This window comes from Desulfosporosinus sp. FKB (assembly GCF_002196705.1).
Lineage (GTDB): Bacteria > Bacillota > Desulfitobacteriia > Desulfitobacteriales > Desulfitobacteriaceae > Desulfosporosinus.
Genome location: NZ_NADJ01000038.1, coordinates 57,672 through 115,342, shown reverse-complemented (window position 1 = coordinate 115,342; position 57,671 = coordinate 57,672). Strand labels below are relative to the sequence as shown.

The following is a 57,671-nucleotide window of genomic DNA, read 5'->3' as shown; positions in this document are numbered from 1 at the left end:
AGTCAGGGACAAGCGGCAGCTTCAGAAGAAATTACTGCGAGTATTGAGGAAATAACATCAATGTCAACAGAATTGAGCAATATAGCTAAGACTTTATAACTTATAGGTAAGCAAAGGCAGAGTTATAACTAAAAAAGGTTGAACTCTATATCTGAAATGTTGACCAAATAATAGACGATAGTAACGTTAAGGCCGGATTATCTTAACTGAAATCCGGCCTTTTTCTGTTTCGTTTAATTTCAGTCCTCTAATTATTACTGTGATTCATTTTAGGTGCAATTTGATTAAGAAATTTGGGGGGATGAAATAGACCGAAATTGAAAATAGTAATAAAATCAAATAATCAAGGGTACCTCTTGAATTATAAACCTAATATGATATAATAATTATTATAAATTAGCTTAGTGCCCTCGAAATTTCAATCAACAGTTCCTTGAATGTTTCTTGAATTACTTGCTTCGATTTTAAAGTGTATTACGTTGACCTTTATTTCTTGTCAGGTTTTTCTGAATTAAATTAAATTAAATTTTGAATGAGGTGTTAAAATGAAACCTGTCCAAATCGCAGAAAACGTCTATTGGGTTGGGGGAATCGACTGGGATATTCGAAATTTTCACGGATATTTAATTCCAAGGGGTACTACATATAATGCATACCTGATTATTGATGAAAAAGTAACCCTCATCGATACGGTTAAGCATTATTTATATGATGAAATGTTAGCACGAATCTCTGAAGTTGTTGACCCTTCTAAAATAGATTATATTGTGTCTAATCATGTGGAGATGGATCATTCCGGTGGACTCCCTCGTTTAATGAAAGCAGCTCCGCAAGCTCAAATTTATACCTCATTAAACGGAGAGAAAGGCCTAAAAGCCCACTATAAAGGTAACTGGAATTATAATGTTATGAAATCCGGAACAACCCTAAGTTTGGGAAAACGAAGTCTGACCTTTATCCATACTCCTATGGTTCATTGGCCGGACAACATGGTTTGCTATTTACCGGAGGATAAACTATTATTTTCCAATGATGCCTTTGGGCAACATATTGCTACATCAGAACGTTTTGACGACCAGCTCCCGGCGGATATTGTTATGGAAGAAGCTGCAAAATACTATGCCAATATTGTTCTGCCTTATGGCAATCAAGTTCAAAAAGCCTTAGAATTGGTTTCTGCTCTAGAGATTAATACCATTGCTCCAAGCCATGGAGTAATATGGCGTTCGAAAATAAAGGATATCCTAAGTGAATATCGTAAATGGTCTACGGATCAGACCGATAATAAGGCAGTAATAGTATATGATACAATGTGGAATTCAACAGAGATGATAGCTTATGCGATACAGGACGCTATGGAGAAGAAAGGTATCAACACCAAAATGAGGAATTTAAGAACTAATCATATCTCTGACATTATGACAGATGTTCTTACTGCTAAATATATATGTGTAGGCTCACCTACCCTGAATAATAACATGCTTCCCACTGTAGCTGCTTTTTTAACGTATTTAAAAGGTTTAGCTCCTAAAAAACGGGTTGGTTTAGCTTTTGGTTCTTATGGCTGGGGAGGCCAAAGTGTTGGCATGGTTGAAGAGGTATTGAAGAGTATGAATTTTGACCTCTTGGAGCAAATAAGAATCCAGTATATTCCTGATCCTGATCAGTTAACCGAGATAACTAAAAAGATTGAAATGACTCTTTAAGTAGATCTTAATCGGAAATTCGTTTCTGTTTTGGGGCTGGATGGTGATATACTCCAGTCCTTTTTATATAATGATTAAAGGCTGAAAACTATGGGAAACGGGAATTTGTAAATTATATTAAAGAACTAACCGTTTAGGATAATTTGGAGAATGGGAGGCTTGTAAATGGCATTATCTATAAGATCTCAAAGTGACATCTTCAAATTGGCTCTGCTTCTTTATGATTATCTCAGTCAAAATGGCTATACTTCTGAGGCAAAGTATCTCAATCAATTGGCAGATTCTTGTTACCCACAGAATGCACAATCTTTAGAAGCCCATCTGATCGCCTTTAAGGAAATCGGAGCAACAATTCCTGACCTGCCATTAGCATATCTTCGTGCTCTCGATGAAGCAATAATGTTAATTTCGGGTAGTTAAGGCATTTGATTTTAATGAATCATTCTTTGTTCACGAGGAGTAGACTATAGCTGATTAGTATTAGGAATAATGCACATACTAAGTTTAAACACTTAGGAGGGATCAATTTGACTGTTCAAGCAGATTTAGAAAAAGCAGTAGCCGCTGCTCAATCAGCTCTTGGAACCTATGAAACTTTTTCAGCGTCGACCTTGGATGAAACAGCGAAGCAAATGTTTAAGGAAATGTCTTCCGACATGGAGCGTCATGTTGCTCTGCTTAGGGGTAGGTTGGCCTATGTAACTCAGAATAACAGTATGAATAAACCTTTGAGTTAGTGGAAAAAGGCCAGGTATGGTAACCACTCCCGCTTGAAGTGGGAGTCTACGATTGGATAAAAAATAAAAATCGAGACACATAAAAAGTCGCCCTACAGCAAGGCGACTTTTTAGTCTTTTCATGTAATTGGTTTTTACTTATTTTTGTCTTTAAAATATCCTCTGTAACTAGGATACTATAAAGTTTTCGCAATGATATCTTATTTGTGTCAAGAATTTATTAAGAAATCAATCATAGAGTAGAGCAGCTGCTTTAATCATACATATTCCGCATTTTAGGACATCGCCTTTGATAGCGAACATTGATGGTTTAGTCACTAATGATCGATGGAAAGACCTTTATTTGTCTTTGATTATAAAAAGGGCACCCGCCGCCCTGCCAAGTTATATCCGTAACGCCATTGCCGCTTTGAAACTGGTGAAGCATAAATGCATCACAAATATTCGTTTGCCCGTATAGACATTTTGAACAAGTTGCAAAGTCCATACCTATCACTCCTTCCTGTAACCGTGAATTAAATAATCAAATCTAATATAGGAATATCCAAACTTAAATCCCTTTAACCATTGGAGCAAAAATTCAATGGATGCAGAAAGAAATAAAAGACAGGTAAATTATTGTGAAATATGTGGAAAAAATTGTCATTATTACATATATTGGTTTAGGCTTTAAGAAAGGGGGAAATAAATATGGCTTTTGGAGGAGCAGCTGTTGCTGGCGGAGCAGGTTGGGGAGCAGGAATCGGAATTGTTGTCGTTATTATCTTATTATTAATCGCTATGGGAATTGTATTCTAACTAAACAAAGAAAGGAGATTGAAAGTATGTACGGTTATGGAGGCGTAGGCTACGGATACGGCTGCGGAGGCTTTGGCGCTTGTGGCGGCGGAAACTGTGTAGGAGCGGGAATTATTGCGATTGCCATTCTAATTCTGATCGCCTTGGGTGTAATTTTCTAATTGCTTGGGGAAAATACGCATAATTCTTGTGAATAAAACTAGACTGCTGTCATAGCAGTCTAGTTATTTGTTCATCGACCTGAAGCTGAAATCGTCAATAATTAGAGTATAAATAGAAGTATACATGAGGGAGAGCTAAAGGTGACATCTTTTCTAGGAAACGTTAAAGCCATTTCTGTAGTTTCAGAACTTGGTTTAGTATATTTTATAGCTATTATTATAAGTATGCATAAATTACGTCCAGACTATAATCCAGTCAACCGTTATATTAGTGAATATGCAGTTGGAAAATACGGAAAAATTGCTGCAAGCAGTTTTATTATTTATGGATTATCCATTTTAGGGATAAGCTCAAGTCTGCGTCAAATTTTGGTAAACAGGGATAGAATTAATGAGATAGGACTTATTCTCATGGCCGTTTGGGGTATCTGTGGTCTAGTAAGTGGTTTCTTCAAAGTGGATTTGAAATGTAAACCTTTTTCATTAAAGGGTGCTATCCATACAATTTCTACAACGATTGGATTAATCGCGTCGATATTATGTTTAATGTGCTTTTCTTGCACTTTATATAATAGTACTAGTCATAATGATGCAAGTAATCCTTACCTTCCTGGGATGAGTCAAACTATAGCAATTTTAGAATTAAGTTTAGGATTGATCCTATTCTTAGGTTATCTAGGGGACTTATCATATAAATTGCACATAAAAATGCCTCGCATCTGCTTCGTATTTCTTAACTATACCGGTCTCGTTGAGCGATCAATACAGATTAGTTCCGTTTACTGGCTAATTCGCATGGCATTTTGGCTTATCAGTTCCTAAGTTCCAGGGGTCTTGCTTTCCGTTTCCTTACAGGCTTGCTTATAAAACTCTAAGAGTTGTTGTGAAGACTCGTCCCACCCAAGCTTACTGGCTTCCTTGTATGCATTATTGGCAATTTCCTGACGTATGGATTTTTCCTTTAATTTTGAGACTGCGTCTATAAGGCTTTGGAGATTATCAGGAGAATAAAGCAATCCTGTCATGCCGTCAGCGATTTGTTCAGAGCTTGGTCCGGTTCGCGCTGCGACTATCGGGAGTCCTGAAGCCATTGCCTCCAAAATAACTAATCCTAAGGTTTCCGTAATGGAGGGAAAGACAAAAATATCCGCTGAAGCGTAGGCTTTTGCCAGTTCCTTACCATGTAAAAAACCTGTAAATAGGCACTGGCTCCCTTTGAAGTAGTTTTCTAAACGTTCCCTATGCGGTCCGTCACCGATAAGAGCAAGACAAAAATCTGAAGATGATTCCAAAATGGTCCTGATTTTTTCAATACCCTTTTCTGCTGCCAGCCTTCCAACATATAAAAGGAGTGTTTTCTGGGCGTGTCCCTTTGTTAAAAATTCTCTCATCTCTTGATCATAATTTTGGGGGCTGAATTGATGGAGCTCAACACCGCGTTTCCATACATAGAGATTTTTAAATCCCCGGCTTGCTAATTCATGTCTAACAGCTTCCGAAGTGCATAAGTTTATATCCGCTTGATTATGTAAGGCTCGAAAATATTGCCACAATAGCGGTAGAAGAAAAGAGAAATGGTAATAATTGGCGTATTGAGGGATGTTAGTATGATAGGAGGCAACAAGCGGTAACCCCAGATGGTGACAATAATATACCCCAGATAATCCCAATAGGGCTGGGTTGACAACGTGAACAACATTGGGGCAAAATTCCTGTAAGTACTTTTTCACGCTGGATGTGGGCAGAGAGAATTTTCGATCTCGATAAAAGAACAACGTATGGGCAGGGACCCCTCGAATCATAGCGTTCTCGAATTTGCGAATGCCTAAGTCCGGAGCGATAATAAGCACTTCGTGTCCGTTTTTTTGGAGCCACTCAATTGTGGCACAAAGGCGGGTTACAACACCATCAGTTGACGGTAAAAATGTTTCAGTAATAATAGCAATTTTCATAACTATCTCCAGTTAGACCCATCGAATTTTCGGTAAGATATTATCTTTGCTTAGCCGGTTCTTGTGTTCAAGAACTGAACAAAAAATATTATTGAGAATATCATTCGTAAGTAAGTGCGGTTCTAAGCCTAGATCTTGCAATTTGCTATGGGCTGCTTGATAATAATGGTCTTCTTTTTCAATGCGAGGATTTTCTAAATGAGAGATATGTGTATCAAAGCCATTTGCTCTTGCAACCTCTTGAACTTTATGGGCAAGATCCAAAACAGAAAATTCTTCTGTAAATTGGTTAAAGACACGAAATTCTCCCTGCTCAGCCGGATTTATCATAGCAATTTCAATACATCGTATTGTATCTACAATATTAAGAAAGCCACGTGTCTGACCACCTTTCCCGTAGACCGTCAGGTCTTGTCCGGTCGCGGCTTGGGCAAGAAAACGATTTAATACTGTGCCAAATACAGCATCATAATCTAAGCGGTTAACTAAAAGGGGATCTATAAGGGTTTCATTGCTATGCAACCCGTAGACAACTCCCTGATTAAGGTCGGTTGCTCGTATCCCCCAGGCTTTACAAGCAAACATAATGTTGTGGCTGTCATGGACCTTAGAGAGATGATAAAAGGACCCAGGTTGTTTGGGAAACGGCAGACGATCTTCTCGGCCTTTATGGGTTATATTAAGATATCCTTCCTCAATATCAATATTTGGCGTGCCATATTCTCCCATGGAGCCTAGTTTGATGAGATGACAATTTGGGACCACCTCTCTGATTCCGTAGAGAACGTTTAGGGTACCCACTACATTATTAACCTGTGTAAAGACCGCATGGTCACGATCTATCATTGAATAGGGAGCAGAGCGCTGTTCTGCAAAGTGAACAAAGGCTTCAGGTTTTGTCTGAATTAAAATCTCCCGCAAAAAATCATAATGGTTTAAGTCTCCAATAAACGCTTTGATTATTTTACCCGTCAACGCTCGCCAGCAATCGATGCGTTCTTCAAGGCCGGCAATAGGGGTCAGTGAATTTGAATGGAGTTCTTGGTCCCATTTGCGGCGCACTAAACTGTCAACGATAACGACTTCATGTCCTTGGTTTGATAAATAGAGTGCAGTAGGCCAGCCGCAAAAGCCGTCCCCTCCAGCAATGATTACTTTCAAGTTGGTTCCTCATTTCTATATTTAATCTTTACCTTCCAAGGTTTGAAGAAACTGACAAATGATGAACGCGAGTAAATTATGAATTTGTCAGTCCTTCAGGGCTGCTAAGCTGTTCTTTTCTCCTGAATACGAAATATTTCATGAATAGAAAACTTACCATAGAAGGTGTGACCATCGCCAGTATTTTAGAGATGCTTTGAATAAACCACAAGGAGAATCGGCAAAGAGTCAAAAAATGAATACCTTCTAAAAATACAAAATTACTAATGATCAGACTTACTCCTGCTTGAAGAAAAAAATAGATTTTTTCGCGTAGATTCTTTTGTGCATGATTCCGGAAAGCAAAACGTGAATTCCATATATAACTGTTCATGATCGCTAAAAGATAGGCCGCTGTATTAAAGATTATGAGTAAGGTGGGGTTATTAGTAGGGTAAAGCAGTAATGAAATATCTAAAAAACCTAGATCAATGACAGCATTAAGACTGCCGACAAAAATAAATTGCACTAATTGATTCTTCAATATAACCTGGCGTTTTAGGGCTTGCCGAAAATTACTAAGCAAAGGTCATCACCTCATTACTAACAATACCCGCTAATTCTTAGAAAACCATTAGAAATTTATTAATTAATTGTTAAGATTTAGCGTATGCGATTATTTCTCTAATTATAAGAGGAATTGCGGTACAAATAACAATTTCCTAGGTACAACTAATTTTTTCTAGAATTCCAATAGTATTCCTTCAAAATATCTTAATGATATTGGCAGACATTTCTGATTATATGCTGCTTTCTGAGTGTTGGAAAAAGAAAAATGGATATGTAAATTCATAGGGTTTAACATAATAATAATAGTTAAAATTATTTGAATAAAAAGAAGGAAATAGTCGACATAGGAAGAATTATATCAAAAAATGTAGTTGAAGTGGGAGTCTCATGATTATCTTCATGATGGTAAGTGTAAATGAAGGATCTGCTGAAAAGAAAAAGGAGAGTTTAAATTTTAATGGTTATTAAGCTCAGTGATGCTGTTGCCCAAAAGATTGTTGAATTAATTCATAAACAAAGCGGATTCGATGTCATAGTCTGTGATAATACTGGGACAATCATTGCTGATTCAGAGCAAGTAAGGATTGGTCAAAAGCATATAGGAAGTTATCAAATATTAACCTCGGACAAAGATTCGGCTGTTATTACAGCCCAGGAGGCTGAAAAGTCAAAAGGTCGAGTAAAAGAAGGGGTTAGTATTGCTATTGAAGCAGAAGGTGCCAAAATTGGTACCTTTGGAATTGCCGGCCCTTTGGAAATTGTTCCTCCGGTAGCGAGAATAGCTGCCGGTATGATTATTATGATGTTGCGGGATGAAGAACTAAAGGACTTTATCCGAAACCAGGTTAGAGTATTAAGTACATCAGTTGATCAGGCCGCGAATGGAGAATTTAACACTGTTTTTGAATTATTGAAGAATACAACGGAGACTATAACATTTGAAAATGGAAACTGTCCTGAAATCTATAAGTTAGTAGATAAGATGAGTAATTTAGCTTTTAAAGATACTTTGACCGGTACTTACAACAGACGTTATATCGATCAGAAACTGCCGGTAGATATTATTAGTACCTCACTTTCAGACCAAAGTTTATCAATTATTATTGCAGATATTGATTTTTTCAAAAATGTTAATGATACCTATGGTCATGTCGCAGGAGACCATACCTTAAAAGCCTTTGCAGATATTCTTTCAAGATGTATTCAACGGGAAAGTGATTGGATTTCAAGGTATGGAGGTGAGGAATTCTTAATCTGCCTACCTGGTGCCGGCCTTAAAAGGGCAGTTGAAATGGCTGAGCATATGAGAAGTTCTGTTGAAAGAAGTGAAATAGCATATGGAGAATATACGATTAAAATTACAGCAAGTTCAGGTGTTTGCAGTATCAAACCTTCCTCACGTGCCCCAAGGATTAATGCCGAAAAATTAATTGAATGTGCTGATAACAAACTATATTTGGCAAAACATAAGGGGAGAAATCGGGTCGAAGCATAAGGCATAGTGGATCTTCTCTTCACACAAATGATTACCGAGTGGTGAAAGTCGCGTACCATTTTACATTACTAGTTGTGCCGCAGTGACAGCGCGGAGTGAACTCATTCAGCTTAAGTTGAACATCAGGGCTCCGGTGGGAGTTTCACAATTGGCTAAACGTTATTATAAAAAGCTAAAGGATATCTCATAAAAGAGATGTCCTTTAGCTTTTTCTGGTTTAGATCAACTAAAATTAAGGAAGAAGCAGATGATGACAAAAACTTAACATTAAAAACAAAGGATATCAAATTACTTTAGCGAATAGTAGTTAAGACATAATAAATATTCAACAAGAGGAATAATAATGAAAAATAAATTCAAAATATCTATTTTTCTTTGTCTGGTTTGTGTTTTTTGTCTCCCTTTACAGGTTCAAGCACAAGCACAAACAGATGCTCTGACAAGTTCACAATTAACTAGTTCTCAAACTCAGAGTAATTCTGCAAAGGAAACCCCAAACAATAACGCTGCTAATGAATTGCAGCAATTCGCAGAACAAGAATTAAAACTAAACAGCCAGTTCAGTAATCAGACAGAACAGGAGCTTGCCCTTGATATGAAAATTTTATCATTGCAGCAATCTCTGCAAACCATAAATGAGGGTATTACCAACGATCAATCTGCTTTAGAGAGCCAACAAAAACAACTTAAAGATTTGCAAACGCAGGAAATTCAGCTTCAAAAGCAACATCAAGATGATAGTGACAAATTGGGTGATATACTAAATACTTTTTATCAAAGTGGAAATGAGGAAGTTGGTTTTCTTCCTTATATGAAAGTGTTGTTTCATTCGACGAGTATGTCAGACTTTCTTGATCGCTGGGAATATGTCACTTATATTATGGATGACTTCAGAGAGTTGAATCAGGAGATTTTAATTGCCAATACCAATATTACTAAACAGCAGTCCTTAATTAACGGAAAAATGGCTTCAGTTAAGGCTTCGCTTGAAGATAAAGAGAAATTACAACAGACACAACAACAGCTATTATCCAGCCAACAAAATCTTCTTGCTCAAGTCAATTCTCAAGAGAAAGCAACAATACTTTCGTCATTAAACGTACAGTCAAATATTGAAGAATTAACTCAAGAACAATCTTTAGAAACCTCATTAGCTGCAGCTGGACGTGAAGCAGGCATAAACCCAAGTGATGCTGCAGATGCTGATCTTTTAAATAGCAATAACAGTCAGTTAGTAGCTATTCCTTATAATTTCGAGTCTATCTTAGCTTACGCTGAGCAATATTTAGGAACACCTTATGTTTGGGGCGGAACTGTTCCAAGCCCCGGTTTTGATTGCTCAGGATTTGTTCAGTATGTATTCGGGCATTTTGGAGTTAAATTAAATCGTGTATCTCAGGACCAGTTTAAGGAGGGCATAGGAATTCCCGAAACGGATTTAAAACCCGGTGATCTCCTTTTCTTCAGCACTTATGAAGCTGGAGCATCTCATGTAGGGATTTATATTGGAAACAATATTATGATTGATTCTGAGGCGTATGGCGTTTGTTTTGATAATATAACGAATTCTTACTGGGCCTCACGCTATTTGGGTGCCAGGCGTGTGGTTTTCCTGGAAAAACTATAACGCAGCTATTAAAACGGATGATCTTTACGGTATAATTAGTACAGTGACCATCATCTCCTCACCAAATTTTATTTTCTGGAGGAACCTATGATAAATCGGTCAATTGCTAACGAAGACATTTTTAAAATACAGGACGAAGATACTCAAAATACGTTTTATGGCTGCAATCAAGAGTGGTATACTACGATGTGGCAGCGTCGAGCCGGATGCGGACCGACAGTTGCAACGAATATTGTGTATTATCTCAACTGCACGCGAAAGGGTTCAAGATTAGACAAGCGGTTATGGACAAAGCGCGGGGCACTATTATTAATGGAAGAAGTTTATCAATATGTAAAACCAACAATGCGCGGAATTCCTACGACAAAGCTTTTTGGCGATGACGTCCTGAAATATGCAGAAGCAATGAAACGTACTATACAACTTGAAATTTTAGATGTACCTAAATACCGAAAATCTCGTCCCTTATTTCAACAACTGTTGACGTTTTTGGAGCAAGCGCTGAACAATAACAGACCTGTAGCTTTCCTAAATTTAGATAATGGAGAAGAAAAGAGATTGGATTCTTGGCACTGGGTAACCATCATTTCGATGGTGTACACAGCAGAAGCTAGCAGAGCGATCTTAAGAATTTTGGATGGCGGGCATATAAAAGAAATTGATTTAGGGCAATGGTTTCAGACAACTGCATTAGGCGGCGGGTTTGTAAGTTTTGATTACGTTGATGAGAACTGAATACTGGCTTAAGAGAGAATTGCCGATTATAGACAACGACAAGGAGTGGAAGGAGACATAGTTAGTTATGGATCAGCGGAAGTTAGTTTTGAATGAGGACAGTGAGTTTAATTTTCTTTGTCATGACGGTCTCGATTGTTTTAAAAAATGCTGCCGGGATATTAATATTTATCTCACACCTTATGATGTCCTCAGAATGAAAAATTTGCTTGGCATGTCTTCAGGAGAATTTCTGGATAAATACACTTTAAACGTGCAATTGCCCACTGGCTTTTCTATAGTTCAGATTAAGATGTCCGAGGAGGATAATTTAACATGTCCCTTCATTACCTCAAAAGGATGTCGGGTTTATAAAGAACGGCCCTGGTCTTGCCGTATTGCGCCGGTGGACATGTTGGGAGGGGGGAAATACTCCTTTATTTTTGAATCTTCACGTTGTCATGGATTAAATGAGAAAAAAAGCCAAACTATTAAAGAGTGGATTTCTGACCAGGGGCTAGAAATTTACGAAGAAATGGAACGAGGGTTTAGTGAAATCCCCAGTTACTTAAAACTATCCGGTGATCAGGAAATTGATGATAAGCTGATAAAGCTATTCTTCTTAGCTTGTTACGATTTGGACAACTTTAGAAGCTATTTAATGCATAATACTTCCTTGTCTGAAAAGATGGCTGTAACTGCGGAACGATTTGAAGAGATAAGGCATGATGACGTTCAGTTAATGAAATTCGGCTTTCAACTGCTTTCTTTAGGTACTGAGCACTTGAAAGATCTGATATCTGGGAAATTGGTTTAAATTGACAAAGAGAATCAATGGTGTTACCTTATAATTAAGTTAATAATTATCCTTCAGGGTTGGGTGAAATTCCCTATCGGCGGTATAGCCCGCGAGCCGTAAAGCAGATTCGGTTGAATTCCGAAGCCGACAGTATAGTCTGGATGAGAGAAGGTGATGTATATACATAATTGATATTATGTATTAAGTTTGTCCTGTCAAATTCTCTTAAGGTTGCTTAAGAGAATTTTTTATTAGGGTATAACACTAAGGGAGATGGTTACGTTGGAAAGCTACTATCTGAGTTTTGATGCGGGATCTCAAAGCGTAAAAGTGGCTGTTTATAATGAAACGATGCACTGTGTTGCTAATACATCCAATCAGACAACGATGAACTACCCCCATCCAGGATGGGTGGATATGGATGCTGATGAATATTTATCCCTGACAAAATTAGGAATTAAACAATGTATTGAGCAATTGCATACCAAGGGTATTGATCCCAGTTTAATTAGAGCCATTATGGGTGACGGAATTATTTGTGGAATTGTTGGGATTGACGAGAGAGGAAAGGCGATTACTCCTTACATCAATTATTTGGATTCCAGGACCCAAAACGATGTGGAAATTTTAAATCAATTGGATCTGGATATTTGGGGCAAAGAGACAGGCAATGCTGAACCATCTTGCATGTTTCCTGCTTTGCACGCCAGGTGGTTGTTAGCCAATAATAAAGCGTTTCAGGAAAGAGGCAAAAAATTTGTCCACAATGCTCCTTACATTCTTATGAACTTGGCCGGCTTAGACAGTCGTGACGCTTTTATTGATTGGGGAACAATGTCGGGCTGGGGTCTTGGTTACCGAATTTATGAAAAACAATGGTCCGCTGAACAACTAGCTATCTTAAAGATTGATAAAACATATCTGCCGAGGATTGTTAAACCTTGGGATATTATTGGTGCCTTATCGGACGAAGCAGCACAAGAAACCGGATGTCCAGCAGGTATCCCGATTTGTGCCGGTGCCGGAGATACAATGCAGTCCATGTTAGGAAGCGGAATTGTTGATGCGAATAAGGCTGTTGATGTGGCAGGAACATGTGCTATGTTCTGTGTTTCTACCACTGGAATAATCCCTGAATTAAGTAAAAAGGGGAGCGGTTTAATTTTTAATAGCGGAACATTGAAAGATACCTATTTCTATTGGGGATTTGTTAGAACTGGAGGTTTAGCCCTGCGCTGGTTCAAGGATAATATTTGTCAAAAGGCTGATGATGATAAATATTATCAATGGCTAAGCCAAAAAGCGGAAAAAGTTTCGCCTGGGTGCAATGAGGTCATGTTTTTACCATACTTAACCGGTGGGTATGGTGAATGGGCTAATATTAAAGGTTGTTTTTTAAACATGAATTTAAATACGGATCAATTTGTTTTATGGCGAGCAGTCTTAGAGGCAATTGCTTACGATTATATGGAAATCACAGATACTTACAGAAATGCCGGAATTGATATTAACAGAATTACTATTACAGAGGGCGGGAGCAGAGATAATCTGTGGAATCAGATTAAGGCTGATGTCATGCAAAGTGAAGCTATAACGTTAGAAATTTCTGGTGGCGCCGTACTGACAAATTGTCTAATTGCGGCTTATGCGACAGGAGCGATCGAGGATTTGTCAGCGACACTTGTAAAGAACACAAAAATATCTAATCAATATAGTCCAAGTAGCAGCAACTCAATAATCTATCGAAGCCAGTATATACAACAAAGAGATATTTTAAGAAAGTTATCTAACAGATGATAAGAGAGCCCAAGACAATCCTATGTACCGGAAAATATACGGAAATAATAAGAACAGTCGAAATTACCTCTCTTTATAATTAAAGAGAGGTAATTTGTTTATGAAATAAGTGTTGAATATTACGTTAAAATTCGAGGATGAGAATAATTTGCATGATCCTCTAAATTTTGTTCCAATGAACATTGCTAATTCATAAATTTGGTAACTAAAAAATATAGTCCCTAGTAAACGCTCACCGTCCGTGGCCCGGGGACACTCGGCAATCCAGGGAAAATAAAAGTCAGGTAGATTAGGCCAGTAATCCCCTGACTTTATAGTTTTTGGTTACTAAATATATTCTAAAGTTATCTTACTTGGTGACAAACGGTTATAACTTGAATATCTTGTATTGTACCATAATTTACCATACTACAAGAATGGAACGAGGGTGAAGCACCAATGCCGTTAGGTAAAATGAATATACTTGGGAATCAACAAGTTCAAATGATGCCTCAAGGAACTCAAGGCTACCAAATGCCGAATGTATCAGGGCAATTTAACCATTCACCATTATTAGGCCGAGGACTTCAAAGATTCGCACCTAAGTTTGGGCTTCCGGGTGGTTTGCTTATGCCACCGGGTTTTTCTCAGCTGCCAAATAACTATGGAGGCGGTCAGGCTGGAACGATGCCCGGTGGGATGATGGGCGGAAATGCAAACTGGGGTCCTGGTCCACAAGCTGGAGGCCAGGGATACGCTGCTCCCGGTTATCCGCCGCAAGGTTTCCAGCAAAATCAAGTGCTGCAGCAACCAATGATGCCGCAAGGCCAAGGGTATCAACCACAAGGGTATCAGCCCCAAGGTTATCCAATCCAGGGATATCCAAATCAGATGGTTAATCAAGGGTACGGGGGGCAAATGCCTGTTCAGCCTGCCTGGGAAAGCCCCAAAAAAGGCGGAATCAAAGCATTTATCAGTAATCTTTTTTCTAAAAAGAAATAATTAATGATTTTATGGCAACTCATTAATTTACGAAGCATTAAGGCTATTTTCGCTTATGTAGGAGTGCGATAGCCTTCTTGTATTGAAAGAGCATTGGTCAAAAGGCAAGATCTTATGAGTATCCGAATTCTTTCATGGTACATAAACTACTTTAAGTGTGAGTTTACGAGGATCGTGAAAGAGGGAGATCAAATGAAGACGGAAGTTTTAAAAAAGGTCTTGACCGACATTCTGGGATCTCTAACTGCTCAGGATAAGACCATTGATAATAATCCCAGGCCGGATGAAGGCCATGCAGTTGCTAACATTGAGGATACCGAGGAGATGCAGGCAATTAAGAGATTATGTCAAAATTTTGCCAAAGCCTTAACCGCACGCGATTATGAATCTTTAGATGGAAGGGCCGAATATCATCTCTATACAGTAGACCATCTGATCAAACTGGTTCAGAACAATGATGAACAAAACACAATCAAAATCCTTACTGATAATAAGATTAAATCTAAATACGAAGATTGTGAGTTTCTTTCTATCACCTTGAGCGAGGATCAGGAGGAAGCAGAGGTAGTTTATAACGTAAAAACATGCGTAATTAGTGCTGAGGACAAATACTTTAAAGAATTAAACAAAAAGAACAATAAGAAAAATAGAATTAATATAGGCACTCCTTTCAGCACTGCCTATACTCTGTTAGTAAAAAAAGAGAAGGGTACTTGGAAAGTCGATAATTTCGAAGCTTCAGATGAAAATATAAAAATTTAGTAGGAATTATTAGTTTAAAAAAGGTAAATGATATATAACAGCATAGTAACTAGATGACAGAGGGTTACCAATACTTTTGGTGTTAAATAAGGACCCAATTTTAACTGAATAATTAAAGAGCAGAGGTTTAAGATAAACCTCTGTTATTAATTACCTGAATTTACATGATAATGAATTTATATTTAAAAATTTTCAACTCTTTTATATAATAAAAAGAAATTTAATTTAATTTTTATATAAAAATATTATATAACTTATATAGAAAAATTGTAAGAAAGAAAAAATTTTATATAAAAATTAAATTAAATGATATTTATTTTTAAAAATAAATAGAGTAAACTTATAACGAAGAAAGGAGGCTTGAACACCAGTTATAGGCACCAATAATCAAAGAGATAATTTCTTACAAACGATTGTCATAAAGAAAGGAGCTTCTTAGTTAATGAATTTATTGAGGAAAAAATCTATTAACAAGCTTATTTTGGAATCACAGCAAAAAAGTGGCCTCAAAAAAGCCTTAGGCGCACTGGATCTTACTGCTTTAGGTATTGGTGCTATTATTGGAACCGGAATTTTTGTCTTAACCGGTGTAGCAGCAGCTGAGTATGCCGGGCCAGCATTGGTTTTATCATTCGTAATTTCTGGAATTGCCTGTGCCTTCGCAGCTCTGGTTTACGCTGAATTCGCTTCAATGGTTCCTGTGGCCGGGAGCGCGTATACTTACAGTTATGCTGCTCTTGGTGAGTTTTTTGCTTGGATCATCGGATGGGATCTTATGCTGGAATATGCACTAGCTTGTAGTACTGTAGCCATTGGTTGGTCAGGGTATTTTGTTAAGCTGCTGCAAGGATTAGGCGTCAATTTGCCTGCCTGGGGTACTTTGTCAGCGGGTTCGGGAGGACTAGTCAACATACCTGCATTAGTAATCGCTCTTTTGATTACTTGGCTTTTATCCCTGGGAGTTAAAGAAAGCACCAGAGTTAATAATATTATCGTTGCTGTCAAACTATTTGCCGTATTAGTCTTTATTGTTGTAGCGATATTTTATGTTAAGCCTTCTAACTGGCAACCTTTCATGCCTTATGGTTGGAATGGAGTGTTCAGGGGTGCCGCTATTGTTTTCTTTGCCTATATTGGTTTTGATGCTGTTTCGACCGCAGCAGAAGAAGTTAAAAATCCTCAAAAGGATTTACCGCGTGGAATTATCGCTTCTTTAATTGTTTGTACTGTTTTGTATATCATTGTAACAGCTATTTTGACCGGCGCTGTTTCTTACACGAAATTAAATGTTTCGGCCCCTATTGCTTTAGCATTACAAGTAATGCATCAGAATTGGGCTGCCGGAATCATTTCCATAGGTGCCCTTGGAGGTATTACGACAGTACTGCTTGTTATGCTCTATGGGCAAACTCGGGTTTTCTATGCAATGTCTCGTGATGGCTTACTTCCGAAAATCTTTAGTGAGACCCATCCGATACATAAAACTCCTAATAAAAGCACTTGGTTAACAGGTATTATTGTAGCAATAGTAGCAGGATTAACTCCAATCGATGTCCTTGCAGAAATGGTCAATATCGGTACAATGGCAGCTTTTGTCTTTGTCTCCATCGCTGTTATTGTTTTGCGTAAATCCCAGCCCGATCTGCCGCGCGCTTTCCGCTGCCCGGGAGTACCTGTCGTCCCTCTATTAGCTGCCCTGTTCTCGTTATTTCTTATGTTTAAATTACCCGGAGCTACATGGATTCGTTTCTTGGTCTGGTTAGTCATTGGTTTGTTTATCTATTTCTTTTATGGATATAGACATAGTAATTTAAATAAAGAGGCAAAGCTCAATGTCGACTAAGAGAATTCAAGGCAGAAAAAACTCTGTTAAATAATTAATGTCTAAGGTACCCTTATAGGGTACCTTTTTTGTAAAAGGTATTTATCAGAGTTCGACGGGGATATATGGGTAATAAGAATGATTAATATAACTTGACATGATATTTACTGCTTTCTAGAATTTGATTAACAGGACTACATGAAGAAAGGTAAAAATCGATGCTCGAAAGATTTGCCGCATGGAATAGTTGGCTAAACCGCCGCATGTTTTTTCTGGTACTGGCTGCAATAATGACAGGTTTCGTGACAGCCATCCCGAAAACTCCTCTATCAAGTCGATTGGTTGTCATTCTCTTTGCTTATATGACATTTGTGAGTGCCCTTAATACCAGTATCAAGGAATTTTTCCGGGTTTTAAAAAAACCTTGGGTTGCAGTTTGGATTCTTTGTTTAGTTCATTTAGTCATGCCAATTATCGCTTGGGGTATAGGGATAATTTTTTACCCTCAAGATGTTTACATAAGAATGGGATTTCTAATTCAATCTGAGATTCCAATTGCTGTGACCTCTTTAATTTGGACGTCAATCGTTGGCGGCGATATGGCCTTATCGATCGTTGCACTTACAATGGATACCCTCGTAAGTCCGTTCCTTTTGCCACTGTTTTTTTCGTTAGTACTTGGTGAGACAGTTCACTTTGATTATTTAACAATGTTCTGGCAATTAGTAACTATGGTTTCTCTGCCGAGTATTTCCGGCATGATCATTCACGATCTAACCAACAATCAGTTGTCCCGATTTACGAATTCTATAGGTGGATTTTCTTCTAAAATTGCCATATTTTTATTGGTGGCCTTAAACGCTGGTGGGGTATCATCGCAAATACAATGGGATCTAGGGTTGGTTAAGTTACTAATGATTATTGGACTTTTAGTAGCCAGTGGCTATTGCCTGGGATATATAGGGGCTCTGCCTTATTGGCACAAAGATTATTCAACTGTGGTTTCAATGGCCTACAATATAGGTATGCGTAATATTGCTTTTGGGGTAGTTTTAGCCATGGCGTATTTTCCTACTCAGGTGGCTATTCCGGTTACCCTGGCAACATTTTTTCAACATCCGCTTGCAGCTATAGTTGCCCAAATCTTAAGAAAGTTTGAGGGAACAAAGAGCACGAAGAAGTTAGCTTGACTTTGATAATCAATTAATTGGCATTAATCTTGCATCAACAATCGTAAGACTCACTGCTACAAGTGGGAGTGGTTCCCATACCTTGGTATTTAATTCATTACTTAAGGGAGAGTGACTTTGACATTGGAAATTAAAAATATTTTTTGTATAGGACGCAATTATCCGTTACATGCTAAAGAGCTTAACAATGCTGTTCCCAGCGAGCCTTTGATATTTTCTAAACCGACACATGCTCTGGCGGAAGCAAATGATCATGAAATGGTATTGCCTAAAGGTTGTGGAGAGATTCACCACGAACTTGAATTTGTCGTTCATATCAGCAGAAGTTATGAGCCGGGATTAACGACGGATGATCTTATCGATCAAATAGCCTTGGGCATTGATTTTACGTTAAGAGATGTTCAGAGCCAGTTGAAGGAAAAAGGGTATCCCTGGCTGCTGGCAAAAGGATTCCCGAATTCTGCTGTTCTGACACCTTGGCTTCCTTTTGAGGGACTAGAAGCTTTCGGCAGCTCGGATTTTACGTTAGAGAAAAACGGACGTGAAGTACAGCGTGGAAATATTAAAGATATGTATTTTACTGTTCCTTCACTTCTTGAGTATATTGCGAAGCACTTTGGGCTTGGGAAAGGCGATATTTTATTTACAGGAACTCCGGCCGGTGTTGGCCCCGTTGCAGAAGGAGATTGTTTGCTTATGAAATGGAATCAGGAGATAATGGGGCAATTTCGAGTGACCTTAAAGTAAGAGTAACTTTACTCTCGTTCCGATCTTTACAAGAGCAGAGGAGGGGTGCCTGGAGGCGGCCCCTTTGCTGTCTAAAAATTACTTGAAAATTTCCTCAATACCGTTTATTTTAAAACTAAATCTATTTAGACAACCGTATGCTGATCGATGTAAGGTGGTGATCGAGAAATGAGGCCGAAGTTATGCCTCCTTGCTCCCAACGAAGATATAGCTCAGGTAGCTCAAGACGTTGTGAAGGAAAGAGAATTCAATTGTGATATTATCGTTGGAAATCTCAAAACCAATGGGGTTGAACTTGCCAAGCGGTCATTTATGGCAGGCAGCGAGGCAATCATTAGTCGAGGGGGAACATTTTTACGAATTCAAGATGAAATTACAGAGATTCCTGCTGTTCAGATAAATGTTTCAACCATAGATTTATTAAAAGCGCTGCATGCAGCCTCATATTTTAGTTACAAAGTGGGTGTTGTCGGTTACTCGAATACAATTTATGAAGCATCTTCTGTTGGCAGGTATCTAAAACTGGACATTACAGAGATCCCCATTGAAAATCCTGTTGCCTTACAAAATCGACTAAAAAATGAAATGAACAAGGGCTTGGAAGTCATTGTCGGAGATACCATGGCCACAGATCTTGCCTCAAGTATGGGAATCGAGGGGATTTTGATTGCTTCTGGAAAGAGAGCTATTTATGAGGCTCTTTGCCAGGCGGAAGATTTGGCAATGCTGCGCAGAAAAGAAGCGATATCTCAACAAAGAATCTACAAGATTTTAAATAAGCTATCTGAGGGGATTTTGGCCACAGATAGCGATCACCGGATAACCCATAGTAATCCAGCTGCTGAAAAGTATCTTGGATTGCCCGTCGGCGATATGCTCGGGAAAACTATTAAAGACATTCTTACTGGTGAATATCGGAATGACGAATTAATTAATCTTAAAGGTCAACAGTATATCTTGAATATTGAACCGATTCTGGACCATGGGGACAAGAATGGTGAAGTATTTACCTTTAAGCCTGTCAAAGAAATCCAGGACATGGAGACTAAATTAAGAAAGAAGCAGCATACCCGAGGCTTAGTTGCCAAATATACATTTAACGATATCATTGGCCAAAGTGAATCTATCCTGGCGAGTATTCATAAAGCAAGACGCATTAGTAAATCCAACGCTACCGTTCTTATTATCGGTAAAACTGGAGTAGGTAAAGAAATGTTTGCCCAGAGTATCCATAATGAAAGTCCAAGAAACCATGGACCTTTCGTGGCCGTTAACTGTGCTGCGCTTCCCGAATCGATTCTCGAAAGCGAACTTTTTGGGTATGTAGAGGGGAGTTTTACCGATGCCAACAAAGGTGGGAAAATGGGCCTTTTTGAATTAGCCCATCGGGGAACTATTTTTCTTGATGAGATTGGCGATATGAGTTTATCAGTTCAAGCAAAAGTATTGAGGGTTATCCAAGAAAAAGAAGTTGTTCGTCTGGGCGGGGACCGGGTTATTCCCGTCGATATCCGAGTAATAACAGCAACTAACGTTGATTTATGGGATGCTGTAAACGACGGACGTTTTCGTCAAGATCTGTATTATAGAATTAATGTCTTGAAAATGGAAATCCCCTCCTTATCCGAGAGAGATCGTGATGTAATTCTTTTGACGGAGTTTTTTCTTAGAAAGCTGGCTCCGCTGATCCAAGTTAAAGTGGGGGCTTTTAATCCTTTGCTTGAACATAGTTGGCCAGGAAATGTTCGGGAATTATATAATTTTGTTGAGCAAATGGCAGTCCTTCATGAAGAGGGCTTCTTAGATGAATTAGAAGTTCGTAAATTTCTGGCCCCTGGTATGAAGAGGAGTGAGGCCTCAACGATTAAACGACTGGGAAACTTTTCTAAAAGAGTGCCGAATGAAGACATTATAAAGGTTTTGGAACAGTGTAACGGCAACCAAGCAATGGCTTGCGAGATTTTAGGAATTAACCGTTCGACCCTTTGGCGTCGTTTAAAAAGGCTTGAGAAAAATTAGTCATCAAAAGATTTGCATTATTGCATAAAGTGTTGCAATTGTTGCATTGCAACAGAATTATTAATAAGTTGTCTATAGACCCCTTAGAACATAAGGGGTCTTCTTCATCAGACATTGGCATAGTTCTTGCTTAATTAGTAATTAAATATCAAATTTTCACAGTATTGTTGACAATAACGCGAGGCTCTGGAAGCTGTGCAAACAACTGTGAAAACATGCGGTATTCAAAGAAGGAGGAAATTCAAACGTGAAAAAAACATTTTTGAAAAAGGTGGTTATCTCAGGATTGGTATTGTCTCTTGCGTTGACCCTGACGGCTTGCGGAACGACAAACCAGGCGTCGACGGCCTCCGGTTCATCAACCCAGGCGGCTTCAAATTATCCGACCAAACCTATTACAGTGTTACAAGGCTTTAGTGCCGGCGGCGGAAGTGACCAGCTGGCCCAAATGACTGAGCCCTATTTACAGAAAATTTTAGGCCAAACCTTTGTAAACCAATATATTCCCGGAGCAACGGGCGCGATTGCCTGGACGCAACTGGCTAGACAAACGAAATCTGATGGCTATACGATCAGTATTACTAACACACCGATGTTAATGACCAACTATCTAATGAGTTCTGATATTAAGTACAATATTGACCAGCTTACTCCAATTGCCAATGTTCTCACTGACCCTGGAATCCTCGTTGTTTCTAAGGACAGCCCCTTTAAAACCTATCAGGATTTTACGAACTATGCCATAGCCCACCCAGGACAACTCACTATTGGAAACTCCGGGACGGGCGGAGATGACTTCTTCTCCATCCTTCAATGGCAAAAAGCAACAGGATTAAGTTTGAAACAGATCCCCTTCCAAGGAGACGGACCTTCATGGCAAGCTGCGGCAGGAGACAAAGTCCAAGCTAGTTCTACCAACCTCGGTGTAGTCTATAGCCAAGTTAAAGCCGGAAATTTAAGAGCATTGGCCTTGTATGCTGATAAGAGAAGCGATCTGCTGCCGGATGTCCCCACCTTGAAAGAACTTGGTGTCGATATGGTGGCCGGTTCTTCCCGCGGTTATAGCGCTCCCAAAGGTATCCCTGATGCCGTGAAAAAGAAACTGGAAGACGCCTTTGCTCAAATGGCGAAAGACCCTGCTTTTCAAAAAGGATTACATGATGCAGCATTACCGGCTGATATAAAAATAGGCGATGATTATGCTAAATACCTTAAAGATCAAGAAACCACCTTTAAGAGCATTTGGGATTCGGTAAAGGAACAAGTGGCGGCCCAAAAGAAATAATCTCTTGATAGCCAGGGGAGAGAAAGTTTCCTCTCCCCTCCATAGCAACAACGTGGAGGTGCTTCAGATGAGTAATTTGGCCAAACACGGGATTGCTTCCGCCGTGGCCTTAATCTTTGCGATTGTCTTTTATGTTGATTCCTTCAATTTGCCCAAAGACGCAGCAAGTTTACCCCGAATTTTGACTTGGATAATTATCATTTTATCTTTGGCGATGTTCGCGGAGGCTTTCTATAAAGAACGTAAAAAAGCCAAAGTGACTTCAGATCCAGCCCTTAAAGCGGATGAGACGGATGAACCTCAGGATCGCATCCATGTATTTCGGATTTTCGTTTTTGCGGCTTTAATCGTTATTTACGTTGCGCTCATCGAACCGTTAGGCTATTTTATTGTGACCCCACTGTTTGCTATAGGAGCGTTGATTTATCTTAAATCAACAAAGCTTTGGAAATCAGTGCTTATTGCAATAGGTTTTACAGTATTTTGTTATTTTCTTTTTGTTGCATTTCTTAAATTGCCAATTCCAATGGGACTTTTGTCTTAAAGGAGGACCATACCGTAATGAACAATTTAATGATGGGCCTATTAAATGTCGTATCGCCTTTTAATCTTTTAGCTGTAGCTGCAGGGACTGCTTTAGGACTCTTTGTCGGAGCTATGCCCGGCCTATCAGCGACGATGGCAATTGCCCTGCTTCTGCCCGTAACCTTTGGCATGGACCCCGCTACAGGGATCAGTATGTTAGCCGCCTTGTACATGGGGGCTATGTATGGCGGTTCGATTTCCGCTATTCTCATACGGACACCTGGTACTCCTGCAGCCGCAGCGACGGTCATGGACGGATATCCCATGGCTCAGCAAGGACGGGCGGGAAAAGCCCTGGGTGTATCATTGACTGCTTCCTTAATTGGTGGAGTTCTCAGTAGTATTGCTCTATTAACGATTGCTCCCTTACTAGGTAAAGCGGCTCTGTCTTTTGGCCCGGTTGAGCTGTTTGCTATTGCTGTTCTCGGAATGACGATTATTGGCTCCCTGTCTTCCGGTTCGCCCATTAAAGGGATTCTTTCCGGAGTAGCCGGTCTGTTGATAGCCATGATTGGGATGGACCCCATTTCGGGAGTACCCCGTTTTACCTTTGGCACCATGTATCTATTTAATGGAGTCTCTTATGTCGTTGCCTTAATCGGACTTTTCTCCATTCCCCAAGCTCTGCGGCTTGTTGAAAAAGATGATGGCAGTCAAAAGGCGGCTCTGATTAAAGATAGAATGCTGCCAACCTGGAAAGAATTAAAGTCCATGATCGTCACGATTTTACGTTCCAGCGTCATCGGAATCTTCACAGGGCTGATTCCCGGAACCGGCGGTGATACGGCCTGTTGGTTCGGCTATAACGAAGCAAAACGTTTTTCCAAGGAAAAAGAAAAATTCGGGACTGGTTATCCTGAAGGTGTTGCAGCTTCAGAAGCTGCCAACAATGCTGTTGTCGGAGGAGCATTGGTCCCGACAATAACTTTGGGAATTCCGGGCAGTTCTGCTACAGCCATTCTTTTAGGCGGCCTCATGGTTCATGGGATTATGCCTGGGCCAACGCTTATGACAGATCACGCTCAAATTACCTACACGTTGATTTGGGCCGTTATGCTTTCCAATATCTTCATGTTTCTGGAAGGCCTTGTCTTTACACGAGCTGCAGTTTCAGTGACAAAAGTACCGAATAAAGTTCTTGCTCCCATTATTGTTATCCTCTGTGTCATTGGGTCTTTTACGATCAATAACAGTATTAATGACGTCTTTGTTATGATCGGCTTCGGAATCCTGGGTTACTTTATGGATAAACTGGATATTCCCACAGCTCCCATGGTGGTTGGCATGATTTTAGGCATGATGCTGGATAACACCATGCGTCAGTCGTTGCTTATGAGCAGTGGGAAATGGTCTATTTTCCTGTCATCTCCACTTTCAACGATTTTGCTCATAATTGCTTTATTATCTCTTCTGCAATCGACACCGATTTTTGCTTGGCTTAAAAAAGCTCTGTTTAAGAAAAACGCTCCTCAACTTGGCGGCAAGTAATAAAGGTTAAAGAGGCGGATTATGAAATGAGTGCCATTGATCAACTTTTAGATAACATACCTATTCCCAGGATGGTTAAAGTTAATCAAGTATTTCAGCGTCCCGTGGCAGATCATTTGGAACAGGAACTTATGGCAAAACTCGAAGGCAAGAACCTGGGCTTTTTGCTTAAGCCCGGACAATCAGTCGCTGTGGCTGTCGGCAGCCGCGGCATATCCAAGATACCGGACATGGTTAAGACTGTTGTCCAGTTTCTTAAAACGAGTGGAGCTAATCCTTTCATAGTGCCCGCCATGGGGAGTCATGGCGGAGCTACAGCCGAAGGCCAAAAGGACATGCTGCGTGGACTTGGGGTTACGGAAGAGTATGTTCAGGCTCCAATTCGGGCAACTATGGAAACGGTACAGATTGGAATAACTGAAAAGGGACTTCCTGTGTATGTGGATAAATACGCTTATGAAGCTGATGCCATTGTCATTATTAACCGCATCAAGCCTCATGTTGCTTTTCGAGGCCCCTATGAAAGCGGGTTAATGAAGATGATAACCATCGGTCTCGGTAAGCAAAAAGGTGCCGATATCTGTCATGAGTTGGGCTTTGGCTGCATGGCAGAAAATATCCCGGACTTTGGGCTGGTAACGCTGCAAAAGACCAATTTGATTTTTGCAGTCGGGGTTCTGGAAAATGCTTACCATGAGATATGCCAAATAGACGTGCTGAAAAATAAAGAAATTGCAGCATCAGAACCGGCCTTGCTGGAAAAGGCTAAAAGCTTATCCTCCAAATTGTACTTTGATGCCCTTGACGTTTTGATTATTGATGAAATCGGTAAAAATATCAGCGGCACCGGATTTGACAATAATATTGTTGGCCGCTACCATACCCCCTACGCAAGCGGAGGACCGGCGATTACAAGAGTAGCAGCCCTTGACATCACGAACGAATCCCATGGCAATGCCAATGGATTGGGTATTCTTGACTTAACAACCAGACGTGTCTTTAACAAAATGAGTTTTGAACACACCTATCCCAATGCCCTTACTTCAACGGTTCCCCTGAGCGTAAAGATTCCTATGGTTTTAAAAAATGACCGGCAAGCCATTCAGGCTGGGATCAAGACTTGCAATATCAGTGATTTATCAAAGGTAAGAATGGTTCGCGTTAAAAACACCTTGAAGATGGGAACGATTGAAGTATCGGAAAGCCTTCTCGAAGAGGTCAAAAGAAATCCCAATCTGGAAATTCTGGGTTCGCCCTATAATCTGGACTTCAATGATGAGGGCAATCTCTTTTAACGAAATCCCTAAGTCTTGACCGGAGGTCTATGATGGCAAAAAGTAAACGTTATAAAAGTTATGAAATAACTGAGGGTGTGGAGAGGGCAGCCCATAGGGCTTTGTTCTTTGCCCTCGGTATTGAGAGGCAAGACTTAGATAAGCCTGTGATTGCCGTCGTTAACACGCGGAGTGAAATTGTGCCGGGCTGTGTCGCCCAGAGCTATATGGTAGAGAGGGTTAAGCAAGGAATTATTGAAGCCGGGGGATTGCCTTTTGAGATTAATACAATAGCTGTTTGTGACGGGCTTGCCCAAGGGCATGAAGGAATGAAGTATTCTTTGCCGGCTCGTGATATTATAGCCGATTCCCTTGAAATTTCCCTGGAGGCTCATCGGTTTGATGGTGCCGTATTTTTAGCGGCTTGCGATAAAATGACTCCCGGAATGCTTATGGCAGCAGCGCGCGTCAATATTCCTTCGATTTTTGTTCCTGCTGGAGTTATGAAAGCCGGTGATTATTTCGGACAGCAAATTACTATTTCCAACATGCGGGAATATGTCGGCAAATATCTTACGGGGAAAATTGATTTACCTGCCCTGCAGCAAATTGAAGAGTTAGCGTGCCCTGGGGTTGGAACTTGTTCGATGATTGGAACGGCCAATACTATGGCAGGAATATGTGAAGTTCTTGGCTTGGCATTGCCTCTATCCTCAACAACAGAAGCCAATACGCCGGCAAAAGCCAGAGAAGGGCGTAGAGCCGGAAGACGTATCGTTGAACTTGTTCAAAGAAATATTAAACCAGCCGATATTTTATGCCTTGAATCATTTGCCAATGCTATTAGATTTACCCTGGCGATTGGCGGATCGACGAATACTGTTCTTCATATTCCGGCGATAGCCTTTGAAATGGGCATAGAATTGAACCTTGAAACGTTTGACCGTTATGCTAATACACCATATATAGCAAAAATCAGCCCCTCAGGGCCTAAAACTATGGGCGATTTTCACCGAGCAGGCGGGGTTCCCGCAGTTCTTCAATCGCTGGGCGATATTATGGATTTGAACATCAACACAGTGGCGGGGCAGACTTTAAACGATATTGCCTTAGAAGCTGAGTGGAAAGACAGGGATATGATTCGTCCGCGGGAAAACCCCTTCCGCTTGGACGGCGGCTTAAAAGTCCTTTGGGGGAGTTTAGCTCCGGAAGGCGCCATTGTCAAACGATCGGACTGCCAAGAAAAATTGTGGGTTCATGAAGGCCCTGCCTATGTTTTTGATTCTATGGAAGAGGCTATTGAGGCTGTCAAAGAAAAACAGGTCAAAGAAGGTTCCGTTATTGTCATTCGCTACGAGGGTCCCGTTGGCGGGCCGGGTATGCGGGAGATGCAGATGATTACAGCGATGTTGATGGGTTCTGGTCTGGGTGAAAGCACAGCTTTAGTAACTGATGGACGATTATCAGGATCTTCGCGCGGCCCTTGTATTGGACACGTTTCCCCGGAAGCAGCCTTAGGTGGACCGATCGCTCTGGTCGAAAACGGTGATAAGATATCAATTAACCTTTTGGAAGGTTCGCTTAATCTAAATGTTGACCAGGAAGTTTTGCAGGTCCGACGCCAAACTTGGGTACCTGTGATTAAGGAAACTAAAGGAATCTTAAGACGATATGCAAGGTTGAGACCTAACCCTTTGAATGGGGCTCTTTGGGATTCTTAAAACTTGTGAAAATATTAATTAGCGAAGGCTGCAAGGTTGCAATTATTGCAATAACTGCAACCTTTGCAATCATTGCAACATTCGATAAGAGTGAAATCCTCGCAGAACGAACGAAAGACCATCTGGCATAGTATTTGCAATAACGACGCCATACAAAAACAAAACCATCGAAAACCTTTCGAAGTAATTATAGGTTCATTTAGAGGGGTTTGGAAAGGAGGATTAGGCGCTTGAAGAAGATGCTGCGCGGGTCTCAGGAGTTATTTGAAGGTATTAAAGGTGCTTATCCGAGAGCTATGTTTAAATCGGTAGGCTATACGCAAGAGGACCTTAAGAAACCGGTTATCGGGGTCGTAAGCGCTTGGTCAGAAATTCATCCTGGTAGTTATGCCAACAAAGAGTTGGCCCAATTTGTTAAGGCGGGTGTCTGGGCCGCAGGTGGAACTCCTGTTGAATTTCATACTATAGCAGTCTGTGATGCTATTGCTCAAGGTCTGGGAATGCATTACTCTTTGCCCAGCAGAGAAGTTGTGGCTGCAGAGATTGAAGTGATGGTTGGTTCAGGAGGGTTTGACGGACTGGTTTTTCTGCCTTCTTGTGATAAGTCCCCTGTCGCTATGCTAATGGCAGCTGCGAGATTAAATATTCCCAGTATATTTTTGCCGCCTGGTCCAATGCTTTCTCATTTTGATGAAAACGGTCAACAACGAGTTATGTCCGATATCAAAGAAGGCATGGGTGCTGTAAAAAAACATTTGATAACCGCTGAACAGCTTGAAGCCATCGAGACAGATACCTGCACCACAGTGGGAGTTTGCGGCATGATGGGAACAGGCAATACCATGGGTTGTCTCATTGAAGCTCTTGGTATGAGTTTGCCGGAAACTTCAACAACTCCAGTAGTTTATGCAGAAAAGCGCCGTCAGGCTAAAGAAACTGGGAAACGCATCGTCGAAATGGTTCGGGAAAATTTAAAACCAAGGCATATTTTGACTTCAGACAACTTGGAAAATGGTGTGCGTTTCCTAATGTCTATCGGCGGGTCAACCAATGTTATTCTGCACTTACCGGCAATCGCTCGGGAAGCCGGTCTGGAATTAAGCCTGGCACGGATTGATGAATTATCTGGGTTAACTCCCTGTATCGCTAAATTCAAGCCCTCCAGTAAGTTTACGCTCTGGGATTTTTATCAAGCCGGTGGCGTTGGAGCTATTTTGGGAGCATTAAAGCCCCGAATTAATAATGACGTCCGGACAGTAACAGGAGAAACTATTACCAGTTACAGTCGGATGGTTAAAAATCAGGAAGCGATTCATACTCTGGAAAATCCTTTGCAGCCTCAAGGCGGAATTGTGATTCTCAAAGGAAATCTCGCTCCGGACGGAGCCGTTATTAAAGTGAGCGGCGTCAAGAATGCACCGTCTCGTCAAGTTGGGACGGCCAAGACATTTGAGTCTGAAGAAGGTCTGATGGATCACATTATGAATAAGGAAATTAAACCCGGGGATGTATTGGTCATACGTTATGAAGGCCCTGCAGGCGGCCCTGGGATGAGGGAAATGTCCATCCCCGCTGCTTTATTAACAGGGATGGGCTTAGGAGACAGTGTAGCTATGATTACCGACGGACGGTTTTCTGGCGCAACGAGAGGCTTTTGCATCGGTCATGTTACTCCTGAAGCCCATGTAGGAGGTCCCATCGCCATTGTCGAGGATGGGGATTCTATTGAAATAGATATTGCAAACAAACAGTTGAATCTTCTTATTAGTCAAGAAGAAATGGCTGCACGGTTCGCTAAATTGACACCGAGGAAACCTCCTGTTGATACCGGTTTCCTTGGACTATACAGCCGCAGTGTTGGACAGGCAAACCGCGGTGCTCTGTTAGAAAATAAGGATTAAACGGTTAGGAGGGCAGAACTAATGCATAAGGCTTTGCGCATCGATCCACGGGATAATGTCGCCGTTGTCCTTACCGAATTAAAGAAAGGCGAAGAGGTTTTAATCAATACTGAAACTGGCTCTATCCAATTGACAGCCTTAAGTGATATTCCTTTCGGCCATAAAATAGCCATGAGCTCTCTTGCGAGCCACGACCCTATCATAAAATACGGTGAAGAAATCGGCAAAGCCAAATCCACGGTTGAACCTGGAGAGTGGATTCATTTACAGAACCTTTATTGCGAAAGAGGGCGGGAAGATTAAACCCTTGTACTTCCGAGGAAAGGAGTTAAAGACAATGCATTCGTTTTACGGATATAGACGTCCCCAAGGCTTGCCAGGGGTTAGAAATTGGGTAGCCGTTATTTCATCAGTTTTCTGTGCCAATAATGTTGTGCGTCGTATTGTCCAGCAGGTTGCAGGAACGGTTGAGCTTACCCATCCCGTTGGCTGCAGTCAGGTGGGATTGGATTTAGAACTGACAGCAAAAGCGCTAAAGGGAGTCGGCAGACACCCGAATTTCTACGGCGTTGTCGTAGTTGGACTTGGCTGTGAGCGTTTTCGAGCTGAGGAACTGGCCGATAGTATCGCTGCCACAGGAAAACCTGTAGAAATGGTTGTTATTCAAGAAGAGGGGGATACCCAAAAGGCCATTGAAAAAGGCGTTCGTTTCGCACAAAGTCTTGTTGAGCAGGCAGCCAAGCAGAAGCAAGAAGAATTCCCCCTGTCGGAGTTGTTTTTGGGGCTAAAATGCGGGGGCACCGATGCTACCTCCGGAATCGCTGCTAATCCGGTGCTTGGTTGGGTTACGGACCAAGTTATTGCCGAAGGCGGCAGAGCAATGTTTACTGAGGTCACGGAATTGATCGGCGCCGAACACGTGCTTGCGCGCAGAGCTGTCACTCCGGAGGTAGGACAAAAAATACTCGATATGGTCCGCAATATGGAAAATAAATTGAAGCTAGGAACAGGACATAGTGAACTTCAAAATCGCTCGGCACTTATTTCACCAGGTAATGAGGATGGCGGAGTAACAAGCGTCGTTGAAAAGGCACTGGGAGGAATCCATAAGGGAGGCACTGGTCCTATAACCGGAGTGCTTAGCTATGGCGAACCAGTTGGTGGTCCGGGTCTATATATTTTAGATTGCCCCGGTCATGACGGAGAAGCAGTAACGGGGTTATCAGCATCCGGCTGCCAGGTTGTTGTTTTTACAACGGGGAGAGGGACCCCGACAGGTTTCCCCGGTGTACCGGTCGTGAAAATAACCGGAAATACCTCAACCTATGAGCGGATGAAGTTTAATCTTGACTTTAATGCCGGGGAAGTTATCGATAAAGGCTTCACTATCCCCAATGTCGGAGCCGGACTTTTACAGAAGGTGATTGACACTGCCACAGGTGAACCCACAAAAGCAGAAATTGCTATGGGAGATGAATTGTTCTGTATTACCCGTAGTTACGGCGGGTAAAGAAAACCATAAATTTACTCACTGAATGTTCGTTGATTTTAAGGGGGTTGAATTTTAATGGCCTTTCAACTAAAAGGGATTTACGCACCAATTCCAACACCGTTTGTTAATGGTCAAATTGCTTATGATAAACTGGATAAAAATCTGGAATTTTGGCTTGGTTCTAAGCTTGAAGGTCTTGTAGTGCTGGGTTCGAATGGCGAATTTGTACTCTTAAGTACCGAGGATAAACTAAAACTTATTTCCTATGTCTGCCAGAAATCAAAGGGCCTGAAGCCTGTCATTGCCGGAACAGGGGCAGAATCGACTGCTGAAACGATTCACTTAAGCCAGGAGGCTGCGGCTGCTGGAGCTGCAGCGGTTCTGGTCGTTACCCCCAATTATTATAAGGGCTCTATGTCGGATAATGTTTTAAAGAAATATTATTTAGATGTTGCAGAAGCTTCGCCGGTTCCTTTGATTCTTTACAACATGCCGCGAAATACAGGAATCAATCTGTCGACTAAAGTTGTAGAGGAACTTGCACAACATCCCAATATCATAGGGATCAAAGACAGCGGCGGAAATATAGTCCAAATCGCAGAAATGATCCATAAAACTCCTTCTGATTTTGCCATCTTTGCCGGTTCTGCCAGCTTCCTTTATCCCAGCTTAGCCTTGGGGGCTACCGGAGGTACCTTAGCTCTCGCCAATGTATTTCCCAATGAATGTGCTGAGGTACAGGAATTATTTGAAAAGGGCAAATTACAAGAATCGAAGGCTTTACAGCTTAGCTTGATGGAAAGCAATGCTGCAGTCACAGCTCGTTTCGGAATTGCAGGTCTTAAAGCCGCTTTGGATATAATAGGGTATTACGGCGGAGATCCTTGTCCTCCTCTGCAGCCAATCGGAGCAGATGAAAGAGAGGAACTAAAACAAATTTTAAATCGTACCCACTTTCTTGCCAAAACGTTGTAAACTAGAACTAGGATCAAAGCTGATTGAGGTGACCGGTGTTGAACCACCGGTTACCTTTATAATCTTTGGAGAAACATAATTAAACATTGTAGAAGGGAGCAGAGGCGGGGAAGTATGGAGACAAACGCAATATTAGCCCTGATTATTTTTGCCTTAACTTACGTATTTATCATGTCTGAGAAAATGCACCGGGCGATTGCTGCCTTGTTGGGCGGTATGATTCTTATTGTAACCGGCGTGCTTACTCAAGAAAAGGCTATCAGTTACATTGACTGGAACACACTGGGACTATTAATAGGCATGATGATTGTGGTCGGAATCACTCGGCGCTCAGGTGTTTTTCAATACCTGGCGCTTTGGGCTGTTCGCATTGCCAAAGGAGAGCCGATTCGCATCCTGATTGCTTTAGCAACGGTAACGGCTATTGTATCCGCTTTTTTAGATAATGTGACCACGGTCTTGCTTATTGTCCCTATCACCTTTTCGATTGCCGATCAACTTGACGTTGATCCTATTCCTTTCTTAGTCTGTCAGATTCTGGCCAGTAACATAGGCGGCACGGGAACGCTTATTGGAGATCCCCCGAACATTATGATTGGCAGCCAGGCAGGGTTAGGGTTTATGGACTTCATTGTCAATTTAATGCCTGTTATAGCTATTATTCACATCGTAATTATGGCCATTTTCTGGTTCTTGTACCATAAGAAAATGCAGGTTCCCGAGGAACGCAAACAGGCTGTTTGCCGAGTCAATCCCAAAGATGAGATATCTGATTATCTCCTATTAAAGAAAAGCCTCGCTGTATTATTACTGATTATGGCTGCTTTCGTTGTTCATGATGCCTTGCATTTAGAATCTGCCACAATTGCCCTTACGGGGGCTGTCCTCCTTATGCTCATTGCTCATGAAGAACCGGAGGATATTCTCTTAGCCGTTGAATGGCCTTCCATCTTCTTTTTCCTGGGCTTGTTTATTGTTGTCGGGGGATTGGTCGAAACTGGTCTGATTGGACGCCTGGCCCAATGGACAATGAATGCCACGGCAGGGAACTTTCGCTTGACAGGCATGTTCATCCTCTGGTTGTCGGCAGTCGCATCGGCTTTTGTGGATAATATTCCTTTTGTGGCTACGATGATTCCTTTAATCAAAGACATGGGCCACTTGGGTAATTTGTCTTCGGCAGCCCTGAAGCCTCTCTGGTGGTCCTTATCTCTGGGAGCTTGTCTGGGTGGTAACGGAACTTTAATTGGTGCTTCGGCCAATGTTATTGTTGCAGGCTTAGCGGAGAAGAACGGTGCGAAAATTAAGTTCCTATCATTTATGAAGATCGCATTTCCGTTAATGCTTGTGTCCGTTGCGATTTCAACGGTTTATCTGCTGTCCGTTTATTTTTAACGGCTCGACATGTTCTCAGACGATCAAGGATTTGATTGGAGATCAATAACGATTGGAGACAGCACATTTCATTGATGGAGTGTTAAAAAGGAGGGCTTTTTGTGCCGCCCAAAGTGTTTATTGCCAAACCTGTTCCTCAAGCCGTGAGAGATTATGTAGGCAAGTCTTGTGACTATGAAATGTGGAATGAACAACGGCCAATTTCCAGATCGGAACTTTTAGATCGAATCTCCGATATTGAAGGCTTGATGGTCACAAGTCTAATTTCACGGATTGATGAAGAATTATTAGCCAAGGCCCCAAAGCTAAGAATTATCAGCAATATTTCCGTGGGCTACGATAATTTTGATTTGGAAGTCATGAAAAAGCGACAAGTGTTGGGAACGAACACCCCTGGTGTTCTCAGCAATACTGTAGCAGATTTAGCGCTTGGTTTGATGCTTTGTTCGGCAAGGCGTCTTTCAGAACTCGACAGGTTTGTTAAAGAAGGCCAATGGAATAGCCAAATTTCTGAGGCAGAGTTTGGTTATGATGTCCATCACCAAACGTTGGGTATCATCGGGATGGGTTCGATTGGTTTAGAAGTAGCGCGTCGAGCAAAGAATGGCTTTAAGATGAATATTCTTTATTTCAATAGAAACCGCAATAATTCGGCTGAAGAGGAGTTAGACGCAAGATACTGTGACCTGCCGGAACTGCTTGCTCAATCTGATTTTGTGATTGTCTTAGCTCCCTTAACTAAGGAAACGAAACATCTCATCGGATCAAATGAGTTCAGTCTGATGAAGACTTCAGCAATTTTTTTCAATATTTCTCGGGGAGGAACAGTTGACGAAGAAGCCTTAATTTCTGCTCTTCGAGAGCGTAAAATTGCAGGTGCCGCTTTGGATGTCTTTTCTCACGAGCCTATTAATAAAGACAATCCCTTACTTCAATTTCCGAATGTTATAACGGTTCCTCACATCGGATCAGCAACAATGACATGCCGGAATGAGATGGCTATGCTGGCTGCAAAGAATTTGGTGGCAGGGCTTAAAGGTGAAAATCCTCCGAATCTAGTGAAGGAACTCCTCTAACCTGCTTCTAAATAATCCTTGGTTATTGCTTTTTTAAAAAAACTTTAGTAATATACTCTTATTTAGTTAAGAGATATATGAAAATTATTCTGAAAGTTTCTTGCTAAAAGGTTTTCACTAGAAAAAATAGAAAGTTGTTTGCCAAAACCTTAAGCAAGTTTTAGCGAACAACTTTTGTTTTAGGGTAAAGGGATTTTTAAAAATTCCAATATTTTATAGGAAAGATAAAGCTGAAATAACATATCACCGTCATTTAAATCAATATTTAAAATGCTTTCAATTTTTTCGATGCGATGAAACATAGTGTTACGATGGATATTCAATTCAACAGCTGAATCTTTAACATTTTTAAAGTGATAAAGATAAGTATACAGGCTTCGGGCAAACTCTGTGTTGTTTTCTTTATCATAGTCAATAAGTTTGAGCAGCAAATGGTGTAAAAATTTTTTGTAATGATTGTTATCACCGTGAACATAGATAAGATCATAAATCAGATAATTATCGTAGCGGAAGAAATGCATCTCTTTATTAAGCAGATTGCCCAGTCTTAAAGCCTGAAGAGACTCCAGGTATCGTTCTCTTACTTCTGTAAAATCAGTAAAGGTGCGGCTGATTCCGGCTTGTAAATGATTATTGACAATAAACTCTTTCAGGCCTTTTGTTTCTATTTCTAAAAAATGAATTTCATGTTCACTGCTGGCGAGTATGACAATGTTATCGTTATAAATAACTGCTTTAGAATTTAGAAGTTTTTTTTCAACTTCCTCTCGCAAATAGGGAAGCGTTAGATTCGATACGGTTAATTTTTGCGTTTCCAGATAGATGACAAACAGCTTGCCTTTAAATTTTATACCTAGTACCTTCAGCCGCTCATTAATTATCCTAAGGTCCCTAAGATTACCATCGAGAAGATCAAGCAAAAAGCTTTGATGTGATAGACCAGAAGATAAATTAAGATATCTGTTTTTTTGCAGTTCAACGGAAAAGGCAGCGCAAAGAATGGAGACGATTTCCTTGTCGCAATCATTAAACGGGTGATTATGAGCGCAAACTACTAAAACTCCGACGTTCCTGTCATTAATGGAGATTTTGCCGATAATTCTGGGGTATTTACAGTAGGGGTCAAGCCAGTAGAAAGGGTCCTCGTTTTTTTCTATTTTGTCAAACAAACTATTATTTAAATAATAGGAATAGGTTCGAAAAATAAAATTCTTATTCTTATGGAGTTCATTCCAAACTGGATCATCCTCGACCTTTGATTCCCCGGTCGTCGCGAGAAGCTTTATACTTAAATCGGTGATGGTAAAAGGGTTGCCTAACATTTGATATCCGAGATCAACCAGTGACTGCAGTCCTGAACTTTTGCTCAACGTTTTTATTAGTTCCAGGGAATAGCGGGAAAGAAGCGAATTATCCTCCATAATGCCCTCCTTTGTCAAAATAGTGCACAATGTACAATCTAGACAGAATTATATGTTAAATTTCACAAAGGTAGAATTTTTAAAAAATAGAATATATAATAATATTATAATGTATAGACAAATTTTTCAGATTAGGGAGGTGACAGCATTCTGCAATCTCTATTCTATACCTAAAATGGCGTGCTTCCTAGATGAACTCCGGAAATTGTGAAGTGCTTAATTTACCCTAACTGCGGATGCTGTTTTGAGAAGAGAAGAGAAACTCGCTGAAGAACAATTTGAAAATGGAGGTAGATTAATCTTGATAATTATTGGTGAAAAAATTAACGGCGCTATTCCCTCCGTGGCCAAGGCCATTGCCAGCAAAGATGCCGAATTTATTAAAGATCTTGCTAAAATTCAGAGTGAAGCCGGTGCCAATTTCATTGATGTTTGTGCATCTGTTGAAGACAGTCTTGAGCTTAAAACCATTAAATGGCTTATTGACTTGGTGCAAGAGGTTACAGATACCCCTATATCTATAGACAGTCCTAATGCGCGTATCTGTGCTGAAGCTATCAAATTTTGCAAAAAGCCTGGCCTCATAAATTCAGTCTCCATGGAAGGTGACAAGATTGAACTTGTCTTCCCAATTATTGCTGAGACAAAATGGGAGTGCGCTGCCCTCTTGTGTGACGATACCGGGATTCCCCAGACGGGCGAAAAACGTCTGGAAGTGTTTGCAGAGATTATGAAGAAAGCGAAAGAGTATCATATTGCTCCTTCAAGACTGCATATTGATCCATTAGTACAAATGCTTTGCACTTCAGAAGATGGCATTCTTACGATCATGGATGTTATCAAAGAAATCAAGAAGCAATATCCGGACATTCATGTTACGGGTGGTGCCAGCAACATTTCCTTTAATCTTCCTGTCCGAAAACTCGTTAATCAAGCCTTTATTGTCTTATCGATGGGTTCCGGCATGGACAGTGCGATCCTTGATCCAACGAACAAAGATCTAATGGGTATGCTCTACGCAACAGAAGCCCTTCTGGGTATGGACGAATATTGCATGGAATACATCGGTGCATACCGAGAAGGAAAATTTGGTGTTAAAAAGTAATAATTAATATAAAAATAAGGGAGGAATTCGAAATGTCGAAGATTGAAGAAGTAAAAGCAAATGTAGAGAAAGGTAAAGCTAAGCTCGTACCTGGTTTAATACAAGAGGCTCTGGATGAAGGAAATGCAGCGGAAATTATCCTGCAGGCCATGATTGACTCCATGGGAGTTGTTGGTGACCGCTTCTCCGCCGGAGATATTTTTGTACCTGAAATGTTGATGGCTGCTAAAGCAATGTCCAAAGGTGTTGAAGTCCTTAAACCCCATCTCGTAAGCGATAATACCTCTTCGCTAGGTACCTGTGTTATTGGTACCGTCGAAGGCGATCTCCATGATATCGGTAAAAATCTTGTCAAAATGATGCTCGAAAGTGCCGGCTTTAAAATGGTTGACCTTGGCGTAGACGTTTCAGCGGCTAAATTTATCGATGCTGTCAAAGAAAATGAAAATGTTACCCTGGTAGCCTGCTCGGGGCTCCTTACAACTACTATGACCTCTATGAGAAGTACCATTCAAGCACTTAAAGACAGCGGTTTGAGCGGATTTAAGGTTATTGTCGGCGGTGCGCCTGTAACTGCTGAATACGCTGCTGAAATTGGCGCCGATGGTTTTGCTCCTGATGCAGGAAGTGCAGCAGTAAAAGCTCAAGAATTAGTAAAAGGTTAATACAACCTAAAATAAAAGGGGGATAACGTATGTTAACGAAACGCCAAAATTTGATGGAAACGATTAAAGGCGGAAATCCTGATCGATTTGTTAATCAATACGAGTTTATGGAGATAATCTTAGAAGTTCCCTCGAAGCTTATGACTGACCCAGGAACTGAGTTCAAGAATGATTGGGGTATTACGTTCAGATGGCCGGAAGGCCAGTTGGGACAGTTTCCTGTCCATGACGAGGAACACAAAGTATTGAAGGATATTACTAAGTGGAGAAACTATGCTAAAGCCCCTGTTATTAACAATTCGGATGAAGCTTGGGCGGCAGCTGTTGCTCATGCCAATTCCGTTGACCGCAAGGACCAATTTGTAACGGCCTTTGTGGCACCGGGGATCTTTGAAATGTGTCATCATCTTATGAGCATGGAAGATGCTTTAATGGCCTTATATGAAGAACCGGAGGCTATGCATGAACTCATTGATTACCTGACGGAATATGAGTTAAACTATGCCAAAGTACTGATTGACCGTCTCCATCCTGATGCCCTCTTTCATCATGATGACTGGGGCAGTCAAAAATCTTCCTTTATATCTCCGGCTATGTTCGAAGAGTTCTATCTGCCTGCTTACAAAAAAGTCTATGAATTCTATAAACAAAATGGTGTGGAATTAATCGTTCATCATAGTGATTCCTATGCAGCTAATCTCGTTCCTTTTATGATTGAAATGGGAATTGATATTTGGCAAGGAGTTATGACGACCAACAATACGCCTGAGCTTATCAAGAACTACGGTAAGCAGATAACCTTCATGGGAGACATTGACAGTGGTGTTGTTGATTTCCCGGGGTGGACACCTGAAATCGTTGCCAGAGAAGTGGAGAGAGCTTGTAAAAACTGCGGCAAGTTGTACTTTATCCCTAATTTGACTCAAGGCTTAAACTTCAGCTCTTTTCCGGGAGTCTATGAATGTGCCAGTGAAGCCATTGAGAAAATGAGTAAAGAGATGTTCTAAAACCATTAGCCTCAAATCAACCCAGGCTGAAAAAGAACTGCATTTTTCAACCTGGGTTATGCTGCTGAATTGAAGGGAGAGGCTGATTGTGAACCCTGACATGGAAAAATTGACGTTTCTGGCAAAATCCCTTGGAGCAGCTCACGCGGCAATTATAGACGTTGCGGTTGTTCAATTTAATGAAGACTTTAGAACTCAGTGTGAGCAAAATGTCTGTGGAAGCTATAATAAAAACTGGATGTGTCCTCCTGCTGTCGGTTCGATTGCTGAACTAAAGGAGAAGGTCCAAACGTTTAAGCAGGGCTTACTTTTCCAAACTGTATATCAGTTAGAGGGTTCCTTTGATTGGGAGGGCATGCAGGAAGGAACAGCAGAACACACCAGGATATTTCGGGAACTATTGGACAACCTTAGGAGCACGGTTGCTTCTGAAAAACTGCTCCCTTTGAATGTTGGTCCCTGCACTTACTGCGGCAGATGCGCTTTTTTAGATAATCTGGAGTGCCGCTTTCCTGAAGAAGCTGTTTCGTCGGTCGAGGCCAGTGGGATCGATGTTATTGCCTTAGAAAAGAGTTATGGAATTCCTTACAATAATGGTGAGAATACAATTTCCTGCGTAAGTCTTATTTTAGTTGAACTATAGTGTTTAAACGTTTCAGCGTTCCTTAGCCAGTTACGCTTGGGCCATCGCTGGAAGAGAGCAACTGTCTTATTAATCTTTGAAGAAATGGGGTAAAAGATATGAAAAGTGATATTGAAATAGCCCAAGCAGCGGAAATGAAACCAATCACAGAAATTGCCCAAAAGCTTGATTTAACTGAGGATGATCTTGAGGCTTACGGCAAGTATAAAGCTAAAGTTAGTCTTGATGTCTGGAATCGTCTTAAAGATAAGCCTGATGGCAAGCTCATTTTAGTAACGGCTATTAATCCTACCCCAGCCGGAGAAGGAAAGACGACAACAACCGTTGGATTAGGGCAAGCCCTTTGGAAAATGGGCAAAAAAGCCATGATTGCTATTCGCGAACCATCCCTTGGACCATGTTTTGGTATCAAAGGCGGAGCTGCCGGCGGCGGCTATGCTCAAGTTGTTCCTATGGAAGATATTAATCTTCATTTTACGGGTGATTTCCATGCCATTACTTCGGCTCATAGCCTCTTAGCTGCCATGTTGGATAATAGTATTCAGCAAGGCAACCCCTTAAATATTGATCCTCGTCAGATTGTCTTCCGCCGTGTTGTAGATATGAATGACCGCGCCCTGCGCAAAGTTGTGATTGGCTTGGGCGGCAGAACAGAAGGGGTTCCCCGCGAGAGTGGCTATGATATTACGGTTGCTTCTGAAGTCATGGCGGTTCTTTGTTTGGCCAGTGACCTCATGGATCTCAAAGAACGTTTTGGCAAGATTGTCGTGGCCTACACCTATGATGGCAAGCCGGTAACGGCCCATGATCTCGAAGCGGAAGGGGCCATGGCGCTCTTAATGAAAGATGCCATTAAGCCGAATCTTGTTCAAACGTTAGAAAACACACCGGTATTTATTCATGGCGGGCCCTTTGCAAACATTGCCCATGGCTGCAACAGTATTATGGCAACAAAACTGGGTCTTAAGTTAGTAGATTATCTCGTTACTGAGGCCGGTTTCGGAGCTGACCTCGGCGCTGAAAAGTTCTTTGATTTGAAGTGCCGGTTTGGCGGCTTGAAACCAGAGACTGTTGTTATTGTGGCAACGGTTAGAGCTTTGAAGATGAATGGCGGTCTCGCCAAAGACCAGTTGGACACAGAGGATTTGGGAGCCTTAGGGCGAGGGATTGTCAACCTTGAAAAACATATCGAAAACATGGCTAAATTCGGCGTTCCTGCAGTAGTAGCAATTAATCGCTTCCCGACGGACACCGAGGCAGAGCTGAGTTTAGTCCGCGAGCGATGTCAGGAGCTGGGTGCGGAAGTGGCCCTATCTGAAGTCTTTATGCGCGGCGGAGATGGCGGAGTTGAGCTAGCCGAAACAGTTCTTCGCGTGCTGGAAGAAAAAGAGTCCAACTTTAAAGTCCTTTATGAATTAGATTTGCCTATTGAAGCAAAAATTGAGAAGATCGCCAAAGAGATCTACGGAGCTGATGGCGTTGTCTTTGACAAAGCGGCTCAAAACTCTATGAAGAAATATGTGGAAATGGGTTATGGCAATTTACCCGTCTGTATGGCCAAAACACAATACTCCCTCTCAGATGATGCTTCACGTCTGGGACGCCCGACGGGTTTCACTATCACCGTGCGTGAACTAAGACTTTCTGCCGGTGCCGGATTCTTAGTAGCAATTACAGGCGCAATCATGACCATGCCAGGATTACCCAAACGTCCGGCAGCGACGAGAATGGATATCGATGTTAACGGAACAATTACAGGATTGTTCTAATCTCAAGTTTCCACACTTAATTTACTAAAGCCCTTCGTTGTACCTTTCCATTTATAGGAAAGGTACTTTTTTCTTGCGAAGATACATTTTATCCTACTCCCCAGACCCAAAAGGTTCCTGAATGTTTATACTAACCCGCCGCTTATAGACAGTGGCTAACAAGTGTTATTGAAAGGACCAATGTTAGGTTTCTTTTCCTGGAATTGTATTAATAACTAGTATTCTTATCAGAATTTCGATATACTGTATCATTAAAAGCACGAAGCAATTTAACGAAGAATAGGCGGGTAAAGGATGACATTTCAACAGCTCAAATATGCCATTGAAATTGCAAACTGGGGCTCGATTAATGAAGCCGCCAAACGATTGTTTATATCTCAGCCCAGTCTTTCCATGGCCATCAAAGAATTGGAAGAAGAGCTTAAGATCACTATTTTCGAGCGGACTAACAAGGGAATTAATGTATCTGTCGAGGGAACGGAATTTTTGGGTTACGCCCGGCAGGTTATAGAACAAATAGAACTGTTGGAAAATCGGTACCTGGATGCTAAGCCATCTCCACAACATTTTTCGGTTTCAACTCAGCACTATGCTTTTTCGGTTAATGCCTTTGTAAATCTGATCCAAAAATACGCTTTAGAAGACTATGAGTTTACCTTAAGGGAAACAAAAACTTATGAAATTCTGGACGATGTAAAAAATCTCCGCAGTGAGATCGGTATCCTCTATCTTAACGACTTTAATAACAAGGTCATTAATAAGCTCTTGAAAGAAAGCAATCTGGAATTTACTGTTTTATTCCAAGCACAGCCTCATGTTTTTATCAGTGCTAAAAATCCGCTGGCCAAGCAAGCAAACGTTAGCTTAGACGATCTGGATCCTTACCCATGTCTATCTTTTGAACAAGGACAATATAATTCCTTTCATTTTTCTGAGGAAATTCTCAGTACGTTAACCCATAAAAAGAATATTCGCGTGAGTGACAGGGCGACACTTTTTAATCTCTTAATTGGTTTAAACGGCTATACCATTTCCACCGGCGTTTTAAGTGCAGACCTTAACGGCAATAACATTATCGCCGTGCCCTTAAATATTGATGAGATAATAACAGTAGGCTGGATTTCGCATAAGAATGTAACACTTAGCAAGCTGGCAACAGCTTATGTGCAGGAATTGGAGAAGGTAATTCAAGATTATCGCTAATTCTAAGAACAGAAACCCTTTGTTACAAGTTTGGGCAAGAAATGGCTTGTTATAGCTTTAGACTATAACAAGCCATAGTTTTTTAGAGTTACTTTATATCCATTGCTTAATGGTATAGTAAATCTAAACGATAAACCTTTCTTCCAAGATTGGGTATATTTATTCAGCTTTAGCTGAACGAGTTCACTCATTCCTTATTGTGACTTGGTCTGATTTAGAGTGAAGCAGCTTTCGTAGTTATAACGTTCAGCTGCAGATTGATTTAATGATCGAGGAGGTCTACTGATGAGATACAATATCGAGACTTATTTAAAAGATAGAATTCTTGTTTTAGATGGAGCCATGGGAACCTGCATTCAGGGATATAATTTACATGAACTGGAGTTTAGAGGAACGTGTTCTTGTCAGAGAAACCAAAAAGGGAATAATGATCTCTTAAATCTTACTCATCCTGAGATCATTCAAGCAATTCATAGAAGCTATCTGGAAGCTGGCGCCGATATAATCGAGACAAATACCTTTAATGCCACGAGAATATCTCAGATGGACTATGGGATGGAGGAAAAGATCTATGAACTTAATGTTCAGGGGGCAAAGCTGGCAAGGGCCCAGGCCGATTTATTTACTGAGACTGACCCGAGCAAACCGCGTTTTGTTGCCGGCTCAGTGGGACCGACCAATAGAACAGCGTCTCTTTCCCCGGATGTTGAAAACCCAGGGCTGAGAAATATAAGCTTCGACGAACTTGAATTCGCTTATCGAGAACAGATCGCAGGGCTTGCCGACGGCGGAGTGGATATGATAATTATCGAAACGATTTTTGATGCTTTAAATGCTAAAGCCGCAGTTGTTGCAGCTCGAAATGTTTGTGAGGAAAAAGGTATCATTCTGCCCGTATTTATTTCGGGAACGATTGCTGATAAAAGTGGCCGAATCTTATCAGGACAAACCCTTGAGGCCTTCGCTCACACTCTAAAGGGAGAGGGGATCTTTGGTATAGGGTTAAACTGTTCTTTTGGCGCCAGGGATCTTATTCCTTTCCTAAAATATCTGTCAAAATCGCAAGATCGTTATGTAACGTTTCACCCTAATGCCGGGTTGCCTAACTCACTGGGGGAGTATGAGGAACGTCCGGAAGAAACAGCAGCTCTAGTCAGGGAATTGGCAGAAGAAGGACATTTGAATATTGTTGGGGCCTGCTGTGGTTCCACACCTGCCCATATTAAAGCGATCAGTGAAGCAGTAAAGGGGATCAAACCAAGAAGAATTCCTCTGATCAAAAAAGAGACGATATTTTGCGGCTTAGAAGACATAGTCATTAAGGAAGAAAACAATTTTGTCAATATCGGGGAAAGAACGAATGTTTCCGGATCAGCGAAATTTGCCCGCTTAATCAGAGAGAAGAACTATGATGAAGCATTATCAATCGCTAAAGAACAGGTGCAGAATGGAGCTCAAATCATTGACATAAACTTTGATGACGGGCTTCTTGATGCTCAACATGAAATGGATAGTTTTCTCAAGCTTCTTGCCGCTGAACCGGAGATTTCCAGAGTTCCGGTGATGATTGATTCCTCGAGATTTGAAGTCATCGAAACTGGTTTAAAGGCCATTCAGGGAAAAGCTGTCGTTAATTCCATCAGCCTGAAAGGCGGAGAAGAGGAGTTTATCCGGCAAGCAGCATTAATTAAAAAGCATGGTGCAGGCCTAGTCGTGATGGCTTTTGACGAGCAGGGTCAAGCTGATACTTTTGAACGAAAAAAAGCCGTTTGTCAAAGAGCCTATAATGTATTGGTGAATAAGGTGAAGTTCCCCCCAGAAGATATTATTTTTGATCCGAATATTTTAGCCATAGCCACAGGGATTGAAGAACACAATAATTATGCTCTTGATTTTATTAATACCGTAAAATGGATCAAAAATAATCTTCCCTCTGCCAAGGTGAGCGGCGGGGTAAGTAACTTATCCTTCTCCTTTCGTGGAAATAATACCATCAGAGAAGCTATGCACTCTGTGTTTTTATATCACGCTATTGCTGCCGGTCTGGATATGGCAATTGTCAATCCAGGTCTGATTCAAATTTACGATGAAATCGATCATGAGCTTCTCCAAGCAGTCGAAGATGTCGTCTTAAACAAGACGCCTGATGCCGCGGAAAAACTCTTGTCTTTTGCGGAAAAATATAAGACGACGGACAGAAACCAAACAGAGAATAATCTTACCTGGAGAGAGCAAGACTGCGAATACCGGCTCATTCATGCTTTAGTCAAGGGTATCTCCGAATTTATTGAAGAAGATGTTGAGGAAGTCAGAAGGCAATATGCCCGAGCTGAAGAGGTGATCGAAGGACCGTTGATGGAAGGCATGAAGACGGTCGGAAACTTATTTGGAGACGGTAAAATGTTCCTTCCGCAGGTCGTGAAGAGTGCGCGAGTTATGAAAAAGGCAGTCAGCTGTTTATTACCCTATATAGAAGCTGAAAAGAAGACAGGCGAAAAAAACAGCGCCGGAAAAATCGTGATGGCTACGGTCAAGGGTGATGTCCATGACATCGGTAAAAATATCGTTTCAGTGATCCTGGCTTGCAACAATTTTGAAGTCATTGATTTAGGGGTTATGGCTTCCAGTGAACTAATTCTCCAGACAGCTCAAAAAGAAAATGCTGATATTATCGCCCTTAGCGGACTGATCACACCTTCCTTGGAAGAGATGTGTCATGTGGCGGAGGAAATGGAACGGCAAGAGTTTAAAATTCCTTTGATGATTGGAGGCGCCACAACCTCTAAAACTCACACGGCCTTAAAAATTGCCCCCAACTATTCAAAAGGTGTCGTTTATAGCGTTGACGCCTCGAAATCCGTAGAAATTGCCAAAAGGCTTGTTGACAGGAATACAGTCAAGGGCTATTTAAAGGAGATAGAAAATGAATACCAAACGTTAAGAGAAAACTACGAGAATGCAAGACGAAAAATGCTGTCTCTCGCTGAAGCCAGAGAAAAGAAATTAAAAATAAATTGGAATGAGGAAACCATTAGGGTGCCGAACTTTATAGGCACCAAATTGTTGGAAAATTATCCTCTTAGTGAATTAAGAGCATATATTGATTGGTCTTATTTCTTTGTAGCCTGGGATATGGGGATGGCTTATCCTAAGATTATGGAAGATCCCAAATATCGTGATGAAGCCAAAAAGCTTTTTATTGATGCTAACAACATGTTAGATCTATTAGAGAGGGAAGAGATACTTACGGCCAATGCGGTTTTTGGTATTTTTCCCGCTAACTCTCAAGGCGATGATATTGAATTGTATCATCAAGGAAAGGTTACAACGTTCAATATGTTAAGGCAGCAAACCGTTGCCAACGATAATGTCTATCGCTGCTTAGCTGATTATATTGCCCCCAAAGATTCCGGCAAGACCGACTATTTAGGCGGTTTTATTGTCACGGCGGGCATAGGAGTCCAAGAGTATGCCGGGAAACTTAAAGAGCAAGGCAATGATTATGGAGCAATTATGGTAAAACTTCTTGCGGATAGGCTGGCCGAAGCCTTCGCTGAGTTGTTACACTATCATGTCAGAAAGGATTATTGGGGATACGCTCCTGATGAAACGTCAGAACCTGAGACCTTATTAAAAGGATCTTATCAAGGAATCAGGCCTGCTTTTGGCTATCCTTGTCTTAGAGATCATAGTGAAAAAACCAAGCTGTTTCAACTTTTAGAGGGAGAAAAAAATACGGGTGTTAGCTTAACAGACCATTATATGATGGACCCTGTGGCTAGTGTTTGTGGTTTGTACTTCGGTTCGCACCATGCCAACTATTTTGATATTCATAGAATTGATAAGGATCAACTTAACGATTACGCCGGACGTACCCAAAAGAATCTTAACGAGCTGGGGAATATGTTAGGTACCATTATTTGAGAAAGACATTTAGATTTCTTTGCTAGAACAGTCTTTTAGTAAAGACAGCTTATAGGTTAAGTTTATCCGGTTTTTAAGCCCCCCACTTCTATAAGTGGGGGTGTCCTTCGTTAAGTTTAGGTGGAGTAGAATCCTCTTCTGAAGCCCGATGTTCAGCTTTAGCTGAAAGAGTTCACTAAGCAGCTGATTTGTTTTACAAAAATAGCACAAAAATATTGTAGATAATTGTAGAAATGCAATATAATAGACATAGATTTTTGGAGCTAGGAGTTAATATTGAGTCATCCAACAAATTCCAGAGGGAGATAATGTAATGAAAAACTATAAGGTTATAATTCATATCGACGAAATGACGAAATGGAAACTGTTATTAACGAATGTAAGCAATTTATTAAAAGCAACAGGTGAGGATAATTACTCTGTTGAGGTTTTGGCAAATGCCGAGGCAGTAAAGTATTATGCTAAAAATCAGCATGCTTTAGATTTCGATAATGATGTGAAGACCATGGAAAGTTTGAATCAACAGGGCGTTAAATTTGTTGCCTGCAGCAATGCTTTAATGGCCAATAATCTAAAAAAGGATAATCTTTACGATTACGTAGAAACCGTTCCGGCCGGAGTAATAGAACTTGTCGTAAAACAAAATGAAGGATATTGTTATATAAAGCCCTGATGTTCAGCTTTAGCTGAACAAGTTCACGGTATTAAAAAAGTCGCCCACTGTGTTAACTACAAGAAGAACAATCACAGTGGGCGATTTTTTCAGGTATAAAACCATTATGGTTTTTAGTTACTCAGATAATTATTGAGCACAATTTTTTCTTCGCCAGGAATATGCATTTTAGCCAAACGTTCGTGGAGTGAAACGAACATGCCTGACGCAAGTGACGGTCTTGCTCATTGTTTCGAATAAGCCGCCCTCGCGGGGAATTCCTTCGATTAAAAAATGTTCGTTACTGGCGGGGACAATGGTGTGGTAGATCGGATTATTGCGTGTTGTCATAGTTGTAAGTTCAATCATGGGTTTAGGATATGAGGGAGTATAGGTTTTGGGGAATTCGCCGAAGGGTCCTTCCATATGACGAACATGGGGCAACATTCGGCCTTCGAGGACAATCTCGGCCTGAGCGGGAACACGGTATGTCTATGTAAGGCAAGTTGTTGCCTCAGGTTACTTTCACAGGGAAAGCCTCCGATTGAATCAAAAATTAAATAGAAATTAATATTAAAATTCTGTCAAAGACATTATTGACTTATATTTATAATAATTATAAAATAAAAGAAAACCATTATAATTGTTTCTTACATATCTTGCACTACTAAATCTATTAGGAAGAGAAAGGGTGGATAATGGATGTCTTGGAGTATTGTTAACTTTACAGGTGAGGAAATTATTAAGCTGGCGCTTGAGATGGAAAAATCGGGAAAGGAGTTTTATGAAAAAGCCCTCTCCTATGCCCAAGATCTTCAAGTCAAAGAGGTCTTAGTCTATCTGGCGAAGGAAGAAGAAAAACATTTGAAAGACTTTGAGAAATTAGGCGAAAGGCTTTCTAAAGAATTTATGCCCAATGAAAGTTATGCCGGGGAATATGGAGACTATTTAAAGTCAATTGTAAATAACCATATTTTTAACTTGAATAATGTTGAAGATCTGGTTAAAGGAATAAAAACCGATCTGGACATTTTGCACTTCGCTCAGAGTTTCGAAAAAGATTCTATTATGATCTTCCAAGAGTTTGAAAACTTTGTTAATAATGCGGGCAAGGATACAGTAAAAGACCTGGTAAACGAAGAAAAAGAACACATCAAAAAAATCAATGCCTTGTTTTTAATCAAGTAGAGAGGGCGGGGCGATTCCATGAACGAAGATCAGAAAGTTGATGCAGCCAACTTAGCAAAACCTTACCAAGGTTTTTGGGGACGAATAGCCCAATATATACCCGACGATCGTCGCTTTTGCGACCCTTTGCACACATTGGCTTATGGGATTGATGCCAGCTTTTATCGTTTAATTCCCAAAATTGTTCTCAAAGTGCGTGATGTGGCGGAGGTCAAACACATATTGAATGCTTCCCAAGAATATAAAGTGCCTGTTACCTTTCGAACAGCAGGCACCAGCCTCTCGGGACAAGCTGTGACGGATTCTGTCCTTGTAGTATTGCAAGGGTCTTGGAGGGGCTGCTCCATCTTGGATAAAGGTGACAAGATAGCCTTGGAGCCAGGGATTATTGGAGCTGAAGCAAATCGCTATTTAGCCCAATATGCCCGAAAAATCGGACCTGATCCTGCATCAATTGATCATGCGATGATTGGCGGAATTGCCGCCAACAATGCCAGCGGCATGTGCTGCGGAACGGCAGACAACAGTTATCAAACTGTTGCGGAGATGAAAATAATCTTCGGTGATGGAACCATGTTGGATACCGGGGATCAGAAATCTTGCTTAAGTTTTCTGGATTCTCATTCGAAGTGGGTTAACAACATCCTCGAAATAAAGGATAAAATCATGTCTGACCCTGAACTTGAAGCTTTAATTCGCCACAAGTACAAAATTAAGAATACAACAGGATATAGTCTCAATGCTTTTGTGGATTTTGAGGACCCCATTGACATTATCAAACATCTCATGGTTGGTTCCGAAGGAACGTTAGGTTTTATAGCCGAGATTACTTATCATACAGTCGTTGAGCATAGTCATAAAGCGTCAGCTTTAATCATCTATCCCAATATGGAACAAGCCTGTTTGGCTGTTCAAAAATTGGACAGACAAATAGTATCTGCCGCCGAACTAATGGATCGGATTTCTTTAAAAACAATGGAAGACAAGCCGGGTATGCCCGAGTACCTAAAGACTCTTTCTCCAACAGCCACGGCTCTGCTTGTTGAAGTTCGGGGCACTGATCAAGAATCACTGCAGCAAACTATTGAAAACGTGGAAGATCTGCTTAGAGAAATTCCGACGGTTTTGCCATTGGGTTTCACTGATGTCAAGGCTGAGTATGAGAACCTATGGAATATTCGCAAAGGAATTTTCCCGGCTGTCGGCGCTATAAGAGCTTTGGGGACGGGGGTAGTCATAGAAGATGTTGCCTTCCCTAAAGAAAATCTTGCCGAAGCGACTTTAGCCTTGCGGGAGATTTTGAACAAGTATGCTTATGAGGATGCCATCATATACGGGCATGCTCTTGATGGGAACCTGCATTTTGTATTTACCCAGGATTTCGGTCGTCCAGAGGATCTACCACGTTACGAAGGACTGATGAGAGAAGTCAGTGATTTGGTTGTCGATCGTTTCGGCGGATCCTTGAAAGCTGAGCATGGGACTGGCCGAAACATGGCTCCTTTTGTGGAGGTGGAATGGGGGAAAAGAGCTTATGAGTTTATGAAACTGCTTAAAGCGACCTTCGACCCGGAAAACCTCCTTAATCCAGGTGTTATTATTAATGATAATCCTAACGTCTATTTGGAAAATCTTAAAAATATGCCCCAAGCCCATAAGATTATTGATACATGTACCAACTGCGGCTTTTGTCAGGATATTTGTACTTCTAAGAATTTAACCTTAACCCCGAGACAGCGGATTGTTGTGCAGCGAGAAATTCAGGAATTACGCCGAACGGGAGACGATCCCCAACGCTTATCTCGTCTGGAAAAAGACTTCGCATATCCCGGCAATAAAACTTGTGCTGTAGATGGCTTGTGTGCAACGAGCTGCCCTTTAGGAATCAATACAGGGGACTACATTAAATTTTTGCGTTCTCAAGAGACAACACCGAACAGCCGCAGAATTGCGGAAAGTTTAGCTAATCATATGACTGGAGTAACGGGAGTCATGCGTTTGGGGCTGGGTACTGTCCATGGAGTTCACCGAATTTTAGGCACCAAGGTGATGGAGGGCTTAACCCAAGGGGCGAGAAAGATTTCCGGGAACGTGATTCCTCTCTGGAACCCGTGGATGCCCAAAGCTGGCAGAGTTTCTTCCCTCAAGCATACCAGTGGAAAAGATGGGAGGAAAGTTGTCTATTTCCCCAGCTGTATCAGCCGTTCCATGGGAGCAGCCAAAAACGATCTTGATCAGAGGAGCTTGAGTGAGGTAATGCTCTCTGTTTTGGACAAAGCCGGTTATGAAGTGATTTATCCTCCCGCTATGGACAAACTTTGCTGCGGTATGCCTTGGGAAAGCAAGGGGTTTTTCGAGACCGCTGATCAGAAAAGCTCTGAGCTAGAGAAGGCGTTATTTGCAGCAAGTGAAGGGGGCAAATATCCTATTCTGTGTGATACAAGCCCTTGCTTATATCGAATGAAGCGAGTGATGCACTCGTTAAAACTTTATGAACCCGTTGAGTTTATTCACGATTTTTTGCTTGATCGTTTAACTTTCAATCAGCGAAAAGAAACAATTGCTATTCATGTCACCTGCAGTTCGGTGAAGATGAATCTGAAAGAGAAGTTTTATACTGTAGCCCATGCCTGTGCTGAAAATGTTATCATACCCCAAGATGTCCATTGCTGTGGGTTTGCCGGAGATCGCGGCTTCACGTTTCCGGAACTAAATCGTTCGGCCTTAGCAGCTTTGAAAGATTCTCTCCCCGAAAACTGCCAGGCTGGATATTCCAATAGCAGAACCTGTGAAATCGGGCTCTCCTATCATAGTGGTATCAGCTATCAATCAATTGTTTATCTGGTAGATAAGTGTTCAACTCCACGCTAAATCAAAACATTCACAAGGATGCAGGAACATAGTTTGCTGCGTCCTTGTTTTCTTTTAGTGGCTTGTGGCCTTGATCCTAATCATTTTTACATAAAACCGCCTCGTCATGAAGGACGATATTAATTAACATAATCTAAAATGTATACAAGTAAGCCAAAACTCCTTCCAGTGAGTGAACTCGTTCAGCTAAAGCTGAACATCGGGGCTTCAGATACAATAATGTCCAGTGGACATTATTGCCGAGCCGCCTTTCCCAATAGGAATACTTAGCGGCTAAGGAGGACTCTACCCCACCTGAAGTTAACGAAGGACCCACCCCCACTTATAGAAGTTGGGGTCCTAAAAACTGGATAAAAAGATATTTCGTAAAAATTGTCTCTTTATCTATGTTAATTTCCGGTGGCTTTAATGAACTTTTTACCGTCCTTAATACTCTTACTTTCAGAACAGACCGGAGTGAGGTGACAAGGTGGATCTTGAGGAACAGCTGAAACGGGCAAAAGCAGGAGATCAAGAGGCTTTGGTCCAATTGGTAATGGCGAAAAAAGAAGAATATTACAGGCTGGCCTATGTTTATATGGGGAACAAAGAGGATGCGCTGGACGCAATGGAAGATATGATTGTGCTTTTGTTTGAGAACATCAGGCGACTAAAAAACGAAACCTCTTTTTACAGTTGGAGCAAGACCATTTTGGTTAACTGCTGCCACAAAATGTTGCGTAAGCAGAAAAAGGTTATTGCCATGGAAAAGGTTCCGGAAGGCAGTTATCACGATGTGTTTTCCGAAAAGGAGGAACGAATTGCACTCAAGGAGCATTGGGCTAAATTAAGCGAAGGGCAGCGGGAGGTACTTAAATTACGCTTTTATTTGGACTTGGATTATGAATCTATTGCCCAGATTTTGGATATTCCTTTGGGAACGGTGAAATCACGGATTCACACCGGACTTAGACGCTTACAGCAAAGTATCGGAGGTGAGTGGGTTGAACAACTTTGAGGATCTTTTTGAAGAAGGAAAAGCAGATGTTGAGCGCTTGTCTGTGCCAGCTGAATTGGAAACAAGGCTGCGAAGTGCCCTGGCTGACCGAAGGGTTCAGCGGCGGCCGCTGCAAAGATGGAAGCTGAGTATTGCTGTGGTTCTCGTTGTCTTTTCCCTGAGCGCCTATAATTATGATGCTCTGGCGTATTACGGCAAGCAACTGCTGGGTTATGACCAAATTATGAACGGGACTTTGAAACAACTGAATGAATTAGGGAAGGGACAACTCATTGGTAAAAGTTATACCTTTAAGAACGGTTTTACCCTGACTCTGGACGGTGTAATGCTGGACAGCAATCAGCTTCTGCTCTTCAGCACCCTGAAAGATCCGGCAGGAAAGATTGATCAAGGGGATATGATACCGATGATGAGCATCAAAGGTTTGTTTGGAGAGTACAAGGAGAATAACGGTACCGGACAAATCAGTGCGGATAAGACAGAAATCAAATCCGTAACAAGTTTTGACCCTCCAAAGTTTTTTTTCGAAAAGAACCTGACGTTAACGGTAACTATGATGGCGAAGGGGACGATGGATAAGGGCAGTATTTCGTTTACTCTCAATCGGAACACAGCTATGGGTTATACCCTGAAGAAGGATATTAATCAAACCTTTGACGTGGATGCGAGTAAGATTCATATAAATTCCCTTCTCGCCTCACCCACGAAAACTGTTATTGATGGGTCAGTGATGAATATTCTGGAGCTTGCCGAAGCGAAATTAAGCGGGGAAGAGCGTCTGGGGTATTTCTCTCCGGGTTCTGTTGATTTAAGACTCTATGCGAACGGCAAGGAGGTCGCCAAACAAGGGGGAGGAATGAGCACAAACCTTCAGGGAATTATCTTTAATGAAGATTATGATGCTCTGCCTACAGATCTTCAGAAGCTGGAGATTAAGCTTGTCAGCCTAGGGGCGGATCACCAGGTGAATAAGAGTTTTAACCTCAAGACCGGTTCGGATAATGCTGCCCTTAACATTCTTGGGCAAACCATCGAGATCAAGAAAGTCTTTACTTCCGGGGGGGATACCTATATTACCCTGAGCAGTGAGGATGGCGTGGTGCTGACAAAAGTCTACCTTTTAATAGATGGGAAGCAGGTGAGTCTGAACGATACTCAGAATGATAGTTATGACAAAATTGTGGAGGGAAAATCAGGTAAGGTTATTCATACGCGAACTCTTCATTTTCAGGGAACAGGTCAAAACCTTGAGTTCGACGTCCAGCGTATGACTTATGTCAAGATCTATAATGAGGTTCTTAATATTCCGTTAAAGTAGATTATGGTACAACGAATACCACTAATTTCAAGTGATTTAAAGTGAGTCAGTTGAGAAATAAAGGATCTATTGATATAGATAAATGGAAGTAATGCTTAAAGACTTACAAGGAACTGTTCTGGCTCGAGGCCAAAACAGTTCCTTGTAGTTTAATCTATTTTCATCCAAGAAAGGGAAGTTACTTGACGATGGCATTTTGAATATAAGAAGAATAGATAGAAAGTGGTTAAGAATAGTCGAGTCATTGTTGGATTTTTCTTGGAAGCTGGACACTAAATACCGTCTCCTCGCCAACTTCGCTTTGAACATGGATCGTTCCTTGATGAAGGGCAGTGATTTGTCGTACTAGTGCGAGACCAATACCCGTTCCTCCAGTTTCGCGGGCGCGGGATTTGTCGGTACGGTAAAAGCGCTCAAAGATAAAAGGAAGTTCCTCTTTCGGAATGCCGCTGCCCGTGTTTTTGATACTGACTGTTGAAAAATTGGGTTCTGGTTTCAAAGTGACAGTTACTTTACCGCCAACATTCGAATATCGATAAGCATTGTGTATTAGATTATAAAACAATCTTGTTAAGAGTCGACCGTCACCCGTCGTAATTATCGATTCGGCGGGAGGATTCCAATTGAAAGTTAATTGTTTTTCTTGAATTAAGGGATTGAGACTATGAATAACTTTTTCCAGGAGATGCTTTAAGTCGATTGATTCGAAGATAGGAGTCAAAGCCCCCATTTCGGCCACATTTAAGTCTTTTAAATCACTTGATAGATCAACAAGGCGATCAATTTCCTCATGGATAGAGGAAAGGTTTTCTTCATCTGCCGGCAGAACGTTATCTTGAAATGCTTCAATGTAGCTTTTGATGGATGTTAGGGGAGTACGCAGTTCATGGGCAATATCTGCCGTAAACTGTTTGCGGAGAGTTTCCTGGCGTTTTAAATTGTCTACCATCACGTTAAATGCCACGGCTAATTGTCCGACCTCATCGTTGGTCATAATATCTACTCGTTCATCTAAGTGGCCTTTGCCGATGTGATCAGCAGCTTGAGTTAATCGTTTCAGCGGTTTAACGAGATGACGACTGGTAAAATAACTGAGTATAATTCCAAATAGTAAGGCCAAACTTCCGGCTAACAGTAGAGAGTAAAAGACTGAGGACTGAAATTGGACGTCCTGGGGATTGAGAATCGCTGCCGATGAGGGGTAGCGGACAGAGGCCGTAGCCAGAATCCCTTGAGGTCCGGAAACGGTCAAAGTTTTCGTTTTCCAACTTGTGGCTGGAGTAGAGTACATCGACATCCCCATACTCATTCCGCCCTGACTATTCATCATACCGCCCATCATGTTGCTTAACGTAGTAATTTGTTTGCCACCGGAATCAGTTAAGGTAACAATTGTCCCTGCTGGGAGTGATTGGCTGATTTCTTGGAGTGAAGCAGGATCCCAAGTCCCCTTGCTCTGATAGGCGGCGCTAAGAAGTGAGGGTAATTGTTCTATTAATGTTTCGTTGGTTTTCGTTAAGTAATTACTGAATTGCTGGTGAAAAACAAGATCAACAGCAAGTATGCTAAAGGTTAGGGTGATAAGGGTAATGATAAGGGTGGACAGAAATAATTTTTTTCTCATCTTATCCTCCGGCGTTGGGGTTGAATTTATAGCCAACTCCGTAAACCGTCATAATAATTTGAGGATCGCTTGGTGTTATTTCGATTTTTTGGCGAATTTTTTTAATATGGGCGTCTATAACACGGTCATCTCCTTCGAAGTCGTGGCCCTGAACGATTTCCACCAATTGGCCTCGAGAATAAACTCGTCCGGGATGTTTGGCCAGCGCACCCAGAATTTTAAATTCAGTAGGAGTTAGAAAGACTTCCTGATCTTGAAGTCGAATTTCATGCTGAATGTTATCGATGGTGAGACCATTGTCGTAAGTAATGACATCCGCAAGAGGAGAGGTCTCGTTATTTGACCGCCGAAGGACTGCCCTTACACGGGCAACGACTTCACGAGGGCTGAAGGGCTTGGTAATGTAATCATCGGCACCGATACTTAAACCTTGAATACGGTCTTCTTCTTCCACTTTAGCTGTGAGCATAATTATCGGTACTGAGGAGGTTTTTCGAATTTCTTGGCATATTTCTGTTCCTGACATACCGGGGAGCATTAAGTCCAGGATAACAAGATCATAAGAGTTTTCATTAAACATAGCCAGGGCAATTAGACCATTGAGGGCAGTATTCACTTGAAAGCCTTCTTGTTGAAGGTAGGCTTTTAGCACTGAAGTGATTTTCTTTTCATCATCGACAAGCAATATTCTCATAAATTAGTTCCTCCATTCCAAAGGGCTATAGCTATTATACAAGGAAACAACATTTTTAGACAATCTCAAGTAATTAAAGACTTGGTTAGTTTCCTAATAAGGAACGCACTCGTCTTAAACGGGTGCGCTCCTTAATTTTTGAAGACTCTAATCTTCTATAAAGGCAATAAATTTTCAAAAACCTCAATTAAGAAATTTGTCCTTTTTTTGCTTCGGCGATTAACTTCTTAATTTCATCGACATTGGGTCCGTTGGGATCTTTAGCCAGGGCTGTTTGCCATAACTGTATTGCCGCGGCATAATTTTTCTTGATTTGATATGTGAAAACTCCGTAATTAAATAAGGCCTGCTGGAAATCGGGATTCTCATGGATTGCTTTTTGATAGCTCATATCCGCTAATTCATTTTGTCCGCTATAGAAGGCTGCAGTAGCCATATCGGTTAAAACATTAATATCTTGTTTGCTCTGGAGAACGTTTTGGTAGTATTTAGTTGCTTGCACAAAATCATTTTTGGCTTCATTAGGAGCAGCCGTTCGAGCAGCAGTTCCCAAGTCATAATAGGCGTTGCCTAAATCTTGTTGAAGTTGAATCTCATTGGGGTTTGATCGAACTTGTTGCGTCAGCTGATTGACTCGGCCTTTTAAGCTTGTATAGTCACTGTTTGCCGAAGAGGCAGATGAAGCGGCAGAAGAATTTCCGCTCGAAGAACCTTTAAAATACCCATAGGCCCCTGCTCCTGCGAGACTGAAAATTAATAAACTGGCAATCATGATGGCCTTAAACTTTTGGGATTTTTGATTGTTTTCCATGTTACGTCTACATCCCCCTAAGACTTCTGTAAGTAGTTCGAGACAGAAAGGCGACTCTGAGATTTTTGACTCCGGAGCCGTTTTAATATTTCTAGTGTTTATTGAATCGTAAGACTCCCACTTCTAAATGTGGGAGTGGTTCCCAAACCTTGCTTCTGTGGGGGAGAGTCCCCCACAGAAGCTCCGAAGTTCAGCTTTAGCTGAACGAGTTCACTTTCTTGGAAATAAAATTAACTGCTCTTAGCCGATAATGATTTTGCCGAACATTCCTTTGGCTGCATGCCCAGGGTATTGGCAGATATAATAAAACTCACCGGTTTGACTCGCGGAGAATGAGACCTGGGCAGAGGGATACTGGCCATTTGCCGATTCCGGAACTGGTGGGATAAAGCTGCCGGGATAAGTGGCCCCTTGCATCATCGGCATATACGCATAAGGGGGAGCAGCGGTTGTTATCTCAACTCCATGGGGCATGCCATTATCCTCATTGATAATTTCCAGAGTTACATTAGCGCCTTGAGGAATTTTTAGAGTTGGATTTATTAAACCGCCTATCACAAATTTGCCGTCCGCTTCCTCAGGTCCGCCCAGCATAACAATTTTTATTGCTGACCCGGTATAAGTTATGGTGTTTGAACTTTTGTCGACGGTGGCATTGGTCAAAGAAGAGTCCATATCGTTTGCCGCACTAGTCGTATCCTTTAAAGATTGACTATATGTGTTCCCGTTTCCATTACCATTTCCATTTCCATTTCCGTAACCATTCATGAATCCATAGCCACCGCAATAGGAACCTGCCAGGCCATTGCTGGAGTTATTGTTCCCGGAGCCGTTGTTCCCGGAACTATTGCTGTAGTAGCCGCCCATCATGCCGTAACCACCAGGGCTGTCATTGAAGCCGTAACCGCCCATCATACCATACCCGCCAGGAAATCCGTAAGATCCCGGGCTGGTGTTTGAATTGCTATCTGCTGAAAATTGGGGGGGATTTACAGGTTGATTTACAGACGATGAAGTATCAGCGGCTGTTTGCATCGCTGAATTTTTATAAGCAGTAAGTAAATAGTTGCTGTTGTTCCCAAAGGAATGAGCTATTACGGATTTAGAGTTCATAGCAGCATACACCGAACCCGAAAAAGCTATTAAGCCTGCGATTGAGAGACCTACAATCCATTTTGTTTTTTTCATTCTTAGTTCCTCCTGTGTTTAAAAGGTTGATCTGCGATTTTATGGTTTAAGTATAGGAATTCAATACGATTTTGCTGTGAATGAGTTGTGAATTTCTTGTGAATTTCTAAACCTTTTCTTAAAAACTCATAATTCTTCCTCACGTATCGAAGGAAGAATTATGAATTCAGACTTAATGACTGTATGTTTTCTCCAGCATTATCCAACAGAAGATCTATGAAGTTTTTCTTCCTTCCCGCATATAGTTAAACGTTACGAAGCGAGAAGGGAGATTTTAATGTGGATAAAGATTCCGGCTCCGCAGATGAGTCAAAACCACTGATTTCAACCAAACGATACACCCTCATAATTGTTGTCATTATTGCTGTTGTAATTATCGGTG

Annotated in this window: 50 protein-coding genes, 1 pseudogene and 1 riboswitch (2 of these 52 cut by a window edge); of the genes and pseudogenes, 41 read left to right on the top strand and 10 right to left on the bottom strand. The window is 41.2% G+C overall.

Annotation, left to right across the window (positions count from 1 at the left end; translation table 11 throughout):
- The 4 genes from B5Y67_RS17030 to B5Y67_RS17015 all read left to right on the top strand — a co-directional run.
- Positions 1–99, top strand: partial view of a methyl-accepting chemotaxis protein gene (locus B5Y67_RS17030; RefSeq protein WP_088227626.1) — the final stretch only. It extends 1,047 nt beyond the left edge of the window; the window shows 99 of its 1,146 coding nt (coding positions 1,048–1,146); the start codon falls outside the window, past its left edge; its stop codon occupies positions 97–99.
- 446 nt (positions 100–545) lie between these two features.
- Positions 546–1,706, top strand: a complete 1,161-nt coding sequence (locus B5Y67_RS17025) for an FprA family A-type flavoprotein (protein WP_088227625.1) — start codon at positions 546–548, stop codon at positions 1,704–1,706.
- 165 nt (positions 1,707–1,871) lie between these two features.
- Complete coding sequence (locus B5Y67_RS17020) at positions 1,872–2,126, top strand: adenylate cyclase (RefSeq protein ID WP_088227624.1); 255 nt, start codon at positions 1,872–1,874, stop codon at positions 2,124–2,126.
- A gap of 107 nt (positions 2,127–2,233) precedes the next feature.
- Entirely contained in the window at positions 2,234–2,443 is a 210-nt protein-coding gene (locus B5Y67_RS17015; RefSeq protein WP_088227623.1) for a DUF1657 domain-containing protein, read from the top strand.
- Positions 2,444–2,753: 310 nt separating this feature from the next.
- On the opposite strand, the gene B5Y67_RS25415 is transcribed toward B5Y67_RS17015, so the two are convergent.
- Positions 2,754–2,930 (bottom strand): hypothetical protein, encoded by a 177-nt coding sequence (locus B5Y67_RS25415; protein WP_170932727.1) that lies wholly within the window; start codon positions 2,928–2,930, stop codon positions 2,754–2,756.
- A gap of 337 nt (positions 2,931–3,267) precedes the next feature.
- Here B5Y67_RS25415 and B5Y67_RS26240 point away from each other — a divergent pair, with 337 nt between their 5' ends.
- Both B5Y67_RS26240 and B5Y67_RS17010 read left to right on the top strand, forming a co-directional pair.
- Complete coding sequence (locus tag B5Y67_RS26240; protein WP_282432788.1) at positions 3,268–3,402, top strand: hypothetical protein; 135 nt, start codon at positions 3,268–3,270, stop codon at positions 3,400–3,402.
- Between the two features lie 141 nt (positions 3,403–3,543).
- Positions 3,544–4,224 (top strand): DUF998 domain-containing protein, encoded by a 681-nt coding sequence (locus B5Y67_RS17010; RefSeq protein ID WP_088227622.1) that lies wholly within the window; start codon positions 3,544–3,546, stop codon positions 4,222–4,224.
- Here the strand turns inward: B5Y67_RS17010 and B5Y67_RS17005 are convergent.
- The 3 genes from B5Y67_RS17005 to B5Y67_RS16995 all read right to left on the bottom strand — a co-directional run bounded on the left by B5Y67_RS17005 (position 4,221) and on the right by B5Y67_RS16995 (position 7,080).
- The gene (locus B5Y67_RS17005) at positions 4,221–5,354 is read right to left on the bottom strand and encodes a glycosyltransferase family 1 protein (protein ID WP_088227621.1); all 1,134 of its coding nucleotides are present in this window, start codon (positions 5,352–5,354) and stop codon (positions 4,221–4,223) included. The two genes, B5Y67_RS17010 and B5Y67_RS17005, sit on opposite strands and share 4 nt — an antisense overlap.
- A 12-nt stretch (positions 5,355–5,366) precedes the next feature.
- Positions 5,367–6,515, bottom strand: a complete 1,149-nt coding sequence (locus tag B5Y67_RS17000) for an NAD-dependent epimerase/dehydratase family protein (RefSeq protein ID WP_088227620.1) — start codon at positions 6,513–6,515, stop codon at positions 5,367–5,369.
- A 76-nt stretch (positions 6,516–6,591) separates the two neighbouring features.
- A complete protein-coding gene (locus tag B5Y67_RS16995) occupies positions 6,592–7,080 on the bottom strand; it encodes a GtrA family protein (RefSeq protein WP_088227619.1) in 489 nt (162 codons plus the stop codon).
- Between the two features lie 441 nt (positions 7,081–7,521).
- Between B5Y67_RS16995 and B5Y67_RS16990 the strand changes: the two genes are divergently transcribed.
- From B5Y67_RS16990 to B5Y67_RS16885, 22 genes are all read left to right on the top strand, one after another.
- The gene (locus B5Y67_RS16990) at positions 7,522–8,559 is read left to right on the top strand and encodes a diguanylate cyclase (protein ID WP_088227618.1); all 1,038 of its coding nucleotides are present in this window, start codon (positions 7,522–7,524) and stop codon (positions 8,557–8,559) included.
- Between the two features lie 343 nt (positions 8,560–8,902).
- Positions 8,903–10,186, top strand: a complete 1,284-nt coding sequence (locus B5Y67_RS16985; protein ID WP_088227617.1) for a C40 family peptidase — start codon at positions 8,903–8,905, stop codon at positions 10,184–10,186.
- A gap of 87 nt (positions 10,187–10,273) precedes the next feature.
- Positions 10,274–10,921 (top strand): hypothetical protein, encoded by a 648-nt coding sequence (locus B5Y67_RS16980; RefSeq protein WP_088227616.1) that lies wholly within the window; start codon positions 10,274–10,276, stop codon positions 10,919–10,921.
- Positions 10,922–10,988: 67 nt separating this feature from the next.
- Positions 10,989–11,717, top strand: coding sequence for a YkgJ family cysteine cluster protein (locus B5Y67_RS16975; protein ID WP_088227615.1), 729 nt, complete (start codon positions 10,989–10,991; stop codon positions 11,715–11,717).
- A 45-nt stretch (positions 11,718–11,762) separates the two neighbouring features.
- Positions 11,763–11,876: riboswitch (FMN riboswitch) on the top strand.
- 96 nt (positions 11,877–11,972) lie between these two features.
- Complete coding sequence (locus B5Y67_RS16970; RefSeq protein WP_088227614.1) at positions 11,973–13,496, top strand: FGGY family carbohydrate kinase; 1,524 nt, start codon at positions 11,973–11,975, stop codon at positions 13,494–13,496.
- Positions 13,497–13,934: 438 nt separating this feature from the next.
- A complete protein-coding gene (locus tag B5Y67_RS16965; protein WP_088227613.1) occupies positions 13,935–14,477 on the top strand; it encodes a hypothetical protein in 543 nt (180 codons plus the stop codon).
- Between the two features lie 192 nt (positions 14,478–14,669).
- On the top strand, positions 14,670–15,239 hold the full coding sequence (locus B5Y67_RS16960) for a hypothetical protein (protein WP_088227612.1): 570 nt from the start codon (positions 14,670–14,672) through the stop codon (positions 15,237–15,239).
- Between the two features lie 442 nt (positions 15,240–15,681).
- Positions 15,682–17,082, top strand: a complete 1,401-nt coding sequence (locus tag B5Y67_RS16955) for an amino acid permease (protein ID WP_088227611.1) — start codon at positions 15,682–15,684, stop codon at positions 17,080–17,082.
- A gap of 197 nt (positions 17,083–17,279) precedes the next feature.
- Entirely contained in the window at positions 17,280–18,251 is a 972-nt protein-coding gene (locus B5Y67_RS16950) for a bile acid:sodium symporter family protein (protein WP_088227610.1), read from the top strand.
- 123 nt (positions 18,252–18,374) lie between these two features.
- Positions 18,375–18,998, top strand: a complete 624-nt coding sequence (locus B5Y67_RS16945) for a fumarylacetoacetate hydrolase family protein (protein ID WP_088227922.1) — start codon at positions 18,375–18,377, stop codon at positions 18,996–18,998.
- 168 nt (positions 18,999–19,166) lie between these two features.
- Positions 19,167–21,017 (top strand): sigma 54-interacting transcriptional regulator, encoded by a 1,851-nt coding sequence (locus B5Y67_RS16940; protein ID WP_088227609.1) that lies wholly within the window; start codon positions 19,167–19,169, stop codon positions 21,015–21,017.
- A 247-nt stretch (positions 21,018–21,264) separates the two neighbouring features.
- Entirely contained in the window at positions 21,265–22,302 is a 1,038-nt protein-coding gene (locus B5Y67_RS16935; RefSeq protein ID WP_088227608.1) for a tripartite tricarboxylate transporter substrate binding protein, read from the top strand.
- A gap of 67 nt (positions 22,303–22,369) precedes the next feature.
- Positions 22,370–22,846 (top strand): tripartite tricarboxylate transporter TctB family protein, encoded by a 477-nt coding sequence (locus B5Y67_RS16930; protein ID WP_088227607.1) that lies wholly within the window; start codon positions 22,370–22,372, stop codon positions 22,844–22,846.
- A 17-nt stretch (positions 22,847–22,863) separates the two neighbouring features.
- Positions 22,864–24,375, top strand: a complete 1,512-nt coding sequence (locus B5Y67_RS16925; RefSeq protein ID WP_088227606.1) for a tripartite tricarboxylate transporter permease — start codon at positions 22,864–22,866, stop codon at positions 24,373–24,375.
- Between the two features lie 26 nt (positions 24,376–24,401).
- Positions 24,402–25,670, top strand: coding sequence for a lactate racemase domain-containing protein (locus tag B5Y67_RS16920; RefSeq protein ID WP_088227605.1), 1,269 nt, complete (start codon positions 24,402–24,404; stop codon positions 25,668–25,670).
- A 32-nt stretch (positions 25,671–25,702) separates the two neighbouring features.
- Positions 25,703–27,370, top strand: coding sequence for a dihydroxy-acid dehydratase (gene ilvD, locus B5Y67_RS16915; protein ID WP_088227604.1), 1,668 nt, complete (start codon positions 25,703–25,705; stop codon positions 27,368–27,370).
- A 239-nt stretch (positions 27,371–27,609) separates the two neighbouring features.
- Positions 27,610–29,271 (top strand): dihydroxy-acid dehydratase, encoded by a 1,662-nt coding sequence (ilvD, locus tag B5Y67_RS16910; protein WP_242976034.1) that lies wholly within the window; start codon positions 27,610–27,612, stop codon positions 29,269–29,271.
- Between the two features lie 21 nt (positions 29,272–29,292).
- Positions 29,293–29,574, top strand: coding sequence for a UxaA family hydrolase (locus B5Y67_RS16905; protein WP_088227603.1), 282 nt, complete (start codon positions 29,293–29,295; stop codon positions 29,572–29,574).
- 34 nt (positions 29,575–29,608) lie between these two features.
- The gene (locus B5Y67_RS16900) at positions 29,609–30,781 is read left to right on the top strand and encodes a UxaA family hydrolase (protein ID WP_088227602.1); all 1,173 of its coding nucleotides are present in this window, start codon (positions 29,609–29,611) and stop codon (positions 30,779–30,781) included.
- Positions 30,782–30,838: 57 nt separating this feature from the next.
- Positions 30,839–31,738: a dihydrodipicolinate synthase family protein gene (locus tag B5Y67_RS16895; RefSeq protein WP_088227601.1), complete on the top strand. Its 900-nt coding sequence runs from the start codon at positions 30,839–30,841 to the stop codon at positions 31,736–31,738.
- 114 nt (positions 31,739–31,852) lie between these two features.
- Positions 31,853–33,133 carry an ArsB/NhaD family transporter gene (locus tag B5Y67_RS16890; protein ID WP_088227600.1) on the top strand — a complete coding sequence of 427 codons (1,281 nt, stop codon included), beginning with the start codon at positions 31,853–31,855 and terminating at the stop codon, positions 33,131–33,133.
- Between the two features lie 101 nt (positions 33,134–33,234).
- Positions 33,235–34,209, top strand: a complete 975-nt coding sequence (locus B5Y67_RS16885) for a D-glycerate dehydrogenase (RefSeq protein WP_088227599.1) — start codon at positions 33,235–33,237, stop codon at positions 34,207–34,209.
- A 179-nt stretch (positions 34,210–34,388) separates the two neighbouring features.
- On the opposite strand, the gene B5Y67_RS16880 is transcribed toward B5Y67_RS16885, so the two are convergent.
- The gene (locus tag B5Y67_RS16880) at positions 34,389–35,630 is read right to left on the bottom strand and encodes a helix-turn-helix domain-containing protein (RefSeq protein ID WP_088227598.1); all 1,242 of its coding nucleotides are present in this window, start codon (positions 35,628–35,630) and stop codon (positions 34,389–34,391) included.
- A 301-nt stretch (positions 35,631–35,931) separates the two neighbouring features.
- Between B5Y67_RS16880 and B5Y67_RS16875 the strand changes: the two genes are divergently transcribed.
- From B5Y67_RS16875 to B5Y67_RS16840, 8 genes are all read left to right on the top strand, one after another.
- On the top strand, positions 35,932–36,735 hold the full coding sequence (locus B5Y67_RS16875) for a methyltetrahydrofolate cobalamin methyltransferase (protein ID WP_088227597.1): 804 nt from the start codon (positions 35,932–35,934) through the stop codon (positions 36,733–36,735).
- A 32-nt stretch (positions 36,736–36,767) separates the two neighbouring features.
- Positions 36,768–37,400: a corrinoid protein gene (locus B5Y67_RS16870; RefSeq protein ID WP_088227596.1), complete on the top strand. Its 633-nt coding sequence runs from the start codon at positions 36,768–36,770 to the stop codon at positions 37,398–37,400.
- A gap of 29 nt (positions 37,401–37,429) precedes the next feature.
- Positions 37,430–38,407 (top strand): uroporphyrinogen decarboxylase family protein, encoded by a 978-nt coding sequence (locus B5Y67_RS16865; protein ID WP_088227595.1) that lies wholly within the window; start codon positions 37,430–37,432, stop codon positions 38,405–38,407.
- An 88-nt stretch (positions 38,408–38,495) separates the two neighbouring features.
- Complete coding sequence (locus tag B5Y67_RS16860) at positions 38,496–39,050, top strand: DUF2284 domain-containing protein (RefSeq protein WP_170932726.1); 555 nt, start codon at positions 38,496–38,498, stop codon at positions 39,048–39,050.
- Between the two features lie 98 nt (positions 39,051–39,148).
- Entirely contained in the window at positions 39,149–40,819 is a 1,671-nt protein-coding gene (locus B5Y67_RS16855; RefSeq protein WP_088227594.1) for a formate--tetrahydrofolate ligase, read from the top strand.
- Between the two features lie 294 nt (positions 40,820–41,113).
- Positions 41,114–42,022: a LysR family transcriptional regulator gene (locus B5Y67_RS16850; RefSeq protein WP_088227593.1), complete on the top strand. Its 909-nt coding sequence runs from the start codon at positions 41,114–41,116 to the stop codon at positions 42,020–42,022.
- Between the two features lie 285 nt (positions 42,023–42,307).
- Positions 42,308–45,946, top strand: a complete 3,639-nt coding sequence (gene metH / locus B5Y67_RS16845; RefSeq protein ID WP_088227592.1) for a methionine synthase — start codon at positions 42,308–42,310, stop codon at positions 45,944–45,946.
- A 313-nt stretch (positions 45,947–46,259) separates the two neighbouring features.
- Positions 46,260–46,619 (top strand): DsrE family protein, encoded by a 360-nt coding sequence (locus B5Y67_RS16840; protein ID WP_088227591.1) that lies wholly within the window; start codon positions 46,260–46,262, stop codon positions 46,617–46,619.
- Between the two features lie 168 nt (positions 46,620–46,787).
- Here B5Y67_RS16840 and B5Y67_RS16835 read toward each other — a convergent pair.
- A pseudogene (locus tag B5Y67_RS16835) lies at positions 46,788–47,075 on the bottom strand (UbiD family decarboxylase domain-containing protein); the annotation flags it as partial.
- A gap of 225 nt (positions 47,076–47,300) precedes the next feature.
- Between B5Y67_RS16835 and B5Y67_RS16830 the strand changes: the two are divergent.
- The 4 genes from B5Y67_RS16830 to B5Y67_RS16815 all read left to right on the top strand — a co-directional run bounded on the left by B5Y67_RS16830 (position 47,301) and on the right by B5Y67_RS16815 (position 52,972).
- Complete coding sequence (locus B5Y67_RS16830; RefSeq protein WP_088227590.1) at positions 47,301–47,786, top strand: ferritin family protein; 486 nt, start codon at positions 47,301–47,303, stop codon at positions 47,784–47,786.
- A gap of 18 nt (positions 47,787–47,804) precedes the next feature.
- Positions 47,805–50,657 (top strand): FAD-binding and (Fe-S)-binding domain-containing protein, encoded by a 2,853-nt coding sequence (locus B5Y67_RS16825; protein WP_088227589.1) that lies wholly within the window; start codon positions 47,805–47,807, stop codon positions 50,655–50,657.
- A gap of 469 nt (positions 50,658–51,126) precedes the next feature.
- On the top strand, positions 51,127–51,654 hold the full coding sequence (locus tag B5Y67_RS16820; RefSeq protein WP_088227588.1) for an RNA polymerase sigma factor: 528 nt from the start codon (positions 51,127–51,129) through the stop codon (positions 51,652–51,654).
- A complete protein-coding gene (locus B5Y67_RS16815; protein WP_088227587.1) occupies positions 51,641–52,972 on the top strand; it encodes a DUF4179 domain-containing protein in 1,332 nt (443 codons plus the stop codon). The genes B5Y67_RS16820 and B5Y67_RS16815 overlap by 14 nt, the downstream gene beginning before the upstream one ends.
- Positions 52,973–53,213: 241 nt before the next feature.
- On the opposite strand, the gene B5Y67_RS16810 is transcribed toward B5Y67_RS16815, so the two are convergent.
- From B5Y67_RS16810 to B5Y67_RS16795, 4 genes are all read right to left on the bottom strand, one after another.
- Entirely contained in the window at positions 53,214–54,596 is a 1,383-nt protein-coding gene (locus B5Y67_RS16810) for a HAMP domain-containing sensor histidine kinase (protein WP_088227586.1), read from the bottom strand.
- Position 54,597: 1 nt separating this feature from the next.
- The gene (locus B5Y67_RS16805; RefSeq protein WP_088227585.1) at positions 54,598–55,290 is read right to left on the bottom strand and encodes a response regulator transcription factor; all 693 of its coding nucleotides are present in this window, start codon (positions 55,288–55,290) and stop codon (positions 54,598–54,600) included.
- Positions 55,291–55,477: 187 nt separating this feature from the next.
- Positions 55,478–56,101 carry a hypothetical protein gene (locus tag B5Y67_RS16800; protein WP_088227584.1) on the bottom strand — a complete coding sequence of 208 codons (624 nt, stop codon included), beginning with the start codon at positions 56,099–56,101 and terminating at the stop codon, positions 55,478–55,480.
- 240 nt (positions 56,102–56,341) lie between these two features.
- Complete coding sequence (locus B5Y67_RS16795; protein ID WP_088227583.1) at positions 56,342–57,289, bottom strand: hypothetical protein; 948 nt, start codon at positions 57,287–57,289, stop codon at positions 56,342–56,344.
- Positions 57,290–57,568: 279 nt separating this feature from the next.
- Here B5Y67_RS16795 and B5Y67_RS16790 point away from each other — a divergent pair, with 279 nt between their 5' ends.
- Positions 57,569–57,671: the start of a VanW family protein gene (locus B5Y67_RS16790; RefSeq protein ID WP_088227582.1), read on the top strand. Its footprint extends 1,052 nt past the window's final position; the window shows 103 of its 1,155 coding nt (coding positions 1–103); the start codon lies at positions 57,569–57,571; the stop codon falls past the right edge of the window.

Coding starts and splice junctions, on each gene's coding strand:
- B5Y67_RS17025 (WP_088227625.1), top strand. CDS start 546: ATGAAACCTGTCCAAATCGCAGAAAACGTCTATTGGGTTGGGGGAATC.
- B5Y67_RS17020 (WP_088227624.1), top strand. CDS start 1,872: ATGGCATTATCTATAAGATCTCAAAGTGACATCTTCAAATTGGCTCTG.
- B5Y67_RS25415 (WP_170932727.1), bottom strand. CDS start 2,930: ATGGACTTTGCAACTTGTTCAAAATGTCTATACGGGCAAACGAATATT.
- B5Y67_RS26240 (WP_282432788.1), top strand. CDS start 3,268: ATGTACGGTTATGGAGGCGTAGGCTACGGATACGGCTGCGGAGGCTTT.
- B5Y67_RS17005 (WP_088227621.1), bottom strand. CDS start 5,354: ATGAAAATTGCTATTATTACTGAAACATTTTTACCGTCAACTGATGGT.
- B5Y67_RS16990 (WP_088227618.1), top strand. CDS start 7,522: ATGGTTATTAAGCTCAGTGATGCTGTTGCCCAAAAGATTGTTGAATTA.
- B5Y67_RS16985 (WP_088227617.1), top strand. CDS start 8,903: ATGAAAAATAAATTCAAAATATCTATTTTTCTTTGTCTGGTTTGTGTT.
- B5Y67_RS16980 (WP_088227616.1), top strand. CDS start 10,274: ATGATAAATCGGTCAATTGCTAACGAAGACATTTTTAAAATACAGGAC.
- B5Y67_RS16975 (WP_088227615.1), top strand. CDS start 10,989: ATGGATCAGCGGAAGTTAGTTTTGAATGAGGACAGTGAGTTTAATTTT.
- B5Y67_RS16970 (WP_088227614.1), top strand. CDS start 11,973: ATGGTTACGTTGGAAAGCTACTATCTGAGTTTTGATGCGGGATCTCAA.
- B5Y67_RS16965 (WP_088227613.1), top strand. CDS start 13,935: ATGCCGTTAGGTAAAATGAATATACTTGGGAATCAACAAGTTCAAATG.
- B5Y67_RS16960 (WP_088227612.1), top strand. CDS start 14,670: ATGAAGACGGAAGTTTTAAAAAAGGTCTTGACCGACATTCTGGGATCT.
- B5Y67_RS16955 (WP_088227611.1), top strand. CDS start 15,682: ATGAATTTATTGAGGAAAAAATCTATTAACAAGCTTATTTTGGAATCA.
- B5Y67_RS16950 (WP_088227610.1), top strand. CDS start 17,280: ATGCTCGAAAGATTTGCCGCATGGAATAGTTGGCTAAACCGCCGCATG.
- B5Y67_RS16940 (WP_088227609.1), top strand. CDS start 19,167: ATGAGGCCGAAGTTATGCCTCCTTGCTCCCAACGAAGATATAGCTCAG.
- B5Y67_RS16930 (WP_088227607.1), top strand. CDS start 22,370: ATGAGTAATTTGGCCAAACACGGGATTGCTTCCGCCGTGGCCTTAATC.
- B5Y67_RS16925 (WP_088227606.1), top strand. CDS start 22,864: ATGAACAATTTAATGATGGGCCTATTAAATGTCGTATCGCCTTTTAAT.
- B5Y67_RS16920 (WP_088227605.1), top strand. CDS start 24,402: ATGAGTGCCATTGATCAACTTTTAGATAACATACCTATTCCCAGGATG.
- ilvD (WP_088227604.1), top strand. CDS start 25,703: ATGGCAAAAAGTAAACGTTATAAAAGTTATGAAATAACTGAGGGTGTG.
- ilvD (WP_242976034.1), top strand. CDS start 27,610: ATGCTGCGCGGGTCTCAGGAGTTATTTGAAGGTATTAAAGGTGCTTAT.
- B5Y67_RS16905 (WP_088227603.1), top strand. CDS start 29,293: ATGCATAAGGCTTTGCGCATCGATCCACGGGATAATGTCGCCGTTGTC.
- B5Y67_RS16900 (WP_088227602.1), top strand. CDS start 29,609: ATGCATTCGTTTTACGGATATAGACGTCCCCAAGGCTTGCCAGGGGTT.
- B5Y67_RS16895 (WP_088227601.1), top strand. CDS start 30,839: ATGGCCTTTCAACTAAAAGGGATTTACGCACCAATTCCAACACCGTTT.
- B5Y67_RS16890 (WP_088227600.1), top strand. CDS start 31,853: ATGGAGACAAACGCAATATTAGCCCTGATTATTTTTGCCTTAACTTAC.
- B5Y67_RS16880 (WP_088227598.1), bottom strand. CDS start 35,630: ATGGAGGATAATTCGCTTCTTTCCCGCTATTCCCTGGAACTAATAAAA.
- B5Y67_RS16870 (WP_088227596.1), top strand. CDS start 36,768: ATGTCGAAGATTGAAGAAGTAAAAGCAAATGTAGAGAAAGGTAAAGCT.
- B5Y67_RS16865 (WP_088227595.1), top strand. CDS start 37,430: ATGTTAACGAAACGCCAAAATTTGATGGAAACGATTAAAGGCGGAAAT.
- B5Y67_RS16855 (WP_088227594.1), top strand. CDS start 39,149: ATGAAAAGTGATATTGAAATAGCCCAAGCAGCGGAAATGAAACCAATC.
- B5Y67_RS16850 (WP_088227593.1), top strand. CDS start 41,114: ATGACATTTCAACAGCTCAAATATGCCATTGAAATTGCAAACTGGGGC.
- metH (WP_088227592.1), top strand. CDS start 42,308: ATGAGATACAATATCGAGACTTATTTAAAAGATAGAATTCTTGTTTTA.
- B5Y67_RS16840 (WP_088227591.1), top strand. CDS start 46,260: ATGAAAAACTATAAGGTTATAATTCATATCGACGAAATGACGAAATGG.
- B5Y67_RS16830 (WP_088227590.1), top strand. CDS start 47,301: ATGTCTTGGAGTATTGTTAACTTTACAGGTGAGGAAATTATTAAGCTG.
- B5Y67_RS16825 (WP_088227589.1), top strand. CDS start 47,805: ATGAACGAAGATCAGAAAGTTGATGCAGCCAACTTAGCAAAACCTTAC.
- B5Y67_RS16810 (WP_088227586.1), bottom strand. CDS start 54,596: ATGAGAAAAAAATTATTTCTGTCCACCCTTATCATTACCCTTATCACC.
- B5Y67_RS16805 (WP_088227585.1), bottom strand. CDS start 55,290: ATGAGAATATTGCTTGTCGATGATGAAAAGAAAATCACTTCAGTGCTA.
- B5Y67_RS16800 (WP_088227584.1), bottom strand. CDS start 56,101: ATGGAAAACAATCAAAAATCCCAAAAGTTTAAGGCCATCATGATTGCC.
- B5Y67_RS16795 (WP_088227583.1), bottom strand. CDS start 57,289: ATGAAAAAAACAAAATGGATTGTAGGTCTCTCAATCGCAGGCTTAATA.